The 49,841-nt window shown below is 60.3% G+C and carries 39 protein-coding genes and 1 pseudogene (1 of these 40 only partly in view); 22 read left to right on the forward strand and 18 right to left on the reverse strand.

The window, feature by feature from the left end:
• Together ASO19_RS08735 and accC are read left to right on the forward strand one after the other, a co-directional pair.
• A protein-coding gene (locus tag ASO19_RS08735) for an acetyl-CoA carboxylase biotin carboxyl carrier protein (RefSeq protein ID WP_043560999.1) crosses the window boundary here: on the forward strand, window positions 1-215 show its final stretch. The gene continues 241 nt to the left of window position 1, outside the view; only the last 215 of its 456 coding nucleotides appear in the window; its start codon lies off the left edge, out of view; the stop codon is at window positions 213-215.
• Window positions 215-1,570, forward strand: coding sequence for an acetyl-CoA carboxylase biotin carboxylase subunit (gene accC, locus ASO19_RS08740; protein WP_043560997.1), 1,356 nt, complete (start codon window positions 215-217; stop codon window positions 1,568-1,570). The genes ASO19_RS08735 and accC overlap by 1 nt, the downstream gene beginning before the upstream one ends.
• Before the next feature lie 66 nt (window positions 1,571-1,636).
• Here the strand turns inward: accC and ccmB are convergent, their stop codons facing one another.
• Together ccmB and ccmA are read right to left on the reverse strand one after the other, a co-directional pair.
• The gene (ccmB, locus tag ASO19_RS08745; protein WP_103765836.1) at window positions 1,637-2,341 is read right to left on the reverse strand and encodes a heme exporter protein CcmB; all 705 of its coding nucleotides are present in this window, start codon (window positions 2,339-2,341) and stop codon (window positions 1,637-1,639) included.
• Window positions 2,342-2,395: 54 nt separating this feature from the next.
• Window positions 2,396-2,977, reverse strand: a pseudogene (gene ccmA / locus ASO19_RS08750) (heme ABC exporter ATP-binding protein CcmA); the annotation flags it as partial.
• A 193-nt stretch (window positions 2,978-3,170) separates the two neighbouring features.
• On the opposite strand from ccmA, the gene ASO19_RS08755 reads away from it, so the two are divergent.
• Together ASO19_RS08755 and ASO19_RS08760 are read left to right on the forward strand one after the other, a co-directional pair.
• Entirely contained in the window at window positions 3,171-3,914 is a 744-nt protein-coding gene (locus ASO19_RS08755; protein WP_052349171.1) for an amino acid ABC transporter ATP-binding protein, read from the forward strand.
• Window positions 3,915-3,982: 68 nt separating this feature from the next.
• On the forward strand, window positions 3,983-5,503 hold the full coding sequence (locus ASO19_RS08760) for an ABC transporter substrate-binding protein/permease (RefSeq protein WP_052349215.1): 1,521 nt from the start codon (window positions 3,983-3,985) through the stop codon (window positions 5,501-5,503).
• Window positions 5,504-5,511: 8 nt separating this feature from the next.
• On the opposite strand, the gene ASO19_RS08765 is transcribed toward ASO19_RS08760, so the two are convergent.
• The 3 genes from ASO19_RS08765 to ASO19_RS08775 form a co-directional block, all read right to left on the reverse strand.
• The gene (locus ASO19_RS08765) at window positions 5,512-6,447 is read right to left on the reverse strand and encodes a hypothetical protein (protein WP_081562606.1); all 936 of its coding nucleotides are present in this window, start codon (window positions 6,445-6,447) and stop codon (window positions 5,512-5,514) included.
• Entirely contained in the window at window positions 6,444-7,727 is a 1,284-nt protein-coding gene (locus ASO19_RS08770) for an AAA family ATPase (protein WP_081563380.1), read from the reverse strand. Before ASO19_RS08770 ends, ASO19_RS08765 begins: the two co-directional genes overlap by 4 nt.
• An 83-nt stretch (window positions 7,728-7,810) precedes the next feature.
• Window positions 7,811-8,392 (reverse strand): hypothetical protein, encoded by a 582-nt coding sequence (locus ASO19_RS08775; protein ID WP_103765821.1) that lies wholly within the window; start codon window positions 8,390-8,392, stop codon window positions 7,811-7,813.
• Between the two features lie 261 nt (window positions 8,393-8,653).
• Here ASO19_RS08775 and rimP point away from each other — a divergent pair, with 261 nt between their 5' ends.
• The 9 genes from rimP (at window position 8,654) to ASO19_RS08820 (ending at window position 19,749) form a co-directional block, all read left to right on the forward strand.
• Window positions 8,654-9,241: a ribosome maturation factor RimP gene (gene rimP, locus ASO19_RS08780; RefSeq protein WP_081563379.1), complete on the forward strand. Its 588-nt coding sequence runs from the start codon at window positions 8,654-8,656 to the stop codon at window positions 9,239-9,241.
• Window positions 9,242-9,275: 34 nt separating this feature from the next.
• A complete protein-coding gene (gene nusA, locus ASO19_RS08785) occupies window positions 9,276-10,817 on the forward strand; it encodes a transcription termination factor NusA (protein ID WP_043560987.1) in 1,542 nt (513 codons plus the stop codon).
• On the forward strand, window positions 10,792-11,457 hold the full coding sequence (locus ASO19_RS08790) for a DUF448 domain-containing protein (RefSeq protein ID WP_227449778.1): 666 nt from the start codon (window positions 10,792-10,794) through the stop codon (window positions 11,455-11,457). Before nusA ends, ASO19_RS08790 begins: the two co-directional genes overlap by 26 nt.
• 16 nt (window positions 11,458-11,473) lie before the next feature.
• Window positions 11,474-14,212 carry a translation initiation factor IF-2 gene (gene infB, locus ASO19_RS08795; RefSeq protein WP_043560985.1) on the forward strand — a complete coding sequence of 913 codons (2,739 nt, stop codon included), beginning with the start codon at window positions 11,474-11,476 and terminating at the stop codon, window positions 14,210-14,212.
• Window positions 14,209-14,652 carry a 30S ribosome-binding factor RbfA gene (gene rbfA, locus ASO19_RS08800; RefSeq protein WP_081562603.1) on the forward strand — a complete coding sequence of 148 codons (444 nt, stop codon included), beginning with the start codon at window positions 14,209-14,211 and terminating at the stop codon, window positions 14,650-14,652. The genes infB and rbfA overlap by 4 nt, the downstream gene beginning before the upstream one ends.
• Window positions 14,653-14,670: 18 nt before the next feature.
• Entirely contained in the window at window positions 14,671-15,645 is a 975-nt protein-coding gene (gene truB, locus ASO19_RS08805; RefSeq protein ID WP_043560977.1) for a tRNA pseudouridine(55) synthase TruB, read from the forward strand.
• Entirely contained in the window at window positions 15,629-15,898 is a 270-nt protein-coding gene (gene rpsO / locus ASO19_RS08810) for a 30S ribosomal protein S15 (RefSeq protein WP_043560974.1), read from the forward strand. The genes truB and rpsO overlap by 17 nt, the downstream gene beginning before the upstream one ends.
• Window positions 15,899-16,095: 197 nt before the next feature.
• Window positions 16,096-18,246, forward strand: a complete 2,151-nt coding sequence (pnp, locus tag ASO19_RS08815) for a polyribonucleotide nucleotidyltransferase (RefSeq protein ID WP_081562601.1) — start codon at window positions 16,096-16,098, stop codon at window positions 18,244-18,246.
• Window positions 18,247-18,321: 75 nt separating this feature from the next.
• Window positions 18,322-19,749 (forward strand): NAD(P)H-dependent flavin oxidoreductase, encoded by a 1,428-nt coding sequence (locus ASO19_RS08820; protein WP_043560968.1) that lies wholly within the window; start codon window positions 18,322-18,324, stop codon window positions 19,747-19,749.
• A gap of 72 nt (window positions 19,750-19,821) precedes the next feature.
• Here ASO19_RS08820 and pdxH read toward each other — a convergent pair whose 3' ends face one another.
• Window positions 19,822-20,505: a pyridoxamine 5'-phosphate oxidase gene (gene pdxH / locus ASO19_RS08825; RefSeq protein WP_258036104.1), complete on the reverse strand. Its 684-nt coding sequence runs from the start codon at window positions 20,503-20,505 to the stop codon at window positions 19,822-19,824.
• Between the two features lie 111 nt (window positions 20,506-20,616).
• On the opposite strand from pdxH, the gene ASO19_RS08830 reads away from it, so the two are divergent.
• Complete coding sequence (locus ASO19_RS08830) at window positions 20,617-21,294, forward strand: 4-hydroxythreonine-4-phosphate dehydrogenase (RefSeq protein ID WP_232317267.1); 678 nt, start codon at window positions 20,617-20,619, stop codon at window positions 21,292-21,294.
• 3 nt (window positions 21,295-21,297) lie between these two features.
• Here ASO19_RS08830 and ASO19_RS08835 read toward each other — a convergent pair whose 3' ends face one another.
• From ASO19_RS08835 to ASO19_RS08850, 4 genes are all read right to left on the reverse strand, one after another.
• On the reverse strand, window positions 21,298-21,750 hold the full coding sequence (locus tag ASO19_RS08835) for a DUF1489 family protein (RefSeq protein ID WP_043561650.1): 453 nt from the start codon (window positions 21,748-21,750) through the stop codon (window positions 21,298-21,300).
• Between the two features lie 76 nt (window positions 21,751-21,826).
• Entirely contained in the window at window positions 21,827-22,996 is a 1,170-nt protein-coding gene (gene hemW / locus ASO19_RS08840; RefSeq protein ID WP_103765822.1) for a radical SAM family heme chaperone HemW, read from the reverse strand.
• Window positions 22,997-22,998: 2 nt separating this feature from the next.
• Window positions 22,999-24,969: a potassium transporter Kup gene (locus ASO19_RS08845; protein WP_043560963.1), complete on the reverse strand. Its 1,971-nt coding sequence runs from the start codon at window positions 24,967-24,969 to the stop codon at window positions 22,999-23,001.
• A 169-nt stretch (window positions 24,970-25,138) separates the two neighbouring features.
• Window positions 25,139-25,816 carry a YggS family pyridoxal phosphate-dependent enzyme gene (locus tag ASO19_RS08850; RefSeq protein WP_052349214.1) on the reverse strand — a complete coding sequence of 226 codons (678 nt, stop codon included), beginning with the start codon at window positions 25,814-25,816 and terminating at the stop codon, window positions 25,139-25,141.
• Between the two features lie 94 nt (window positions 25,817-25,910).
• Between ASO19_RS08850 and ASO19_RS08855 the strand changes: the two genes are divergently transcribed.
• Entirely contained in the window at window positions 25,911-27,239 is a 1,329-nt protein-coding gene (locus tag ASO19_RS08855) for an RsmB/NOP family class I SAM-dependent RNA methyltransferase (RefSeq protein WP_103765837.1), read from the forward strand.
• A gap of 20 nt (window positions 27,240-27,259) precedes the next feature.
• Here ASO19_RS08855 and ASO19_RS08860 read toward each other — a convergent pair whose 3' ends face one another.
• Window positions 27,260-28,282, reverse strand: coding sequence for a cysteine synthase A (locus ASO19_RS08860; protein ID WP_043560960.1), 1,023 nt, complete (start codon window positions 28,280-28,282; stop codon window positions 27,260-27,262).
• Window positions 28,283-28,559: 277 nt separating this feature from the next.
• On the opposite strand from ASO19_RS08860, the gene ASO19_RS08865 reads away from it, so the two are divergent.
• Window positions 28,560-28,931 carry a rhodanese-like domain-containing protein gene (locus ASO19_RS08865; RefSeq protein ID WP_043560957.1) on the forward strand — a complete coding sequence of 124 codons (372 nt, stop codon included), beginning with the start codon at window positions 28,560-28,562 and terminating at the stop codon, window positions 28,929-28,931.
• Window positions 28,932-28,938: 7 nt separating this feature from the next.
• Here ASO19_RS08865 and ASO19_RS08870 read toward each other — a convergent pair whose 3' ends face one another.
• Window positions 28,939-29,889: a DUF2272 domain-containing protein gene (locus ASO19_RS08870; protein ID WP_081847765.1), complete on the reverse strand. Its 951-nt coding sequence runs from the start codon at window positions 29,887-29,889 to the stop codon at window positions 28,939-28,941.
• A gap of 286 nt (window positions 29,890-30,175) precedes the next feature.
• On the opposite strand from ASO19_RS08870, the gene ASO19_RS08875 reads away from it, so the two are divergent.
• Both ASO19_RS08875 and ASO19_RS08880 read left to right on the forward strand, forming a co-directional pair.
• A complete protein-coding gene (locus tag ASO19_RS08875) occupies window positions 30,176-30,817 on the forward strand; it encodes a hypothetical protein (protein ID WP_081562598.1) in 642 nt (213 codons plus the stop codon).
• A 106-nt stretch (window positions 30,818-30,923) separates the two neighbouring features.
• Entirely contained in the window at window positions 30,924-31,646 is a 723-nt protein-coding gene (locus ASO19_RS08880; RefSeq protein WP_146046941.1) for a hypothetical protein, read from the forward strand.
• A 77-nt stretch (window positions 31,647-31,723) separates the two neighbouring features.
• On the opposite strand, the gene ASO19_RS08885 is transcribed toward ASO19_RS08880, so the two are convergent.
• The 3 genes from ASO19_RS08885 to ASO19_RS08895 all read right to left on the reverse strand — a co-directional run bounded on the left by ASO19_RS08885 (window position 31,724) and on the right by ASO19_RS08895 (window position 36,511).
• The gene (locus ASO19_RS08885; RefSeq protein WP_103765824.1) at window positions 31,724-33,376 is read right to left on the reverse strand and encodes a Hint domain-containing protein; all 1,653 of its coding nucleotides are present in this window, start codon (window positions 33,374-33,376) and stop codon (window positions 31,724-31,726) included.
• A gap of 253 nt (window positions 33,377-33,629) precedes the next feature.
• Window positions 33,630-35,270: a Hint domain-containing protein gene (locus ASO19_RS08890; protein ID WP_181005250.1), complete on the reverse strand. Its 1,641-nt coding sequence runs from the start codon at window positions 35,268-35,270 to the stop codon at window positions 33,630-33,632.
• Window positions 35,271-35,521: 251 nt separating this feature from the next.
• Entirely contained in the window at window positions 35,522-36,511 is a 990-nt protein-coding gene (locus tag ASO19_RS08895; RefSeq protein ID WP_081562594.1) for an aldo/keto reductase, read from the reverse strand.
• Window positions 36,512-36,742: 231 nt separating this feature from the next.
• Here ASO19_RS08895 and ASO19_RS08900 point away from each other — a divergent pair, with 231 nt between their 5' ends.
• On the forward strand, window positions 36,743-37,825 hold the full coding sequence (locus ASO19_RS08900) for a CobW family GTP-binding protein (protein ID WP_103765826.1): 1,083 nt from the start codon (window positions 36,743-36,745) through the stop codon (window positions 37,823-37,825).
• Window positions 37,822-38,904, forward strand: coding sequence for a WD40 repeat domain-containing protein (locus ASO19_RS08905; RefSeq protein WP_103765827.1), 1,083 nt, complete (start codon window positions 37,822-37,824; stop codon window positions 38,902-38,904). The genes ASO19_RS08900 and ASO19_RS08905 overlap by 4 nt, the downstream gene beginning before the upstream one ends.
• Before the next feature lie 48 nt (window positions 38,905-38,952).
• On the opposite strand, the gene ASO19_RS08910 is transcribed toward ASO19_RS08905, so the two are convergent.
• From ASO19_RS08910 to ASO19_RS08920, 3 genes are all read right to left on the reverse strand, one after another.
• Complete coding sequence (locus tag ASO19_RS08910) at window positions 38,953-40,308, reverse strand: chloride channel protein (RefSeq protein ID WP_103765828.1); 1,356 nt, start codon at window positions 40,306-40,308, stop codon at window positions 38,953-38,955.
• A 170-nt stretch (window positions 40,309-40,478) separates the two neighbouring features.
• Window positions 40,479-41,429 carry a cation diffusion facilitator family transporter gene (locus ASO19_RS08915; protein WP_086441335.1) on the reverse strand — a complete coding sequence of 317 codons (951 nt, stop codon included), beginning with the start codon at window positions 41,427-41,429 and terminating at the stop codon, window positions 40,479-40,481.
• The gene (locus tag ASO19_RS08920) at window positions 41,410-42,504 is read right to left on the reverse strand and encodes a cation diffusion facilitator family transporter (protein WP_103765829.1); all 1,095 of its coding nucleotides are present in this window, start codon (window positions 42,502-42,504) and stop codon (window positions 41,410-41,412) included. The genes ASO19_RS08915 and ASO19_RS08920 overlap by 20 nt, the downstream gene beginning before the upstream one ends.
• 194 nt (window positions 42,505-42,698) lie before the next feature.
• Between ASO19_RS08920 and ASO19_RS08925 the strand changes: the two genes are divergently transcribed.
• Both ASO19_RS08925 and ASO19_RS08930 read left to right on the forward strand, forming a co-directional pair.
• Window positions 42,699-44,315, forward strand: coding sequence for an NAD(P)/FAD-dependent oxidoreductase (locus tag ASO19_RS08925; protein WP_103765838.1), 1,617 nt, complete (start codon window positions 42,699-42,701; stop codon window positions 44,313-44,315).
• Between the two features lie 251 nt (window positions 44,316-44,566).
• The coding region (locus tag ASO19_RS08930) for a beta strand repeat-containing protein (protein ID WP_146046942.1) at window positions 44,567-49,841 on the forward strand (5,275 nt) is incomplete at its 3' end.

Genomic DNA, 49,841 nt, shown 5'->3' on the forward strand with positions numbered 1-49,841 from the left:
CGATGGTGGGCGTGGCCTATCTGACACCGGACCCCTCCTCCCCTCCGTTCGTGCAGGAAGGAGGCCAGGTCGCTGCCGGGCAGACCATCATGCTCATCGAGGCGATGAAGACCTTCAACCAGATCAAGGCACCGCGTGCAGGCAAGCTGGTCCGCTACTGCGTGGCATCTGGCGATCCGGTTGAATTCGGGGCAACATTGGCGATCATCGAGTGATGTTTTCCAAGATCCTGATAGCCAATCGTGGCGAGATTGCCCTGCGGGTGCTGCGCGCCTGCCGGGAGATGGGCATCAAGACGGTGGCGGTGCATTCCACGGCAGATGCTGACGCCATGCATGTGCGTCTGGCCGATGAGGCTGTCTGCATCGGGCCGCCAAGCTCCCGTGATTCTTACCTGAATGTGGCGGCTATTCTTTCTGCCGCCACCATCACCGGAGCAGAGGCCATCCATCCGGGCTATGGCTTCCTTTCCGAAAATGCGGAATTCGCCGAAACGGTGGAGGAGCACGGCATCGCCTTCATTGGCCCGACAGCCGAGCACATCCGCATGATGGGTGACAAGATCACCGCCAAAACGACCATGGAGGCCCTCGGCGTGCCGCTGGTGCCCGGGTCGGACGGGGCCCTGCGGAGCCTGGACGAGGCCCGGGAAGTTGCGGCCCGTGTCGGGTATCCGGTGCTCATCAAGGCCGCTGCCGGTGGTGGTGGTCGTGGCATGAAGGTAGCCCAGACAGCTGATGAGCTGGAGGAAGCCTGGAGCGTGGCCCGGACGGAAGCCCGTGCCGCTTTTGGCAATGACGAGGTCTATCTGGAGAAATATCTCGACAAGCCCCGTCATATCGAGCTTCAGATCATGGGTGACACGCACGGCAATGTCGTGCATTTCGGGGAGCGTGACTGCTCCCTCCAGCGTCGCCATCAGAAGCTGCTGGAGGAAGCCGGTTCCCCCGTCATCACGCCAGAGCAGCGCAACGAGATTGGCAAAACTGTTACGGATGCCCTGTCACGCATGGGGTATCGCAATGCCGGTACGCTCGAGTTCCTGTATCAGGACGGGCAGTTCTGCTTCATTGAGATGAATACCCGCCTTCAGGTGGAACATCCGGTGACGGAAATGGTCTGCGATGTGGACCTCGTGCGGGAGCAGATCCGTGTGGCCGCTGGTGAAAAGCTGAGCTACCGGCAGGAAGACATCGTGATGAACGGCCATGCCATCGAGTGCCGCATCAACGCCGAGGACCCGGAAACCTTTGCGCCCAACCCGGGGACGGTCAAGGTGTTCCATGCTCCCGGTGGTCTTGGTGTCCGTATGGACAGTGCGCTCTTTGCCGGTTACAGGGTGCCTCCCTATTACGACAGCATGATTGCCAAGCTGATCGTTCATGCTCCCACCCGTGCGCTGGCCATCAGCCGCATGCAGCGGGCCCTGACGGAGTGTGTTGTGGAGGGGGTGAAGACGGTCATCCCTTTGCATCAGAAAATTCTGGCAGACCCGGAGTTCCAGAAGGGTGAATATACCATTCACTGGCTGGAGAATTTCGTGGCAAAACTTCAGGCCGATAAAGCCTGAAGATTTCTGCTTCGGCCTGTCCGTTCAGAAAGCCGTTCCCGTAGCAGGGAGCGGCTTTTTTTATGGTCAGCCCCGTGCTTCTTTCAGGCTGGCTCCAGCGATGAGGGGGCAGCCCGGCAGGGCCAGAAGGAAAAGGGCCGCCAGAAGGCTCAGATTGGCCGTACAGGCTGTTCCTGTCGGGGTGGTGCAGGCCAGTGTGCCGAAGATGAGACCAGGAGTCATCAGCGGCAGTGTCAGCACGGGGAGCAGAAGGCTGTTGCGGCGTGCTCCTAGTGTTATGGCCGCTGTCATGCCCCCTGTGAGAGAGAGGGTCAGGCTGCCCAGAGTAAGGCTGAGCATGAGCACCGTCAGGTTATGGGCTGGCAGCTGGAAGAACAGGGCCAGCAGAGGGGTGGCCAACAGGATGGGCAGTCCACCTGTCACCCAGTGGGCGAACATTTTCCCCAGCGCAATGAAGGCAGGGTGCAGGGTGATCTGGAGCATGTCCAGTGATCCGTCTTCCGCATCTTCATCATAGAGGCGCTCCAGCGGCAGGAGTGAGGCCAGCAGGGTACAGACCCACAGAATGGCCGGGCCGGTCTGCTGGAGCAGGGCGGGGGTGGGGCCGAGGGCAAGAGGAAAAAGTGTGCTGCAGACTGTCAGGAACAGCAGCCCCCCTACGGTTTCGGCACCGTTCAGGCGGGCCAGATGCAGCTCCCGGCGCAGATGCAGGAGCAATGGATGAAGGGTTTTTTTCGAGGTTGGCTCCTCATGCACTGGCGGGGTTTGCATGGTCAGGTCTGGCGTGATGGATGGTGCCACCATGCCGGGTGTGAGGTGCTGGCTGCCCGGTAGGGATAGTGGCGCATGGGAGGCAATGGCCACGGCCCCCCCACGGGCACGATGCTCTGCCAGCAGGGTCTCCAGCAGGGCAAGGCTGGCAGCATCCAGACCATTGGCAGGCTCATCCAGCAGCCACAGCCGGGCATCGGGAAGGAGCAGCAGGCGGCTCAGGGCTACACGACGTTTCTGCCCCAGCGAGAGCAGGCGGACAGGGCAGTCCAGAAGATGGGCCAGCGCCAGACGCTTCAGGGCAGCATGGATGGTTTCTGTCCCATGAGGCATGAAGAGACAGAGATTCTGCTCGACCGTCAGGGTGGATTTCAGGGCGTCAGCAGGGCCAAGCCAGGCAATGTCGGCCCGGCGGGTCACTGTGCCTCCAGCAGGGGGACACAGCCCTGCCATCAGCCGCAGAAGTGATGACTTGCCCGTACCATTTGGCCCGGTAAGGAGTAGGGCATCACCGGTAGCGAGGTTCAGGGAGAGATCAGGGACCAGACAGCGTCCTGCCCGCTCCAGCCGGACATGATCCAGCCGGAGAAGGGATTGTGGTGGAGAGGCAGGCGGGCATGAGGTGCTGGAGGCCATGGTGATGTTTCATGTGGAGCTGGAAGGGGCCTGGGGAAGGTCCGGGAGAAAAATATGCCCTTCCGGGTGGAAAATACAGAAAAGGATGTTTTGCTTGAAGGGTGGTTATGGTTAAGAAAGCGCATGGTGAATGACTACAGGATGGTTGTCCATGTTGTAGCGTGCAGGAGGATGTTCGGAACTGACTGACTGGGTGCTGAAGGCGACCGGTATCGCCAAGTCTTTCGCCGGGAATGAAATTCTGCGGGGAATTTCTCTGGAAGTGGAACGTGGGGAGCTGATTTCCATCATCGGGCCGTCCGGCTGTGGGAAATCAACGTTCCTCCGCTGTCTCAATTTTCTGGAACATCCTGATGCCGGAGAGGTGCGGGTTGAGGATGTGACCGTGGCCAGTACGGGCTCATGGCGCCGTGCGGACGAGGTTCAGGCCCACCGTCTGCGCAGCCATGTGGGCATGGTCTTCCAGTCCTTCAACCTGTTTCCACATCGCACGGTGCTGGAGAACGTCATGCTGGCCCCCATGCAGGTCAAACGCATGAGTGAGACGCAGGCGAAGCATGTTGCCTGCGAACTGCTGGAGAAGGTTGGCCTTGCCGCCGTGAAGAACCGTTACCCGGACCGTCTGTCCGGCGGGCAGCAGCAGCGTGCGGCCATTGCCCGGGCTCTGGCGATGAAGCCTTCCGTCATGCTGTATGATGAGCCGACATCCGCTCTGGACCCGGAACTTTCCGAAGAGGTGCTGTCTGTCATGAGGGCGCTGGATGCAGAAGGCATGACCCAGCTCGTCGTGACGCACGACATGCGTTTCGCCCGGGCGGCCTCGGACCGTGTGCTGTTCATGGAAGCTGGACAGATTGTGGAAAGTGGCGACCCCGATGTGATGTTCGCCAACCCGCGTGAGGCAGGAACCCGGCGTTTCCTGCGGACACTCCTTTGATGAATGGGGGCACGGTGATGAAGCGTGTGATGTTTGCGCTGGCTCTGGCCCTGTTCGGGCTGTGGGGTATGGCAGGTCTGTCCGCTCCTGCCTGGGCTGAAGGCGGTACTCCAGCAGTAGCTTCCCTGCGGGTTCCCGGTGCTACGGATGACAGGGACCTTCCCTGGGCGTCGGACGGAGAGGCCAACGTGCCTTACGTCTTTCACGATCCAGCCCATGAAGGGCGGATGACAGGTTTTGAATATGACCTGATGCAGACCATCAGCGCCCGGATGGGACGGCATGGGCGTTTCGTACAGAATGGCTGGGACGGGCTGATCCCCGGCCTTTCACGGGACCTGTATGCCCTGGTCATTGATGGTATCGAGATGACGCCGGAGCATAAGGCTGCCGTGCTTTTTTCCCGGCCCTATTATGTGACGGTGGATCGGATTGTCCTGCGGAATGATGAAAAAGGGCTGGACACGCTTGATGCCCTGAAAGGCCATGTGGTCGGGACCATCAAGAGCACGGCTGCCGAGCGTCTTCTGCTGGATCACGATCCGGCCAATGTGCGCTCTTATGATGAAGAGACAAATCTGTTTTCTGACCTGAAGAACGGACGTCTTGATGCCATTCTGATTGATGAGCCTATTGCCCTTTATTACCGGTCGGATGATCTGAAGCTCGTTGGGCCGCCGATCGGTCGTGTGGCTTATGGAATTGCCTTCCCCAAGAACAATCCCGGCCTGCGTGATGCTGTGGATTCCGTTCTGGGTGATCTCATGAGTGATGGCACCCTGCATCAGATTCTGGCCCGCTGGAATCTCTGGACGCCGCAGATGGCCGATTACACGGGGGATCAGACTCTCTCAACAGTCCAGCCAACGGCCTGGGTGGATTACCGCCAGACGATGGAGCGGATGTCCGGCAGCAGCGTGCAGGCCATGGTCCACCGGTATGTCAGTTTTCTGCCTCTGATAGGCAGCGGGGCGTTGATGACGCTGGGCGTGTCGGCTCTGGCGATGGTGCTTGCCGTGGCGATGGGGCTGGTGCTGGCTCTGGCCCGGGCCTACGGGGTGGCACCGTTACGCTGGCTGGCCGGGCTGTATGTGGAGATCGTGCGGGGCACGCCGTTGCTGATACAGGTGCTGTTCATTTTCTATGGACTGCCTGCTTTTGGTCTGCGTCTGTCGCCTTTTGCGGCGGGCGTGCTGTCGCTGGGGCTGAATTATGCGGCCTATGAGGCGGAAAATTACCGGGCGGGGCTGCTTTCTGTTCCCCGTGGACAGATGGAAGCGGCCATCGCCCTGAACATGACCCACATGCAGGCCCTCCGGCTCGTGATCGTTCCGCAGGCCTTCCGCACGGTCGTACCCGTCATGACGAACGATTTCATTGCCCTGCTCAAGGACAGTTCCCTCGTTTCCGTCATCACGCTGACAGAGCTGAGCCAGACCTATATCCGTCTCTCGTCAACCTATTATGACTATATCGGCACGGGGCTCATGGTCGGTCTGGCCTATCTTCTGGTTGGCCTGCCTTTTGTGCGCCTCGCCCGCATGGCGGAGAAGCGCATGGGGCGCGTCGTCGCCAAGGGGCATCACTGAAGGCCCCATCAGGGGATCAGCGGGTCCGGTGGCGGGGTGTGACCCTGCAACTGGTTCCCGAACCCCAGCTGCAGGGCCTTCTGCCACTCCAGCGCCCAGCTGCGCATCCTGGTCAGGAATGTTCTGGCCTCGGGGTAGGGTGACAGCGCATCCCTAGACCAGACGGGAATGGGGGCAAGCAGCTGGTGGGTCTGCTGGTCCAGTGGTGGAATCAGCGTGTCCACAAGGCCAACCTGGGCCTGACCATCCGTCGTGGTAGCGACGTGTCGCCATTGGACAGCCAGAAACAGGGGGGGGATGGGCGTGACGCCGAGGGCCTGCAAGCGGGCGATGGACTGGTTGATGAGTGGATTGGTGCTGACATCATTGCCCTGTATCACCACAGTACCAGAGCCGATGCAGTCTTCTCCTGCTGGAGAGACCGGCAGGCTGTGATTGAGGAAGTTGCGGTCATCATGGCAGATGCCCGTCACGTTCCCAGCCCGGTCCAGAGCAATGGGCTGCTGGGTTGCCTGGGCGATGATGAGGCCGGTAATGGCCCCCTGATGTGTACGGACAAGAGCCAGAAAAGAGAGGGGGGACTCGTTGCTGATCTGGGCGGAGAGAATGGGGTGCCACTCTCCTTTGGGTAGAGGAATGGTATGGCCACCCAGGATAACACGATCCCGTACAATCTCAGACATGCTGGGATATTGCAGATGCACCGGCATCGGCCCGGAGGGTGCGTTGTCAGCATCGCCAGGGCCGCCGTCTGCATGAGCTGAATCGTGAGGAGCGTGCGTTGCTGCCGGCGCCATGCCGGGGAGCCAGGGAGCCTGTTTTTTCAGCCAGGGGGTTGGGAAAAAGGCTGCCATCATCAGCCCGCCAAGCCCGATCATGAAGGAGAGGCGCCACAGGGGGGCCTGCTTCCAAAGGGAGATGCAGGTACGGAGGAGATGCTTCACAGGCTGGCCTTGTTCATTCTTTCCTGAGGCTCTTCGCTTGTTTCAGCCCGGATGCGTCCTTCTCCTTCCATGACGAGGTGGACATGGGTGCGTCCCTGCTGGCGGGCCGTGATGAGGCTGTCGCTGATCATGTCTTCAATGGACCGGAGAATATCCCGGGCACTGGCCATGCTGCCCAGTTTCTGCTGGCGTTGAAGGATTTCGAAGAGAAGGGCAGGGTCTATGCCACCGGCTTCAACATTCAGCCCGTAGCCACGGATCATCTGCTCGATTTCCAGAGCAGCCACACGGGCGAGGTCCAGCCCCCGCAGCGCACGGAACACGAAGATGCGGTCCAGCCTGTTCAGGACCTCCGGCGCAAACCCGGCCCGACGCAGGGCTTCGGTCGATTCGGCCCGCATTTTCTCGGGCTCGTCAGCCAGCCTGTCCGCAATGGCGCTGAGAGCATCCGTGGCAATGTTGGATGTCAGAACAAAGATGGCCCGTGTGGTTGGTACCAGCTCGTTGGTGGAGGCTTCCGTTACATGGCCGTCATTCCAGGCCGTAAGGAATTTCTTGAAGACGTCCGGGTGGGCCTTTTCGATCTCATCCAGCAGGACGACGGCATCGGGATTTTCCTTCAGGCCACCTGTCAGCCGCCCGAACGTGTCAGACCCAACATAGCCTTTGGGAGAGCCGAAAAGCTGTGTGGCAGCATGCGGGCTGGACATCTGGGTCATGTCGAAATGCAGCAGCGGGCGTTCCGTCTGGTTGGCAATCTGCTTGGCCAGATAGGTCTTGCCGGTACCGGGCGGCCCAGCAAGGAGGAAGACCCCGACGGGACGGTCACGGTTCTGGAGAGCCAGCCGGCGGCGCAGCTGCTGGGCAATATCCTCGCAGACCTGGTCCTGCCCGATGACACGGGCACGCAGGGCAGCGGCCAGCTCCTCAGCATTGATGGCACTCTCACGCTGCTGGCGTGCCAGCATTTCCTCCAGAGCGGTGCGGTTGGTCAGACGGCTGAGAACATCCATGAGAAGACTCTTTCTGTGGCGCAGGCCACGGCGGGCCAGACGGTCGGACGAGAGACAGTAGAACACCCCGGCAAGAGAGAGGGCAAGCCCGGCGATCCCGGCGGGAAGATAGCCGGGGCGGGCCCAGTTGGCAGCAACGAGCAGCGCATGTAGCAGCGCCGTGGGGGAGAGGTGGACCATGAGAGCCAGCTGGACAGCCGCCAGTATCAGGAAGGCCGCCATCATCAGGGGCATCATGCGGGAGAGCCAGGGGATCAGGGATTTCATCATGGGCTTCTGCATCCTGCCGGGAGGGGAACCCCCTGTTTTCACTGGCAGGCCGGGATGGGGTCAAGTCCTTTTCCTGACAGCTACTGGACAACCACCGGGATGGCGAAGGAAGGGCTGGCAGGGGTAAGGGGAGGCAGGACCACGACATTATGGAACATGTCCAGCGTTGCAATGGATACGGGGCCCATGCCTGCTGGACTGGTGCGTGTCAGTGTGACGATGCCTTCCCGGGCGATGGGGAGCAGCACGGCCTGTGCTCTGGGGCCGAGGATGATCTGCTGGCTGATGCCACTGCTGCTTACGGTCAGCATCTGTCCCGCATGGCCTGCCGCATCGGCCAGGGGGAGGGCTGCCAGCCGGATGCGGTTGTCCTTGAGTGCGGCCAGAAGGGCAGGTTGCTGCTGGGCAGGGATTGTGCTGCGGGCAATGGCCCGGGCTGCATCATCTGGGGGAAGCATGGAGAGCGGGAGTGAGCCTGCCGCCATGGGAATGGCCTGTTCCGCCGCCTGGGGTTGTGGTGTTTGCTGGGCGGCATCGTGCGGAGATGGCTGGCCATGCCATGCCAGAAGGGCGCCCCCCAGTCCCACAACGGCCGCAACCACGGCCACGGGGCGCCAGAGAGGCTGTTTCTGTGGTTCGGGAGAGGGGGAAGGCTGGTTCATGGCTGTCATTTCGCATCACCATATACCATAAGGGCAGGAAGGCAGAATGGCGTTTCTTTCATCTTTTCCCTGTCGAGCAGTTGCGGGCGGGAAGTGCTTGCATTGGGTGTGGCTCTGTCGTATCAGGGAGATGTTTTCACTTTCCGCTCTTTTGGGGGGTGGCCCTGACGGGCCGCCTTTTTTGTTTTGGATCATTTTTCCACATCGTCGGACCAGTCCGGTCCATCCGCTCCGTTTCATGAGGGTGAAAGCTCCCATGGTATCCGCCGTCTGAGCGGGCTGGAAGCACGCATTGCGGACAGGATTGCCCCGACTCTGGCCGACATGGGGTACGAGCTGGTACGCCTCTCGGTTCTCGGGCATGAGACACCGACCGTCCAGGTCATGGCCGACCGTGCCGATGGCTCGCTCATCAGTGTTGATGACTGCGAGCAGATCAGCCACGCAGTGGGCGCTGTGCTGGATGTGGATGACCCGATACCAGGGGCATGGATGCTGGAGGTTTCCTCTGCCGGGATCGACCGTCCGTTGACCCGGGCGAAGGACTGGGAGCGTTTTGCCGGGCATCTGGCCAAGGTGGAGCTGGAGGTTCCGCTGGATGGTCGCAAGCGTTTTGCCGGTATTGTCCTTGGCGAGCGTGACGGGCTTGGCCTGCTTCGTCTGGATGACGGGCAGGAAGTGGCCCTGCCGCTGGATGACATGCGCAAGGCACGGCTGGTCCTGACGGATGAGCTGATTGAGGCAAGTGCTGCGCTGGCAGGCGTGGCGCAGGAAGACGAAGCCGAGGCCGATGGCAGGACCCGCCGGGCGCCAAAGCTGAAACCCAAAAAGCCGGGGAAGAAAAACTGATGACCCGTCTTATGCTGGTTGGAGGTCCGATCTGATGGACACATCTGTTACCCGTCCTGAGCTGCTTCTGGTCGCTGATGCGGTCTCAAGGGAAAAGAATATTGATCGTGAGCAGGTGCTCGAAGCCATGGAGCAGGCCATCCAGAAGGCTGGTCGTGCGAAATATGGGCATGAGAAGGACATCCGTGCCACGATCGACCGCAAGACGGGAGAGGTCCGGCTGAGCCGCTGGACGGAAGCCGTCGAGGTTGTGGAAAATGAGGATGCCCAGATTCCCCTGAAGATCGCCCGGAAATTCCGGCCTGAGATCCAGGAAGGTGAGTTTATCGTCGATCCTCTGCCGCCGATCGATTTCGGCCGTATTGCGGCGCAGACAGCCAAACAGGTGATCGTCCAGCGTGTGCGTGAGTATGAGCGCAAACGCCAGTATGACGAGTTCAAGGACCGTGTGGGTGAGATCATCAACGGGACGCTCAAGCAGACCGAATACGGCAACCTTATGGTGGAGCTGGGCGGTCAGGCCGAAGGGCTGCTGCGTCGTGATGAAATGATCCCCCGTGAGGAGTTCCGCAACTCCGACCGCATTCGCGCCTACATTTACGATGTGCGTGACGAGCCCCGCGGGCCGCAGATTTTCCTCTCCCGTACCCATCCGGGCTTCCTGGCCAAACTGTTTGCGCAGGAAGTGCCGGAAATCTATGACGGGATCATCGAGATCAAGGCCGTGGCCCGTGATCCGGGTTCCCGTGCCAAGATGGCTGTCGAGTCCCGTGATGCCTCCATCGATCCGGTCGGTGCCTGCGTGGGTATGCGTGGGTCCCGTGTGCAGGCTGTTGTGGCGGAACTTCAGGGGGAGAAGATCGACATCATCCCCTGGAGTCCCCATGCGGCTACCTTCGTGGTGAATGCCCTGGCGCCTGCTGAGGTGACCAAGGTGGTGATGGATGAGGATGCCGGCCGGGTCGAGGTCGTGGTGCCGGATGAGCAGCTCTCACTGGCCATTGGTCGGCGTGGGCAGAATGTTCGCCTTGCCAGCCAGCTGACCCGCTGGGACATCGACATCCTGACTGAAGCTGAGGAATCGGAACGCCGTCAGGAAGAGTTCCGCAAGCGGACCAGCCAGTTCGTCAATGAGCTGGATGTGGACGACGTCATTGCCGGACTGCTGGTAACCGAGGGCTATCACACCATCGAGGACCTGGCCTATGCCGACCCGGCAGAGCTGCACGATATTGAAGGTTTCGATGAGGCAGTGGCCGAAGAGCTGATGAACCGTGCCAACAATTATCTGGCCAGTCGTGAGCAGGCTCTGGATGAGCGGCGTCGTGAGCTGGGTGTCAGTGATGATCTGGTCAATCTTGGTGTCTTCTCCCTCCAGGTTCTGGTTGAACTCGGGGAGAAGGGGATCAGGACGCTGGATGACCTGGCCGACCTCGCTGCCGATGAGCTGATCGAGCTTCTGGGTGGTGATGAGCCACTTGAGGAAGCCGAGGCCAATGAGATCATCATGGCCGCTCGTGCCCACTGGTTTGAGGGTGACGAGGGAGCTGGTGAAGGAGACTCGGGTCACGACTGAGGATCATATCCCCGATGTGGATGATGGCCCGTCCGGGCGGGGGCGTCGTGCCTCATCCCGGCGGCGCTGTCTGATCAGCCGCACACATGGTGAGCCGTGTCACATGATACGGTTTGTCGTCGGGCCCGATGGCCAGATCGTGGCGGACCTTGCCGCCCGGCTGCCCGGGCGTGGCATGTGGGTGCAGGCGGACAGGGCTGTTCTGGAAGATGGACAGCTGGCTCGGGCCTTCTCCCGGGCGGCGCGGCAGAAGGTGGACGTGCCTGTGGGGCTTGTGGAGTCTCTCAGGGATGGTTTGGCAAAGCGCCTTCTGGATGGTATCAGTCTGGGCCGACGCGCTGGTGAGGCGGTCTGTGGGTTCCAGAAGTGTCGGGAACGGATCGTTGCTGGCAGAGTCGGGGTTGTCATTTGTGCAGCAGGTGCGAGCCAGGATGAGGTGGCCCGTCTGCTGTCAGGCCAGCGGGAGCTGCCGGTGGTCTGGGTGCCGGGGGATATCCTGGCAGCGTCCTTCGGGAGGGAGCGTGCGGTTTATGCCGTGATGGCTCCTGGCGCTCTGGCAGAGCGGCTGAAGGCAGAATATAAGAGATTTGCGGGGGTGGCCGAAGGCACGCTCCCGGGCCCTGATACGGTAGGGCAGTAAGGAACAGGCAGAAATTATGAGCGACGGCAACGAGCGCAACCAGAACGGAACTCCAAAGGGGACCACCCCAAAAGAAGGGCAGGGCAAGAGCTCCGGCCGCCTGTCCCTGCGTCCGGCAGGACGCAAGGACGTGGGGCGGACCGTAGAGGCTGGCTCTGTAAGACAGAGCTTCAGCCATGGGCGCTCCAAGGAGGTCCGGGTTGAAGTGCGCAAGCCCAAGAGAAGCGGGGGCGCAGGGGGGCGTGGCGGTCGTGCCACGGCTGGTGTCCGTGGCCTGACGGCTTCCGAGCAGGAAAAGCGCCAGCGCGTTCTGGCTGAGGCCGCCGCAGAGGCTGCCCGGCGTGAGGCAGAAGAGGAAGCCCGCCGGGAAGCCGAGAAGATCCGTATCCGTTCCGCTGCTGAGGAAGAGGCCCGGCAGAAGGCTGAGGCCGAAAGCCGTCGTGCCCAGGAAGAGGAAGAGGCCCGGAGCCGTGCGGCCGAGGAAGAAGTTCGCAAGAAGGCCGAAGTTGCAGCCCGTCGCCAGGAAGCTGAACGGAAGGTGCCGCCGCCGCTGACGGGTTCCACGACCGGGGGTGTGCAGCTGGCCGAGCCGACCAAGCGTCTGCGTCCGCTGGCCGAGCGGGCCATCATGCCGAGCCGCCCGCTGAATACGGCGGCGTCTTCACGGGCTTCTTCAGCCCGTTCCAGCAATGACGCCAGCGAGACGCTGCACCTGCGGGGACGCACTGGGGCCGTGGGAGGTGCCGATGACGAGGGAGCAGGGCCTTCCCGTCGTGGCGGTGCCGGTGGCGCCCGGCGTTCTTCTCCGTCGTCCCGCCGTTCTTCGCCCCGCCGCAGCGGGGGTGGTGGTCAGGACCGTCGGTCAGGCCGTATTGACGTCCGTGCCGCCATTGAAGGTGATGACGGCAAGACCCGTTCGCTGGCATCCGTCCGGCGTCAGCGTGACCGCGAGCGCCGTCAGGCCGAGCTGGAGCGCCTGCGTTCCGATCAGGTTCGTGTCGTGCGTGACGTGACCGTGCCGGAAACCATCACCGTGGGTGAACTGGCCAACCGTATGGCTGCCCGTCAGGGCGAGGTCATCAAGATGCTGATGAAGATGGGCGTCATGGCAACGGCTGCCCAGAGCATCGATGGTGATACGGCCGAGCTTGTCGTGAGTGAATTCGGCCATCGCATCAAGCGTGTGGCAGACAGTGACGTTGAGCTGGGCATCGAGGGCATTGAGGACAAGCCGGAAGACATGAAGCCCCGTCCGCCGGTCGTGACGGTGATGGGCCATGTAGATCATGGCAAGACCTCCCTGCTGGATGCCCTGCGCACGACAGACGTGGCTCATGGCGAGGCTGGTGGGATCACCCAGCATATCGGTGCCTATCAGGTAACCGTGGCCTCCGGTCAGAAGGTAACCTTCATCGATACACCGGGCCATGAAGCCTTCACCTCCATGCGTGCCCGTGGCGCTTCCGTGACGGACATTGTCGTTCTGGTGGTGGCTGCTGATGATGGCGTGATGCCGCAGACGATTGAGGCCATCAAACATGCCAAGGCTGCCAATGCGCCGATCATCGTGGCCATCAACAAGATGGACAAGCCTGGCGCCAATCCGGACCGTGTCCGCAATGAGCTGCTGAACCATGAGATCGTGGTGGAGAGCATGGGTGGCGATACGCAGGAGGTGGAGGTCTCCGCCCTCAAGCGTGATGGTCTTGACCGTCTGCTGGAAGCCATCCTGCTTCAGGCCGAGATTCTTGACCTGAAGGCGAATCCGAACCGGATTGCCGAGGGTGCCGTCATCGAGAGCCGCCTGGATCGTGGCCGTGGTTCCGTAGCAACGGTGCTGGTCCAGAAAGGGACGCTCAACCGGACGGACATCGTGGTGGCCGGAGCCCATTGGGGTCGTGTCCGTGCGCTGCTTGATGATCATGGCAAGCAGATCAAGAAGGCTGGACCGTCCGTGCCGGTCGAGATTCTGGGCATGAGCGGGGTGCCGGATGCCGGTGCGCCGTTTGTGGTTGTCGATAGCGAGAACCGTGCCCGTGAGATCAGCGAGTTCCGCCAGCGCAAGGCCCGGGAGAAGGCCACCGCCATGCAGGTTGCTGCCCGTGGTACGCTGGACCAGATGCTGGCCCGCATCCAGGCTGGTGAGCAGAAGGAAGTGGCCCTGATCGTCAAGGCGGATGTGCAGGGTTCTGCCGAAGCCATTCAGGCAACGGTGGAGAAGCTCTCCCATGAGGAAGTGGCCGTACGGGTGCTGAATGCCAGCGTTGGTCAGATCACCGAAAGTGACGTGCAGCTGGCCAAGGCGTCCAATGCTGTCATCATTGCTTTCAATGTGCGGGCTACCGTTCAGGCCCGTGAACTGGCCCAGCGTGATGGTGTGGACATCCGCTACTATTCCATCATCTATCAGGTCTCTGATGATGTGGAGAAGCTGGTCAAAGGACGTATCGCACCGAAGCATCGGGAGAAGTTCCTTGGTTATGCAGAGATCCGTCAGGTCTTCAACATTACCAAGGTCGGCAAGGTTGCCGGGTGCTACGTCACCGAGGGTGTCGTCAAACGTGGCTGTGGCGTACGCCTGCTGCGTGACAACGTCGTCATTCATGAGGGTGAGCTGAGCCAGCTGAAACGCTTCAAGGATGATGTCCGTGAAGTGGCTCATAATTATGAGTGCGGCCTTTCCTTCGCCGGTTACAACGACCTGCGGGAAGGTGATGTGGTTGAATGCTATGAGATGGAAGAGATCCCGGCTTGAAGACGCGGCCTTCCTTTGACCTCCTCGGGCCGGCGGGTGAAAGCGCCGTCGGCCCAAGCACCCGCCAGCTGCGTGTAGCTGAAGAGGTCCGCCATGTTCTCGCAGAACTGTTTGCCAGAACGGAGTTCCGCGACCCGGAACTCTATGGTGTGACCATCACGGTAACGGAGGTCCGTATTTCACCGGACCTGCGCCATGCAACGGTGTTCGTCACACGTCTGGGGCGAGATGATGTTGAGGCTGTCCTGCCAGCTCTGAAGCGTGTGGCCTCTTTCCTGCGGAAACGTCTTTCCACGGCCCTGCGTCTGAGGACAGTGCCGGAGCTGCATTTTCAGCCTGATACGTCTCTGGAGCATGCGATGGAAGTGGAGAGCATCCTGCGCTTGCCAGAGGTCCAGCGGGACCTGCACCGTGACCAGGCTTTGGATGATGAAGACTGAGGCCGGGCCAGAATACTGATGGCACGCAAGAGAGGCAGGGACATCCATGGCTGGCTGATTCTGGACAAGCCATTGGGGCCGAGTTCCACAACGATGGTCAACCGGCTGCTGCGTTTTTTTGATGGACGCAAGGCCGGCCACGGCGGGACTCTGGATCCTCTGGCGTCAGGTGTTCTGCCGATCGCCTTTGGCAAGGCAACCAGCACCATTCCGTACATCATGGATGCAACCAAACGGTATCGGTTTACCCTCTCTTTTGGTGAAAGCCGGACGACGGATGACCGGGAGGGTGATGTTCTTGCAACGTCCGATGTCCGGCCATCGGATGAAGATATCAGGGCTGTATTGCCTTCGCTTTGCGGGGATGTGATGCAGGTGCCTCCAGTTTTTTCGGCTCTTCGTGTCGGTGGGCAGCGGGCTTACGATCTGGCCCGGGCGGGGCGTCCGCCGGAACTTCCCCCCCGTCCTGCTCGAATCGATTCGATTACTCTCGTGGACCGCCCCGATGCCGATACGGCCGTTTTTGACGTCCAGTCAGGCAAGGGGGTTTATATGCGGTCGCTTGCGCGGGATATTGCTCTGGCCTGTGGTACTGTGGGGCATATCTCTGTTCTGCGGCGCACAAAATGCGGGCCGTTTGATCTTTCCCATGCTTGTTCAGCAGAACAGTTAGGGCTGGACAAAACGGACGAAACTAGAGACAAGGCATGTGTTCTTCCGGTTCCTCTGCTGGAGGCGGCGACCGCGCTGGTCGACATCCCGGCGCTGGCCGTCACGAAAGCGGAAGGAAAATCCCTGATCTGTGGGCAGGCTGTCACGCTGGCCCATCTTGAGGGGGGCGTGCCTGATGGGGTGGAGACTGTTCCACTCTGGCGGGTCATGATCGGGGAGCATGTCATCGGGCTGTGCCGGGTTGCCGAAGGGCGGTTGCGGGCAGTCAGAATGTTGGAAAATCATTTGTTTTTTGGAGAACAGGATGTCGATTACAGCTGAACGTCGCAGCCAGCTTATCGCTGAATACCGTCGTGCCGAAGGTGATACGGGCTCCCCGGAAGTGCAGGTCGCCCTGCTGACCGAGCGCATTGTGAACCTGACCGAGCACATGAAGAGCCACAACAAGGACTTCCACTCCCGTCGTGGTCTGCTGATGCTGGTCGGTCGCCGTCGTGCGCTGCTGGATTATCTGAAGCGCAAGAGCGAAGAGCGCTACAAGACTCTGATCGAACGTCTCGGCCTGCGCCGCTGATTTTCGACCTTTCTCCGGGGGAGAAGGTCTCCCCCGGATTTGGGCCCGGGTTGAGCTGCCAGAAAACGCTTTTCCGGCGTTTCAGGCCACATGGTGTCATGACGCGTCTGGTGCGTCATCCTCGCCATGCCGTCCGAAACGCTGTTTGTAGTCTGGTACCGGTCGGGCCGTGATTATTGCTTCCGGAGGAAGACAGAATGTTTGACAATTATTTCCGCAAAGAAATTGAATGGGCCGGCCGTCCGCTGGTGCTTGAGACGGGCAAGATTGCCCGTCAGGCTGATGGGGCCGTTGTGGTCACCTATGGTGATACGGTCGTGCTCTGTACTGCCGTTGGTGCCAAGACTGTGAAGCCGGGGCAGGATTTCTTTCCGCTGACCGTGAACTATCAGGAGAAGGCCTACGCTGCAGGCAAGATTCCCGGCGGGTTCTTCAAGCGGGAAGGCCGCCCGTCCGAGCATGAGGTGCTGTCCTCCCGTCTGATCGACCGGCCGATCCGTCCGCTTTTCCCGGACAATTTCCGGAACGAGGTTCAGGTCGTTGCCACGGTCCTCAGCCATGACATGGAAAATGATCCGGCCCTGGTGGCTCTGATTGGCTGTTCCGCAGCGCTGACACTGTCCGGTATTCCCTTCTTCGGTCCGGTTGGGGCTGCCCGTATCGGTCACATTGATGGCAAGTTTGTTGTCAATCCAACCCTCAGCCAGGTGAAGGACAGTGCGCTGGACCTCGTGGTGGCTGGTACGTCCGAGGGTGTGCTGATGGTTGAGTCCGAGGCGCAGGAGCTCTCCGAGGATGAGATGCTCGAGGCTGTCATGCTGGGTCATACGGCTTTCCAGCCGGTGATTGATGCGATCATCGACCTCGCAGAATCGGCTGCCCGTGCCCCGTGGGACCTGCCGGAGGTCTCCAAGGAAGAGGTCGCCCTGCGCAAGCGTGTGGACAAGGTGGGCAACAAGCTGATTGCCGAGGCCTACAAGGAACGCCACAAGCAGGCCCGTGTGGAGAAGGTCGCCGCGGCTCGCGAGAAGATCGTGGCCACCCTTGAGGAGGAAGGCTTTGATGCCGAGCTGGCCAAGCCGATGATCAAGGATCTGGAGGCACAGGTTGTCCGTGGCACCATCCTGAAAACGGGCATCCGCATCGATGGCCGTGACACGAAGACGGTGCGTCCCATCATGGCTGAGGTTGGTGTGCTGCCCCGCTCTCATGGGTCTGCCCTTTTCACCCGTGGCGAGACGCAGGCGCTGGTTGTCGCCACCTTGGGGACAGGTCAGGATGAGCAGGTGATTGATGCGCTGGAGGGGGAATACCGGTCCCGCTTCATGCTGCATTACAACTTCCCGCCGTTCTCCGTTGGTGAGTGTGGCCGCATGGGGTCTCCGGGCCGTCGTGAGATCGGACATGGCAAGCTGGCATGGCGTGCCATCAATCCGCTCCTGCCGTCCAAGGAAGATTTTCCGTATACGCTGCGTGTCGTTTCCGAAATTACGGAAAGCAACGGCTCTTCCTCCATGGCTACGGTTTGTGGAACGTCCCTGTCCCTGATGGATGCCGGCGTACCCATGCCGCGCCCGGTGGCTGGCATTGCCATGGGCCTTATCAAGGAAGAGCGTGGCCATGCTGTCCTGACAGATATTCTTGGGGATGAGGATCACCTTGGGGATATGGACTTCAAGGTTGCTGGTACGTCCGAGGGTGTGACCGCTCTCCAGATGGACATCAAGATCACTTCCATCACGCCGGAAATCATGAAGGTGGCGCTGGAGCAGGCCCGTGAAGGCCGTCTGCACATTCTTGGTGAAATGAGCAAGGCCCTCTCCGAGGGACGCTCCGACGTGGCTGGCAATGCACCGAAGATCACGACCATGACCGTTCCTGTTGCGAAGATCCGTGATGTGATCGGATCGGGCGGCAAGGTCATTCGTGAGATTTGTGAGTATTCTGGCGCCAAGGTTGATATCGGGGATGACGGCGTCATCAAGATTGCTGCCGCCAGTGATGAGCAGGCCCAGAAGGCCATCAGCCGCATTGAGGGCATCGTGGCGGAACCGGAGATGGGACGCATCTACGACGGGAAGGTTGTCAAGACGGCCGACTTCGGTGCGTTCGTGAACTTCCTTGGCCCCAAGGATGGTCTGGTTCATATTTCCGAACTGACGGATGGGCGGGTCGCCAAGACAACGGATGTTGTCAAGCAGGGTGATGCCGTCAAGGTCAAGGTCATTGGTTTTGATGATCGTGGCAAGGTGAAGCTTTCCATGCGTGTCGTGGACCAGGAGACTGGTGCGGACATTACGGAGAGCGTTGGCGCAAAGCCGGGTCGTCCTCGTCGTGATGCGGAGTAAGGATGTGTGAGGGGAGCCCAGGTTCCCTTTGCATGAGTGAGTTTTGTGATTGAGTAGTGGGGACATCTGGCCTCTATGAAGTCGATCAATGCCGTCCGTTTTGGTGGTCAGGAGGTTCTGCCCCTGGTCGAAGGGGGCAAAGGTGTTTCTGTCTCCAATGGTGTGTCTGCGGGTCATTGGGCTGCGGCAGGTGGGGTCGGAACGCTCTCTGCTGTCAATGCGGACAGTTATGACGAGCAGGGCAATCCTGTTCCGCAGGTCTATCATGGCCGGACACGCCGGGAGCGGCAGGCCGAGCTGGTGCGCTATGCCATAGAAGGGGGTATCGCACAGGCACGGATAGCCCGGGACATTTCCGGTGGCCGTGGCCGTGTTCATGCCAATTTCATGTGGGAAATGGGCGCTGCCGAGGAAGTCATCACCGGGATACTGGAAGGTGCTCCCGGGTTGATCCAGGGGCTGACCTGTGGCGCAGGGATGCCCTACCGGCTGGCTGAAATTGCGGCGCAGTTCGGGATACATTACTACCCGATCGTCTCATCTGGCCGTGCGTTCAGTGCGCTCTGGAAGCGCTCCTATGTGCGTTTTTCCGAGCTGCTGGGCGGTGTTGTCTATGAGGACCCCTGGCGGGCCGGCGGTCATAATGGCCTCTCGAATACGGAAAACCCTCTGAAACCGGAGGAGCCCTACCACCGTGTGGCAGCCCTGCGGAAGGTCATGAATGGTTTTGGCCTTCAGCATGTGCCCATCATCATGGCTGGTGGTGTCTGGCATCTGGAAGAGTGGAGTGACTGGCTGGACAACCCCGAGATCGGGCTGATTGCCTTCCAGTTCGGTACCCGCCCCTTGTTGACGCAGGAAAGCCCTGTCCCGGATGCGTGGAAGCAGCTGCTGCTGACGCTGAAGGAGGGTGATGTCTATCTGAACCGTTTCTCTCCGACGGGTTTTTATTCATCGGCCGTGAAAAATGGTTTCCTGCGGGAGCTGTATGAGCGGTCCGAGCGACAGATTGCTTTCCGTGCGGCAGCAGAGGCCGAGTTTGATACGCCCATCTGTCTGGGCGGGCGAGGACGGGAGGTTTTTGTCCGGGCTGATGATGCCGAGAAGGTGAATCGCTGGAAGGCCGCCGGGTATACCCAGCCCATGCGGACGCCGGATGATACTGTGGTATTCGAGACGCTGGAGACGGCCCGGCAGGTTCTGGCTGATCAGGCGGCCTGCATGGGGTGCCTTTCCCAGTGCCGTTTCTCCAACTGGAGCCAGAAGGGCCCGACCTTCAGCACAGGCCAGCGGGCGGATCCCCGTTCTTTCTGTATTCAGAAGACCCTTCAGACGATCTCCCATTTGCAGGATGTCTCGCCAGAGGAGCAGAAAAAGATCGTGGACCACAATCTGGTCTTCGGTGGAACGAATGCGTGGCGCTTTGCCACAGACCCGTTCTACGCCAACGGGCATATTCCGACCGTCAAGGAGCTGGTCGATCGCATCATGACAGGGCGGTAAAACAGCCTCTGCCAGTCATGGACCATGGGAAGGTGCGGGTTTTTGGGCCCGCACCTTTTTTTGTGCCTGCTCTCACGGAAAAAGACGCTGTGTTGTCCAGTGCTGGCCATCCTGTGTACGGGTGAAGAGTACCCGGTCATGGAGGCGGAATGGTTTGTCCATCCAGAACTCCATGGAGGCCGGGGTGACGTGATAGCCATTCCAGTATGGTGGCCGGGGGATGGGTCCGATGGCGAAACGGGCCGTTTCTTTTGTCACGGCCTTCCAGAGGGCTTTGCGGCTGGCGATGGGGCGGGACTGCTGGCTGGCCCAGGCGCCGATGCGGCTCGCCCGGGGGCGGGAGTCGAAATAGGCGTCCGCATCTACGGCAGGAAGACGTGAGACCCGGCCCCGGATGCGGACCTGTCGGCGCAGGCTCTTCCAGTGGAAGAGCAGGGCCGCCTGCATGTTGCCTTCCAGTTCCCGTCCTTTGGCAGATTCGCTGTTCGTGTAGAAGATGAAACCTGTCTCATCAACGCCTTTCAGCAGCACCATGCGTGCATCGGGCAGGCCATGTTCATCAACCGTCGCCAGAGCCATTGCATTGGGGTCATTGGGTTCCTTCGTGCCGGCCAGCGTCAGCCATTCATGAAAAAGCAGGAAAGGGTCTTCTCCGGTGATGGTCTGCTCATCATCCTGAAAGGCTGCCTCAATGGAGTCATCGGGGGTCTTGTGGGGCGTATCGTTCATGGTGGCGTGTCCTGTCACTGTAGCCATGTTGGCCCACCATCATGGGAGGGGCTGGGGGGGAATGTCCATAGGGGCTTGGCTGGGTATGATGTGCATCCCATATGAGGGAGAGAGGATCAGGACAGTCAGGGACGAGGGATGATGGAAGCGCTCCGGTTCATTTTTATGCTGACCCGTGATGACCGCACGGTGGACAATGCTCTGGAGGCTGTGGACATCGCCCTGCGGCTGGGCATCCGGCATGTTGGCTTCAAGGATATTGGTCTGCCCGTGGAGCAGTTGCGGATACTGGCGGACAGGATACGTTCTGCTGGAGCGACTTCATACCTGGAAATCGTGTCACCGGACCGGGAGCGGGAGCTGGATTCCGTCAAGGCCGGGCTGTCCCTGGGGGTGGACTGCCTGATGGGAGGCACGCATGTGCCGGATGTGTTGCCTCTTCTGGCAGGGCATGACGTAGCCTACTACCCGTTTGCAGGGCATGTTGTGGGGCATCCAAGCGTGCTGAAAGGCTCACCGGAGGAAATAGCCCGCAATGCGGTGGAATGGGCCGCCCATCCCGCCGTGACGGGGCTGGACCTGCTGGCGTACCGGAATGACGGGAATGTCCCGGAGGTCATCCGGGCCAGCTGTGCAGCTGTAAAGAAACCCGTGATTGTGGCAGGGTCCATCAGCACACCGGAACAGATCAGGACGGTCCGGCAGGCCGGGGCGGCGGGGTTCACCGTGGGGACATCGGCTCTGGAAGGGACATTTCCCGCCGAAAGCAGTGGTCTGGAAGATCAGCTCCGGGCCGTGATGGCCTGCTGTTCCTGACCGTTACAGAAGGCCCAGCTCGGACAGCTGGTTGCGGAGGGAGGCCGGCAGGGAACTGATCCCGTCATCGGGGAGATCAGCGGCCCCCTGACCAAGATCGGGTGGAGCATCTTCCGGTTTGAAGTACCGCCAGCCCTGAAAAGGCCGCATGGGCCGTGGCTGGGTCGGGATGACCTCGTCCGAGACGAGGATCAGCGTGCCGGGATGGCCGTCATCCCGGGTGTAGCTGTCAAACCCGATGATGGGCTGCCGGCACATGATGAGACCGTTGATGACCCGGTAGATGGACCCGCCACCCTGCACGATTTCCTCAGCCCGTTTGGGCATGGTGCGGGTGCGCACGTAGGCTGTCCCCTTGTGGCGTTCCACCGCTACCCAGTCCCGCAGCATCTCGGGGGAGGTGCAGCCTACGATCAGCTTTATCATGTGGAGGGTGGGGGCTTTCTGTGCAGACATGGCGGGCATCACGCTGTGGATGATGGAAGGCTGCCCCTGTAGATGGGGTGCAGTCTGTTCTTTTCAAAGGTGGCGTTCAGAGAACAAGCTGGCCAAGCAGGGCTTCCAGCCGGAGACGGCCTTCATCCGTGGCCCGGAGGGTCTGGGCATCCTGTTCCAGATAGCCTTCCTCAAGACAGGCCTCCAGCATGACGGGGTCGAGGCAGTCTCGCAGCGGCAGGCCGGTCCGTCTGCTGAAATGGGCCGCATTGATGCCTTCCCGCAGGCGCAGCCCCATGAGCAGGGCTTCATGAGCCTTCATGTCCGGTGAGAGTGTTTCATCGTCCCTTGTGCCATGCCCATGTGTTTCCACACGCTCTGCCCAGGGTTCCGGGGCACGATGGCGGCGTGTGGCGTGGAGCTGGCCCCTGAAGGTCAGGCGGCTGTGGGCACCGGGGCCAATGCCCAGATAGTCGTCATAATGCCAGTAGGTGAGGTTGTGGCGGCTTTCGGCACCGGGGATGGCATAGTTGGAGATTTCATAGTCACGCAGGCCGAAACGGGCGGCTTCGTCACGGGTCATCATGTAGAGGGACGCCGCCAGATCATCCTCAGGCAGGACAAGGTTGCCCCGCCTGTGCTGGGCCTCGAATTTCGTGCCGGGTTCGATCGTCAGCTGGTAGAGTGAGAGGTGGTCTGCGGCCAGAGCCAAGGCCTGACGAAGTTCCGCACGCCATTTTTCTTCCGTCTGGCCGGGGCGGGCATAGATCAGGTCAAAGGAGAGGCGGGGGAAAATGCTGCGCCCCAGCTCCAGGGCCGCAATGGCCTGTCGTGCCGAATGTTGCCGCCCCAGAGCGGCCAGGTCGGTCTCATCAAGGCTCTGCACGCCGAGGGAAAGACGGTTGACGCCTGCCTCTGCAAAGGCACGGAACCTGTCGGCCTCCACACTGGTGGGGTTGGCCTCCAGCGTGATCTCGAGGTCATTCACGCTGGGGAAGAGGCGGCGGGCATCCTCGATCAGATGATGGACCGTCTCCGGCTGCATGAGGGAGGGCGTTCCCCCTCCGAAAAAGATCGAGACAAGCTGCCGAGGGGCGTCCTGAATCAGCCGTGTGGCTTCATGCTCCAGCTCGGCCCTCAGGGCGTTGGCGAAACGCTCCTGAGGGATGGTTTCCCGCACATGGGAGTTGAAATCACAGTACGGGCATTTGGCAAGGCAGAAAGGCCAGTGGATGTAGAGCGAAAGCGGAAGGGGCTGGTGGGCCACGATCAGATCGCGACCCGTACCCCGAACTCCATGACACGCTCCGGCGGAATCCGGAAGAACTCGGAAATCGACGTGGCATTGTTGAGGAGATAGAGGAACACCCACATCCGCCAGAGTGACATCTTCGGCACCTTGGAGCGGAAGACGAGGTCATGCGAGGTGAAATAGGACGCCTGAATGGGGTCGAAATCCATTTCTGTCATGCCAGCCAGTGTCAGGGGCAGGTTGGGCATCTCCATGAAGCCGTAACGGATGATGACCCGGCGGATGCCTGGTGCCAGTTCCTTGACAGTCATGCGCTGGTCGGGGTCCGCTTCCGGCTGGTCGAGCGTCTGCACGGTGACGAACAGGACTGTCTGGTGCAGGACCTTGTTGTGCCGCAGGTTGTAGAGCAGGGCATCCGGCACCATTTCCGGGTCCGAGGTCAGGAAGACGGCCAGACCGGGCACACGGATGGTGCGGGACTGGGTCAACCGGGTGATGAAGGAGCCCATCGGCACGGCATCACGTTTTTTCGTGTTGCGGATGAGCTGGCGGCCACGTTGCCATGTGGTCATGATGAGTGTGCTGCCAACGGCGATGCTGAGCGGGACCCACCCTCCATCCGGAATCTTCATCACGTTGGAGGAGAAGAAGACGGCATCCATGATGAAGAAGAAGCCGAACACGGTCCCCACGGCATAGCTCTTCCACTGGAAGACACGGCGGAAGACCACCATGGCCAGCACACAGGTGCAGAGGAAGGTCCCTGTCACGGCGATGCCGTAGGCAGAAGCCAGGGCCGCAGAAGAGCGGAAGGCGATGACCAGCACGACGGACCCGAAGGCCAGCAGCCAGTTGAGGGACGGCAGGTAGATCTGCGCTTCCTCATGCGGGTTGGTGTGGATGATGCGTGTGCGGGGCAGGTAACCAAGCTGGATGAGCTGGCGGCAGAGGGAGAAACTGCCAGAGATGCCCGCCTGGCTGGCAATGATGGTGGCCATGGTCGCCAGCAGCAGCATGGGTATCTGCATCCAGTGCGGGGCCAGATAGTAGAAAGGATTGGCCAACGTGGTCGGGTTGTGGATGATGGAGGCAGCCTGCCCGAAATAGTTCAGCGTCAGGGCAGGCAGCACAAGGAAAAGCCATGCAAAGCGGATGGGTGTGCGCCCGAAATGGCCCATGTCGGCATAGAGGGCCTCCGCCCCGGTGACGGACAGCACGACCGATCCCAGCGCAATGAAGGACAGCTTGCCATGCGTGACGATGAAGCGGATGGCCTCCAGCGGGGACAGGGCCAGCAGCACACCCGGATGCAGCATGATCCCTCTTGCCCCCAGTATGGCGATGGTGAAGAACCATACCAGCATGATGGGCCCGAAAGCCCGGCCTATCTTGCCAGTGCCCAGAGCCTGGGCGGCAAACAGCCCCAGCAGGATGATGATGGCCGCCGGGATGATGAAGGCTGAAGCCTCCGGCACCGAGACCTCCACCCCTTCCACGGCGGAGAGGACGGAGATGGCTGGTGTGATGATACCATCCCCGAAGAACAGACAGGCCCCGGCAATGCCGATCAGCCCGAAGACCCAGCGGAAATAGTTGGATTTGCAGACACGCTGCGCCAGAGCCATGAGGGCGATGATGCCCCCCTCCTTGTTATGGTCGGCCCGCATGATGAGAATGACGTATTTGATGGTCACAACCAGCATCAGGGCCCAGAAGGTGAGGCTGGTCAGCCCGATGACTTCCCACGCATGGGCGGGGTGGGTTTCCGACCCGACATTGCGGATGGAGGATTGCAGGGCGTAGAGCGGGCTGGTCCCGATGTCGCCATATACGACACCCAGAGCGGCCAGCATGGCGCCAATGCCCTTGGGGTGGCTGTGCCCGCCGGGCTCCGGCGGCGGTGGTGCTGCCGTTGGCGTACCAACAGAGCTGGGATACCGGGCGTCAGAAGAAGATTCCTTGAGGGACACGCTATCCTGTTCAGACATGGTGAAACCATCCTGTATGACTGATAGACACCCATCCCCCGCAGGAAGACAGGCAGAAGTGCCCCCACGGAAGGAAGCACAGGCTGTAATGATTCTGGCTTCATGACAGTTTTTTTATGGGGAATGCAAGAGACAGCCCGAAAAAACTGTCATCTCTGTCATGCCGATATTACGGGGCGGGGCGGTCTCCAAAGATGGCCGTGCCGACACGGACAAGTGTTGCCCCCTCGGCGATGGCGGTCTCAAAGTCGGCCGACATGCCCATGGAGAGAGCGGGAAGGCCATGGCGGCGGTTCATCTCCGCCAGCCTGTGGAAGAAGGGGCGCGGGTCTTCGTCGGCGGGCGGGATGGCCATGAGACCTTTCACATGCTGGCCAAAACGGCGCAGGGCATCCTCGATGAACCGGTCCGCCTCCGAGGTGGCGATGCCGGATTTCTGCGGTTCATCACCAATGTTCACCTGCACGAACAGCTCAGGCAGGCGGCCCGTTTTCTGGGACGCCTTTTCCAGCGCCGTGCTGAGGGAGGGGCGGTCCAGACTTTCGATCACGTCGGCAAGGGCGCAGGCCTCGGTTGCCTTGTTGCTCTGGAGCGTGCCTATGAGATGCAGGCGGAGGTCCGGCCATTTTTCCCGCAGGGCAGGAAATTTGGCGGCGGCCTCCTGCACGCGGTTCTCCCCGAAAATGCGCTGCCCAGCTTCAAGGGCCTGCTGTACCGCACTTTGCGGATGGAACTTGCTGACGGCCACGAGGCTGACCGCCTCCGCCGGGCGGGCAGCCCTCTGGCAGGCGGCGCTGATGCGGGTCTGGATGCCTTCCAGGGCATGGGCGATGGTATGGTCTGTCATGATTGATGGATTGCAGCCCCTTTGGCGGGGAGGGTCAAGGGGGCGTGTAAAAACCATCTTGACTTTCCTGCCGCTGACTCCTGAAAACGGGCGCATGACAAATGCTTCTTCTCCCCGTCCAGCCCGTTCACACCCCAAGGGTGGCCGGGGGCGGCGGCCTGCTGCCCGCCCTGCCTCCATTTCCCGCCATGAAGACCCGGTGAGGGATCTGGCCTTCGACATCATCTGCGGTGTGGTGGAACATCGCCGGATGCTGGAAACCACGCTGGAGCGCAGCAGCTGCGAGGGGCGGGACCGTGCGGCGGCCCACCGTCTGGCGGCGGCCACGCTCCGCCATCTGGGCAGCATGACGGAGCTGCTCCAGCCGCTCCTCCGCCGCCAGCCGCCGGAGCCGGTCCGCTGTGCCCTGCTGCTGGGTGTGGCGCAGATCATCCATCTTCAGACACCCCCTCATGCGGCCGTGGGCACGATCGTGGACCTCCTGCACCGGCGTGGCCTGTCGCCTTTTGCCGGTCTGGCCAATGCCGTCCTGCGCCGTGTGGTGCGGGAGGCTGAAACGCTGAAGGAGGGGCTGGATGATGCCCGGCTGGATGTGCCGCACTGGCTCTGGAGTTCCTGGGGGCGGCGGGCACGGTCCATCACGCAGGGTTTCTATCAGGAAGCGCCGCTGGACCTCACCGTGAAGCTTGGTTATGAGGCCCCGGAAGGGGGCGAGACCCTGCCGACGGGGACGGTCCGCTACCCGGCGGGCACGAAAATGGCAGACCTGCCGGGCTTTGCGGAAGGGCAGTTCTGGGCGCAGGACATGGCGGCGGCCATGCCGGTCCGGCTGATGGGCGACATGCGGGGGAAGCGGGTGGCTGACCTGTGCGCCGCACCGGGGGGCAAGACGGCCCAGCTGCTCTGTGCGGGTGCCGAGGTGATGGCCGTGGAGCGTGAGAAGCCCCGTGCCCAGAGGCTGAAGGAGAATCTGGCCCGCCTCCAGCTGAAGGCCGAGGTCATTGTGGGGGATGCCCTTCGCTGGCGTCCTTCCGAGCCGCTGGATGCCGTGCTGCTGGATGCGCCCTGCTCGGCCACGGGGACGCTGCGGCGTCACCCGGATGTCTTGTGGATCAAACGCCCCCGGGACATCACCACGCTGGCAGCGGGGCAGGACCGTTTCATTGATGCCGCCTATGACATGCTGAAGCCGGGCGGGATGCTGCTCTATGCCGTCTGTTCCCTTCAGGATGAGGAAGGTCCGCAGCGTATCGCTCACGCTCTGGAAGATGGCCGGTGGAAGCTGTCTCCTTTTACGGAGGATGAGCTGGCGGCTCTTCCCCGTGCCCGCACGGAGGAAGGGTACTTCCGTACCCATCCGGGCATGAACGTGGCACAGGGGGGCATGGATGGCTTCTTTGCCGCCCGGTTGATCCGCCGTTAGGAGCGGACCAGCCCGGGATGTCACATCCAGGGCGGGGTGGGCAGGTTTTTGCTGCGGAGGAAGTCCGGGTTGAAGAGCTTGGACTGGTATCGTGCCCCGCCATCGCTGAGGATGGTGACGATGGTATGTCCCGGCCCGAGACGGCGGGCCGTGCGGATGGCCGCAGCAATGTTGATGCCTGATGACCCGCCCACGGAGAGACCTTCTTTCATGGTGAGCTGGTAGATCTGTTCCAGAGCTTCGGCATCGGGGATGCGTTCGGCGTGATCGGGCGCACAGCCTTCCAGATTGGCCGTCACACGGGACTGGCCGATCCCTTCGGTGATGGAACTGCCGGTGATGCTGAGGTCATTGGCGGTCACCCAGCCATACAGGCCGGAGCCCTCCGGGTCGGCCAGGACGATTTCGGGAGATTTCCGGCCATCCCGCTGGGCCAGCTCCCGCAGGCCGAAGGCGATTCCTGCCAGTGTACCGCCGGACCCGCAGGAGCAGGTGAAGGCGTCGACCTTTCCGTCCAGCTGGGACCAGATTTCCGGGGCCGTGGTCGTGCGGTGGGCGTCCCGGTTGGCCGTGTTGTCGAACTGGTTGGCCCAGAAGGCCCCGGTTTCTTCGGCCAGACGGCGGGAGACATGCACGTAATTGCCGGGGTCCCGGTACGGTCTGGCGGGCACGAGGCGCAGGTCCGCTCCGATCATGCGGAGGAAGTCCAGCTTTTCCCGGCTCTGGGTTTCCGGCACGACGATGACGGCCTTGCAGCCCAGTGCATGGGCCACGAGCGTGATGCCGATGCCCGTGTTGCCTGCCGTGCCTTCCACGATCGTGCCGCCCTTGCTGAGGGCACCACGGGCAAAACCGTCCTGAATGATGGAAAGGGCCGCCCTGTCCTTGACGGACCCGCCGGGATTCATGAATTCCGCCTTGCCATAGATGGTGCAGCCCGTGATCTCGGAAGCATGATGCAGGCGGATGAGCGGGGTATTGCCAATGGCTTCCACCAGAGAGGGGCAGGGCAAGGCGTGAGGATGGGATGACAGATGTGACATATGTGCTTTGTTCCAGTGGATGGTGTGGGGCGAGGTCATGATGGCAGAGAGGGTATCATCATTATGTTCTACGTAAAATGGTGTGGAAGAATCATTATAACTATTTAAGATGGTTATAATACTCTCCTCGCCATTGAACTCTGGGGAGAGCGGAACAACATCAGGTTGTATGATGAGTGCAGGTCTGGCTGTACGGTTCCGGGTCGTGAATGTTCGCCCGTCTGTTGGGGGAGCGAAACATGGCCGGGACGGGGCGCCTGCGTAGAAGGAGGCTGACATGGAACATTGTACTGCGAAGGAAAGCTGGGACCGTCTTCAGGCTGATGCACGGGCCGTGTTGGTGGATGTCCGTACACCGGAGGAATGGGCGCAGGTGGGTCTGCCAGAGCTGGGAGCTCTGGGCCGGAAGGTTGTGGCGTTGACATGGGGGGCAGGCAGTGAGGCCGAGTTCCTCCACGGACTGGAAGAGGCCGTGCCGGACAAGGCCACGCCGATCTTTTTCATCTGCCGTTCAGGCATGCGGTCGCAGAAGGCTGCCGCACTGGCTGCCCAGGCCGGGTACAGGACGCTGACGAACGTTGCTGATGGCTTCGAAGACAGGCATGGCCCCGGCACGGGGTGGAAGGCCAGCGGCCTGCCTGTGAAGTAGGATCGTTTTACTGCCCGCTGTTCGGGTCCATGTCGGCATCGTAGCGGGGGGTCAGGATGGCACACCACGGGTAACGGCTGTCGTAGCTTCGCCCGTCTGGTGTGCTGACATGGCCGGTGCTGTCCGTTGGAACGTGGGTCAGCGAGACGGCATCATCCACATTGCCTCCCACGATGCTGATTTCCTTGCCGAAAGGCGGGGCATTCTGGCCCGTGGCCACCACGATGCCGCAATGGGCCGGGAAGCCGTAGGAGGTCGGCAGCATGGCATATGTGATGCTGCGGCTCCGTCCACGGCCCACGCAGAGTATGTCCCCCAACCGTGGGGCATAATTGGCGGGATTCTGTGCTGAAATACCCGGATTATTGCCGGAGGCTGCGGCATTGATGTAGGTGGCGTGGTTCGGGGAGTAGGGGAAGCGGATATTGGCGCCGCCAATGCGCATGACGTAGGAGATGAAGGCGGCGGACCAAGCGTAATTGCCGTCCCGCTGGAAGGAGAACAGGGTGCCATTGCCATCGGTACGGCCTGTCCAGCGGGCCTCATTTTCTTCCGGGGCCTGGCCGATCCACCAATATTCACCAATGCGTTGCCACAGGCCGGGCAGACGCTCCGGCTTGAGGGCGGGGCTTGTGGGCTCTGGCCTGTCATGCGGGTCCGCATCGGCAACCGGACTTCCGAACATCCGCCATTCCCGCAGGGCGATGGCGGCGACATCCTGACGGTTGAAGGGGGCAAAATTTTCGCTGGCAAAAGCCGGGACATGTGTGTCGTATCCCAGCGGGCCAGTCTGCCCATTGGCATATTGCGTCATGGGGGTGAGAGCAGGAGAATGCTGGCTGCTGCTACATGCGGCAAGCAGGGCCAGACCGCAGAGCGCCCCCCAGCCAGCCAGGGCCCTGCGGGCGACATCCCAATGGGTCGCCTGATTGCTTTCAGAGTGACGAACTGCCTTCATGATGACCTTACGCTTGCCTGCTGCGTCTGTGAGCATTTTTCATGCCCGGAAGAGGCCCAGATTAGAATGTTTTCATGGGATTGGGAACGTATTTTGCTAAAGCGGCAGGAGAAAGGATGGTGGTCTGTCGACTTACCGGGACGGGGTAATATGGTTTCAGGGGCAGGGCGTTATTTTATGTCACAACTATGGCATTTGTAATGCATTTTGAGTAACTGGTCGTATTCGTTCAGAATAAGATTGGGGGATGCAGGGTATGAGACGATACTCCATTCCAGGTACATTCATGTGTTGCGTGTCCCTGATGGTGCTTGGTGGCTGTGATACGGTCAAGATACCGTATAAGGATGAGGATCATGCTTGGGCGGCCCGGACTGGACATGCAACCGTGATCGTACGGGCGTCCGCCATTTTTGGGCAAAAGCAGTATTATTGTGCCAATCTGGTGGAAAACTCGTTCCTCTTCCCGGATACACCGTACTATCGGGACTGGATACGGGTACTGCAGTCCCCCTATCATTTTAAGGGTGACATTACCCGGAAGGCGAAGGCCCTGTTGCGCAAGGCTCCCCGGCAGGCCATGTGTACATTTGTGTTCAGGAATGTTCCTGCTGGAAAATGGGTGTTTTTTGGCAACATCCAGCATTATCTGGCGCAACCGCAGACGCACTGGGTAAGCGGGATGGAGCTGCGCAGCAATATTTCCGGCTTCAACCTGTTGTGGGGAGGTATTGTCGTGCAGGATGACATGGGGGTCATTGCACGACAGGTTGTTCAGGATGGCAACAGGCGAAATGATATCGGCCTGTTCAAGGCCCGACATTTTGGAGCGGCTGCGGATGTCAGTACGTGGCATCCGACAGAGGAAGAAATGAAGGGGCTGGGACTCTCCGACCAGGAGATGCGACAGGTGGTCGAGGCAAAATGATGGCATTCCGTATCTTTTGCCGCCTATCATGCAGACGGTATGGCTGCGCCATAGAGATTTGACGTCACTGGAAGAAGGATCATTCCGGATAATGGTTTTTGGAAAAATGAGACTGTATACTCTGGCAGGACTTGCCGGGATCATGGGACTGTTGAGTGGATGCTCCGGCTATGACGGAAATTTCAAGGCCAAGCAGCTGGCCTGGGCTGGACAGCCAGGTAACAGGACTTTGGCCGTGCAGATTTCTGGCCACGATAACCTCCATCCACAGCTTTCCTGCAGGGTTGCTGATGTGGATGTCGTGCTGATGCCGGACGCCCCGTATTTCCGTGATTATCTCCGCATCGACATGGCACAGGCGGGGTTCAGGGAGAAAATTGGCAACAGCAAGGCCCTTGCCCTGGTACGGCATGCTGCCCGCAATGATGCCTGTCAGCTGGTGTTTGCCAACCTTCCGGCTGGCAGCTGGCTTCTCGCCACACGGCCTCATTTTTATGTCAATGACGAGGCAGCTGCCCAGCAGGGGAAGCCCTCACAGCATGATGTGGCACCAGCCATGTTCATGTGGAACAGGATTACGGTTGATGCGGATAATGACGTGACGGCCGTGCATGTTGAAAAAGACCTGAGCCGGATTGTCCGCAAGAAGCATCAGTATGTGCGTAAGCACACGCACAAGAAATCAAAGAAGAGGATCCGGGAGTTCCATGGTGAAGGCTCCCCGGATACACAGCAGGACAGCTGGATCATGACCCCGGCAGAGAAACAGGCCCTTGGTATTCCGGGCATGACCCTGACACCAACTGCCGTTGCTCCATCCGGCCAGTAAAGGTTGGCATATATGGCAGGAAACGGAGAGCATTGATCCAATGCGGTGTTGGAACAAGCTCTCCGTTATCCATTGATTTATCCCGCTTTTTTGACGGGTTTGTATTTCAGTTCGTTTTGATAGGTCGTCAGCGGATGTTCTGCATCAGCCGGATAAGGCCCAGCGGAAATGATTTCGATGGCCAGCAGTCCAGCTTCCGTTACAGAGTGTTGACTGGTATGGGGTAGATCAAGGGTAGCCGCTCTTTTAGTCCACCTCATTTTAGAATTTTCCAAATCGAACCAGCCTTCCATATCTTTATGTGTCAGGTGTCTATCGATATTTATGCAATCTATTCCATGGAAATAAAGTATTTCTCCTACCAAAACGCCAAGCTCGCGCCTGTCATCCACGACAGGACCATGGACGTCATAAGGTCTTCCTGTTTTTGAGAGGATGGTTACTCTTTTTACCCCGGCAGGTATGTGAAACACTTTATAGTTGTTTGAAGATCGTTTTTCTTGAAGAACATGCCCCTGTTCCGTGAGTAGTTGCAAGGCAGGATTGTGGGACACGGTTTCAGTTTTGTAGGCGTGCTGAACTGGAAACAGAAGCTGTTTTGCACGTTCAAGCAGCTTTTGATGGATAGGAGCTACAAAATCTTCTGCTGTGCATAATGGCGCTGCAGCATCTTTCTCCCATGATAGATTTTTTGAAGTAAAATCATATTCTATGACGTTTGTGTCTCCATTATCTCGCTGAAACTGGAAACGGTTTCCTGTATTGAGATAACTTTCCGTAAGAACATTATTTGCAGAAATGATGCTGTGTGTTGATGTTTCTATATGAAATATGTCATAATAAGAGAATGGTCCGCTCTTTTCGGCTGTATCGTGCATGCTTGTATCATAATATATTGATCGTCCGTTCACCATGATACGGACTGGAATAAAATGTTTCTCCAGAAGCAGGCAGTGCTCCGCTGTAACCAGAAGATCCTCGGAAGGTACATTGTCTGCCAGTGCATTTTTTTTGATACGGACCGGATAGCCGGCCATGTCCAAGGGGAGAGATGAGTCTATACGGACCCTGCTCTGTTGGCAGAAGACAACATGCTGGGGAAGAGGCTCATTTCGTCCCGATTTAGGATTGAAAGTAATTACAACGTCATTTCTGGTCAAATTTTCTATCTTTTTCGGCCCTGAGAGGGTTTCAATCATGGTTCCAGAAAGAAAGCATGTATCAAATGTAAATTTCTGGCCAAGTGAGCCATCTGTTGCTGTACCGTTATCGTCCTGCTTGAAGGTGTAAGGAATTCCATTTAACCAAAGAGTAAAATTGTTCCCGATAGACCAAGGAAGTCGAAAATTAAAACTGTATGAATACTGCGCTTGTGTTGGGTCGATCAGGGAGCGTCCATCAATACTGGAAGATGAGCTGCCCGGAACATCAGACGTGATAACGTAATACCCACCACTGCCATTACCAATGATAAAACCATTTACAGCCTTATTTCCCCAAGAGAAATCATAACCACCAGATGTAATGACACTTCCCGTATTCGGATCCTTTATTACAAAGTCCTGTACCTTCTGGTCGGATGTTTGGGTAGGGGTGTGAGTTGTAAAAGTGGCATCAACACCAAACAACTGGGATGTTATGTAGCCATTTCCATTTGCGTCAACAGATAGGGATGCAATATTTACTCTATATGTTCCAAGTGCAACGACAGGCTGCGGATTGCCGGGCATGCATGATTCTCCAAAAGAGCCAATCTTTCCTTTACCGTATAATAATAATATTTTAAGTGCAAATTCAATTATCTTTTGAGTAAAATTAACCAAATATCAATAAATGTACATTCTTTTTTCTGGTAAATCGTATTTTCTGATCGGGCAGGTAGCGCATTTCAGGTGCACAAGAGCGGAAGGAAGGTTCCTTTGCTACTCATGTTCTCTTGGTGTTTCGTGGGAACCAGTATCAGACGCCCCCAGTTTTCCTTCGTTATACAGCCCTGACGAGACCGGGCTGTGTCGTCATGTCAGCTCCATCTTCCAGAGAGTTGTTGGCAGACAGGGGATAGGGGCCTGCCGCCATGATCTGTATGGCCAGCAGCCCCGTCTCCACACCATCATTGTATTCCGGCTGACTGGGGAGAGGGAGTCTTGCAGCCCCCTGCGTCCAGCGCATGGAGGGGTTTTCCAGCCCGCACCAGCCATCCAGCTGATCGGTCGTCAGGTGTGTGTCGATGCTGGTGGAATGGGCAGCCTGGAAGTGGAGAATTTCTCCGACCAGTACCCCTAGTGTGCGCCGGTCATCAACAAAGGGGCCGTGAGTGTCACAGGGGCGGCCTGTTCTGGAGACCAGCGTGACATGGGTTGTTCCGAGGGGAATGGAAAAGAGCCGGTACCCTGCGGATGTCCGCTTCTCATGCAGGACCTCTCCCCGGTCCGTGACCAGGTGGAAGGCTGGATCCTCGCAAAGGGCCTCAGCCTTGTAGGGGTGCTGGATGGGGAAACTCAGCTCTTCTGCACGCTGGAGGAATCCCTGATGAAGGGGCGCCACGAATTCCTGGGCCGTGCACAGGGGAGCAGCGGCATCACGGTGCCATGACCGTTTCCGTGTAGAGAAGTCATGGGTGATGACATTGCCTGTATGACTGTCATGGCTGGACCCCACGAACTGGTAACGGTTGCCCGTATCCAGATAGCTTTCCGTCATTACATCATTGGCGAAGATGACGCTGTGCATTTCCGTCTCAATGTGGAAAATGTCGCAGGCCATCTGCCGGATGCCGTCTGTCATCTCGAAATGGATGGACCGGCCATTGACCAGCATGCGGGCAGGGACAAAGCGGTCATCAAGAAACAGGCAGTGCTCCGCCGTAACCAGAAGGTCTTCGGAGGGTACGCCATCCGCCAGGGCGTCTTTTCTGATCCGTACAGGGTAGCCGGCCATATCCATATGGGGGGAGGATGTTATCCGCAGCCGACTTCTGCCTGCCCATGTGAGACGCTGCGGCAGGGTCTGCCCGCTGATGGGGTTGTGGGTGAGAATGACATCACCAGTCTTGAGCTCTTCCACCTTGCGGGGGCCGTCTGGCGTTTCGATCAGGCTGCCAGCCAGAAAGCATGTATTGAAGGTAAACTGTTCGTTCAGAGCACCATCAGTGGCTGTACCATCATTGTCCTGATGGAAGTAATAATGCTGACCATTCAGGTCGAGGTCGAAGAAGTTGCCATTGGCCCAGTTTCTGGAGGAATCGTTGATGTAAGTGTAACGTGCCTCCGAGGGGTCAAGCAGGGTGGCACCATCAATGGTGGATGAGGAGCTGCCAGGCACGGCGGAGGTGATGATGTAATAGCCCCCCGACCCATTGCCGATGATGAAGCCGTTTACCGACTTGTTGCCCCATGAGTAATCATAACTGCCGGTAAGCTGTTTTTTCGTTTGCGGATCCTGGAAGGTGAAATCCTGGACCTTCTTGTCATTGCGACCGGTCGGGGTATGGGTCGTGAAAGTGGCTTCCACGTTGTATTTGGGATTGGAGATGGTGGCCCGTTTCGTTCTCGGGTCAACTGTCAGGGAGGCGATATCCACCAGGTAGGTCCCGGTAGCGACAACAGGTTTCGGGTTACCAGCCAACGTCTGTATCCTTCGGAGGTAAGGCTTGCTCTCCGGAAAGGATATAGGTCGTTCATCTTATAATTTTCTTAACAAAAAATGGCATTAAAGTTGTATAAAAACTAATATAAAGTTAACTTCAAAAAGAAGGACTTCATATTTTTCCGTATGTTGGCCCATGTCATGTTCTGGTCCAAAAGCAGCAGAAGAAGTGGCCAGAAAGCCATGCCACTTCTTCGCCACACTGCTTCAATTTAACGTGAAGTTTTTTCTCATGACTTCCGGGCCGGTGGGGCCATGAAGGCAGGAGAGATGGGCGTGGGGACATGACGTTCCAGAATGGCGTCAATATCCTTCCTGTCCTGATCGGTCAGCTGCCAGCCGAAGACATCCGCAACACCATCAATCTGTTCCGGCTTGCGGGCACCCCACAGGGCAATGGTCGGTCCCTGGTCCAGCACCCAGCGGATGGCCAGCACCATGAGGGACTTGCCATGGCGGTCCGCAATCGTCTTCAGTTCGTCCACAGCAGCCAGATAGTCCTTGAAGTGCTCTTTCTGGAACTTGGGGTCGCCAGACCGCAGATCACTTTCCGGGAAGGTCTTGTCCGCTGTCATCTTGCCGGTCAGCAGGCCACGGCAGAGCGGGCCATAGGCCAGCGTGACGAGCTTGTGCGTCTTCGCATAGGGCAGCACGTCCTTTTCAATCTCACGTTCAAAGAGATTGTAGGGGGACTGGACACTGGCCAACGGGGCCACCTCACGGAAGATGTCCATCTGTTCCGGGGAGTAGTTGCTTACGCCAAGGGCACGGATTTTCCCCTCCTTGTGGAGCTTCTGGAGCTCACGGGCCGTCTCGTCGATCGGCGTGTTGGGGTCCGGCCAGTGAACCTGCTCGAGGTCGATGGTCTCGACACGCAGGCGGCGCAGGGAGTCTTCCACTTCCTTGCGGATGCGGGCAGGGCTGGAATTGCGGAACGGCTGGTGATCGTCGTTCCAGTCCAGTGCGAGCTTGGTGGCGATGCGGGCCCTGTGGGGTTTTTCTGCCAGAGCACGGCCCACGACTTCCTCGGAATGACCAAAGCCATAGACCGGAGCTGTGTCGATCAGGTCCACGCCTTCATCAAGGGCACGGTGGATGGTACGGACGGCATTGTCGTCATCAGGGCCGCCCCACATCCAGCCGCCAATGGCCCATGTGCCAAGGGCAACGCGTGATACGGGTCTGTCAAAACCGGGAATGAGAATGGTGTTTTCATTCATGGGTTTGTCTCCATCAGAAAATGAGGGCGGAGGATGCGGAATGAATCATGCCTCGGCCCGGACCTGGAGGGCGGCCCCTCATCATGCGGGGGCGGGCAAGGCCCTTCCGGCCTCTCCGCCCATATTGGGATAGGGGCGGCGGGTTATGCAACCACCTGTTCTTCTTTTTGGTTTTGAGACGGGAGAAGAGTATGCTCAGCTCAACTCTCAAGGAGAACAAGGACAGACATCATGGCTGATTCACAGACCAGAAAAATCCCCGTCACGGTTCTTACCGGCTTTCTGGGAGCGGGCAAGACCACGCTGCTCAACCACATCCTGACAGCCGATCACGGGCGGAATTACGCCGTGGTGGTCAATGAGTTCGGGGAGCTGGGCATCGACAATGATCTGGTGGTCGATGCTGACGAAGAAATCTTCGAGATGAACAATGGCTGCATCTGCTGCACGGTGCGGGGCGATCTCATCCGGATTCTCAGCCGTCTGCTGCGCCGCCGTGGCAAATTTGATGGCATCATCGTCGAGACTACCGGCCTGGCCGATCCGGCCCCCGTGGCGCAGACCTTCTTCGTGGATGAGGGCATCCGTGAAAAAGCCGAGCTGGATGCCGTCGTGACGGTCGTGGACGCCTACAACGTGCTCCAGACCCTCAAGGAAAGCCCGGAAGCCGTCAATCAGGTGGCTTTTGCCGATGTCATCATCCTGAACAAATGTGACCTTCTGGATGAGGCCGCACTGGCCGGGGTGGAGCAGAAGCTGCGGGCCATCAATTCCGTCGTGCGGATTCATCGGGCCGAGCGGGGCAAGGTGGCTCTGGATGACATCCTAAACCGTGGCGGGTTCGACCTCAGGCGTGCCCTGTCCACCATGCCGGACTTCCTTGAGGAGGACGGGCATGACCACCATCATCACGATCACGATCACGATCACGATCACGACCATTGCCATTGTCATGACCACGACCACCATCATGAGGCAGCCCACGGGCCGGGCGGGCATCATCACGCCCATAGCGAGGATGTGACGAGCCATTCCTTCACCGTGACGGAACCGCTGGATGAGGAACGTTTCCACGCCTGGATCGGCCTTGTCCTGCAGGAGCAGGGACCGGACATCCTGCGGGCAAAGGGCATCCTGCATTTCAGGGGCAAGGACGAGCGTTTTGCCTTCCAGGCCGTGCACATGATGGCGGATGGCGACTATATCGGGCCGTTCAGGGCGGGAGAGACGAAACAGTCCCGCATCGTGTTCATTGGCCGCAAGCTGGACTGCGCCCAGCTTCAGCGTGGCTTTGAAGGGTGCGTGGCCGTATGAGTGCGCCGCAGAGCAGGACCCTGTTGCAGACCCGTGGGGCCGAGCGTCAGTTTGAGGCTCCGATCACCGGCGTGCAGGCCAGCCGTGATGGCCGGACCTTTGCCGCCCTGACGATGGATGGAGAGCTCATCCTCATCCCCCGGGACGGCCTGCGGGCTTCCGAAGACTGGCAGTGCCTGTCTGTGCATGACGGGGCGGTGTCCCTTGCGCAGGGTTGCGGGAAGGACAGCTTCCTCAGTGGCGGGGAAGATGGCCGTGTCGTGGAAACACGGGCCGATGGCACCATGACAGACCGTCATGAGGGCCGTGGCTGGGTGGACTGTCTGGCCAGTACGTCTACCCACTGGGCCTGCGCCAGCAGGAAGGAGGTTCATCTCTACGCCTACGGCGCGGATGAACCCCTGAAGGTGCTGGAGCATCCTTCGGCCCTGAGCGGTCTTGCCTTCGATGCCAAAGGCAAGAGGCTGGCTGCCTCGCATTATAATGGCGTGTCCATGTGGTTCGTGCAGGCGAAGGACGCCAATGTCCGTTCTCTGGAATGGAAGGGCAGCCATACCGGGCTGTGCATCCATCCGGGCGGCGAGGCACTGGTGACGAGCATGCAGGAGAATGAGCTGCATGGCTGGCGTCTGTCTGACGGGCACAACATGCGCATGAGTGGCTATCCCCGCAAGATCGGGTCCATGAGCTTCACCCGCAAGGGTCGCTGGCTGGCCACATCAGGGGCGGATGCTGCCGTGCTGTGGCCGTTCTTCGGGGGGGGGCCGATGGGCAAGCCCCCCATGGAGCTGGCCCGCCTGCCGGGGCTGTTCGTGACCTGCGTCTGTGCCCATCCCACGGATGACATTCTGGCCATCGGGTTTGAGGATGGCACGGTCCTTCTGGCGGAAGTGCCCAATCATGCTGACGAGGCTGCCGCAGGAGAGGGCCGCATCCTGCCACTCTGCAATGGCCAGCGCAGCGGTGGTGCCGCCCGTGGTGCTGTGAATGCCATCGCCTTCACCCCGCAGGGGGGAGCCGTCATCTTCGGGACCGAAGAAGGCTATGTCGGGGTTGTGGACTTGTCCGCTCAGGGCTGATGTCCTCAGGGATGGTCTGCCTCCAGTCCGGCAGACCATCTTTTTTTCTCAGTCCTTGGACTGTTTGTTCTCTTCGTGTTTCTTCTGGAGATACCCCTCCTGCCGGGCCATGAACTGGTCGGCCAGACGCCCGTAGAGGGAGTGGGGGCAGACCATGCGTGAGACACCAAAGGCCAGAAAAGCCGTGGCCAGCAAGGCCAGGGTGATCTGCTGGTTGTCGCACATTTCCATCACGATGACGGTGGCCGTCAGCGGGGACTGCACCACACCGGAGAAATAGCCGACCATGCCCAGCAGCACGACGGCTCCGGGGGCTGTGTGAGGCAGGAAGCGGGCAACCCAGCCCCCCACCGAGGCTCCTATGGAGAGGGACGGCGCAAACAGCCCGCCCGGTATGCCGGAGCAGTAGGAGATGATGGTGGCGGCATATTTCATCAGGAAATAGGACATGTGGGCATGGCGGGAGCCAGCCACCAGATGATGGGCCTGCACATAGCCCGTGCCGAACGTGTCACCGTGGCTGGCAAAGCCCAGCATGGCGAGGATGATCCCGCACAGGGCCGTGAACAGGATGGGCCGGTTCTTCTGGATGGACCCGATGAAGCCGGGCAGACCCTTGCCGACCCGGATGAGAATGGTGGAGAAGAGTCCCCCGCCCAGACCGCCGAGAATGCCGCAGGCCAGCACGGCAATCCAGGCCGTTCCGACGGGAACATCCACCGAGGCATGGCCGAAATAGGTATAGTTTCCGCCCGTCAGGACAATGGCTGTCACACCGGCGAGGACGACGCCCGTCAGCATCACGCCGGATGTCCGCTGCTGGAAGGAACTGGCCAGTTCTTCGATGGCGAAGACAATGCCAGCCAGGGGTGTGTTGAAGGCGGCAGCCACACCGGCAGCTCCGCCTGCCAGGATGACACCCCGACGGGTCGAGACGTTGGCATGGCCCAAGAAGCGGGAATAGGCGTTCATGATGGCCGCCCCGACCTGCACCGTGGGGCCTTCCCGCCCGATGGAGGCCCCGCAGAGCAGGCCGAGTGTGGTCATGCACACCTTTCCGACGGCAATGCGCAGGGCAAGGATGCGGTTGACGAGGGAGAAGTCCTCAATATGCAGCGTGGCGATGGTCTGCGGGATGCCGGACCCCTGCGCCCCGGGGAAGAAGCGTTTTGTCAGCCACATGGAGAGGGCGAGCCCGCTGGGAATGACAGCGAACATGACATAGGGATTCCAGTGCTGGAGGCCCATGCAGAGGGAGCTGGCATAGTCAGCCGCCCGGGCGAACAGCCACGCCGCAATGCCGACCGTGATGGCCCCGGCCCAGAAGATGAAGGTCCGTCGCCACTGCGAGGTGCGCATCCGGGCCGAACGGCGGAAATGCGTGATGCGGTTGCGCCGCCTCATGGCGTGGGGTGAACCGGGGGCAGGAGCGGGGGCGCTTTGGGAAGAATCGGACACGTCTGGGGTGGATCCGCCACAGGGCTGGGGGTGAAGAGGTCATGCCCTGTTTCGGACGGAGCCTTCCCTGCGGTCAAGGGGGGCCATGGTTTTGCATGGCAGATGTGACATGACGGTTACATGACGAGCACACCGCTGGCCCCGGGCTTGTGGCGTTTGGCGAGGTCCTCCGGCTCCACATGGATATGGATGGAGGAGCGGCCCAGCACGGCCCGGATGGCATTTTCGATCCGGTCGCAGATGTCGTGGGCGTCCGTGATGCGCATCTCATCCGGCACGATGAGGTGGAACTCCACGAAATAGAGGGACCCCACCCGCCTCATGCGGAGGTCGTGGGCCTCCAGTGCTCCCTGGCCTGCCTGCGTGATGGTCTGGCCGACCTCATGGACCAGTTCCGGCGGTGGAGCCTCGTCCAGCAGGCCGGTCATGGAATGGCGCATCATGCCGAAGCCGGTCCAGAGGACATTCAGGGCCACGAGGGCGGAGAGCAGCGGGTCCAGCCAGAGCCAGTGCAGCAGGGGGATGAGGCAGACACCGACCAGCAGGGCCAGGCTGGCCCAGACATCGGAGAGAACATGATCCCCGGCCGAACTAAGGGCCTGTGAGTGATGTGTCCGGCCCATCCGTCGCAGGATGAGGGCCCAGATGAGGTTGATGACCCCGGCAGAGGCATTGAGGAGCGCCCCCGGCAGGGGGGCTTCCGGGGCCTGTATGTGCAGGGCATCGTGCCCGGCAATGGCCAGGATGACCAGGGCCGTCAGCACCACGAGAACCCCCTCGATGACGGCCCAGACATATTCCGCCTTGCCGTGCCCGTAAGGGTGGTTGTCATCTGCCGGACGGGCGGCAAAGGCCACGGCCCAGAGCGTGCCGACGGAGGCCAGAACGTTGAGGATGGTTTCGATGGCATCGGACAGCAGGGCACCGGAGCCGGAGACGGCCCATGCCGCATATTTGATGCCCAGCACCACGAGGCTGACGAGGATGGAAAGACGGGCCACCCGCAGGCGGAGTGGCGTGGTCGTGTTCTCCCTTGGCACGGCGGTTTCAGGCGTGGTGGTGGTCATGGGGGCAGTCCGTCTCTTTCGGGGCGGTGTGGGGGGTGTTGCAGCCGGGTGTGGCGCAGCCGGCTCCTTCGGGCGGTTCCACCTGGAAGGTGGGATGGCCTATGGCGAATTCCTCCCGCAGCAGGATGGTCGCCCGGGCCAGAAGGTCGGCCGTCCGGCTCTGGGCTTCCAGAATGGTGCAGTCTTCCGGCACGGGGTGGAGGACCAGATGGACCGTCAGGGCCGTCTCGGTCGTGCTGATGGGCCAGATGTGAAGGTGATGCAGGTCGGCAATGCCGGGCAGGCTCCGCAGGGCGTCTTCCACGGCACGGGGAGTGATGGTCTGCGGCACGCCATCAAGGGCCAGGCCGAGCGCATGGGTCAGTAGGGACCATGTCCCCCAGATGATGAGTCCCGACACGATGAGGCTGGCCAGAGGGTCGATGCAGGAGAAGCCGGTCAGCGTGATGAGGACACCGGCAATGACCACGCCCAGGGCCATGAGGGCATCGGAGGCCATGTGCAGGAAGGCTCCCCGCATGTTCAGGTCATGATGGGCGCCCCGCATGAGCAGCAGGGCCGTCCCGCCATTGATGAGGATGCCGATGCCCGCCACGATGCTGATGGTCTGTCCCTGCACGGTTTCGGGATGGATGAGGTGCCAGATGGCCTGCCAGATGATGCCCCCGGTGACGAGCAGGAGGATGGTGGCGTTGAGCAGGGCCGTCAGGATGGTGGCGCGTTTCAGCCCGTAGGTGAAGCGTTCGCTGGGGGTGCGGCGGGCGAGTATCTGGGCCCCCCATGCGGCCAGCAGGCTCAGCACGTCCGAGAGATTGTGCCCCGCATCGGCCAGCAGGGAGAGGGAGTGGGCGGCGAAGCCCCATCCGGCTTCCCCGACGAGATAGAGCGTGTTGAGGATGATGGCGATGAGGAACGTGCCACCAAAGGAGGCCGGAGCGTGGACATGCCCGTGCCCGCCATGATGATGGTGTCCATGCCCATGCCCATGCCCATGCCCGTCGTGGTGATCATGGTCGTGGTGGGAGCAGGCTGTGCCTTCTGCCGGCTCGTGTGGAGGATGGGGCGTGGTCGTCATGGAGGAACCCTGATAGGCACGAAGATGTATGAGGGGATGCAGTATAAGTTAGACCTATCCAGCTTTCACCATTTTTCTTGTCCTGTTTCACATGGAGCAGGGCAGGGACCGGGACCGGTGGCCTGTCTGTCCTCCCTGCTTGCCAGTGCCCCGGTGCTGGCTTTAAAGGAACGGGCATGACAGCCTTTTCCCCCATGCTCCGCCTCAGCAATCTTGCCCTTCCTCTCGACCACACGCCGGAAGACCTCCGGGCCGCCATCGTGGCCCGTCTGGCCGTAAGGCCGGAGGAGCTGCTGGCCCATCATGTCTTCCGCCGGGGGCATGATGCCCGACGGCGGGGGAACATCCAGCTCGTCTATACGCTGGACTGTGAGCTGCGGGAGCTGGATGCCGTGCTGGCCCGTTTCAGCGGGGACCAGCATGTCCGTCCGACGCCGGACATGCGCTGGATTCCGCCCGTCCTGCCCTCTCACGCCGCCGGGCGCACGCAGCGGCCCGTCGTGATCGGGGCGGGGCCCTGTGGCCTGATGGCAGCTCTCGTGCTGGCCCAGGCGGGGCTGAAGCCGATCATCATAGAGCGTGGCCGGGCCGTGAGGGACCGTACGGTCGATACGTTCGCTCTCTGGCGGAAATCCCGCTTCACGGCAGAAAGCAACGTGCAGTTCGGTGAAGGGGGAGCCGGAACATTCTCCGATGGCAAGCTCTATTCCGGCGTGTCGGATCCCCGCCATCTGGGGCGCAAGGTGCTGGAGGAGTTCGTGAAGGCCGGTGCGCCGGAGGAAATCCTGACCCTCTCCAAGCCGCATATCGGGACGTTCCGGCTCGTGACGGTCGTGCAGTCCCTGCGGGCGCAGATCGAGGAGCTGGGAGGGGAATACCGTTTCGAGACCCGGCTGGAGGGCATCGAGACGGCACCCTGTGAGGGTGGTGGCCGACAGGTGACGGGGCTGCGTCTCTCCACCGGGGAAGTGCTGCCTGCTGACCGGGTGATTCTGGCGGTCGGTCATTCTGCCCGGGACACGTTCGCCATGCTGCATGAGGAAGGTGTGCCGATGCAGGCCAAGCCTTTCTCCATCGGAGTGCGGATCGAGCATCCGCAGGCGGTGATCGACGTGGCCCGGTTTGGCCCGCAGGCGGGGCATCCGCTGCTTGGTGCGGCCGATTACAAGCTGGTGCATCATGCCAGCACGGGGCGGGGTGTCTATTCCTTCTGCATGTGTCCCGGTGGGCAGGTCGTGGCGGCAACCTCGGAGAAGGATCAGGTCGTCACGAACGGGATGAGCCAGTATTCCCGGGCCGAGCGGAACGCCAATAGCGGCATCGTGGTGGAGGTCCGCCCCGGTGTCGATTTCCCGGATGAGCCGCTGGCGGGGATCGCCTTCCAGCGTCAGTGGGAGAAGGCGGCCTTCGTGGCAGGTGGCGGGGATTATCGTGCTCCGGCGCAGCGTGTGGGGGACTTCCTTGCAGGGCGGGCCTCCACCTCTCTGGGCACGGTCGTGCCCTCTTACCAGCCCGGTGTGACGCCGACTGACCTTTCCCGTTGTCTGCCGGATTTCGTGGTGGCCTCCATCCGGGAAGCCCTGCCCCGGTTCGAGCGCAGGATCAAGGGTTACAGCATGGATGATGCCGTGATGACCGGTGTCGAGACACGGACATCCTCGCCCTTGCGGATTGACCGTGACGCCACGGGCCAGAGTCCAGTTCTGCGGGGGCTTTTCCCTGCTGGTGAGGGAGCTGGCTATGCTGGGGGAATCCTCTCCGCCGGGATTGACGGCATCCGTGTGGCGGAGTGGCTGGTGGCCTCCCTGTGATGGGAGGCCAGATGGGAGCTCTGCGGGCTCCCTCATGAATATTGGAAATTATTTATTAATGAAACATATCATAATTACCTAACATAACAGAGTATATTAACACCCAATTAAAAGAAGTAATTGGTTAGTCAATTTTCTGCCAAAGTTATGCGATAATTAGACCCTAATCACCAGGTACCGGTTTCCATAGTGGGCGGAGGTATACGCAGCACCTCCAGTTGCAACAGTGTGGATATTACAAGGATAAGCCGGTGTTGATTACTGGGCAGAGCGGGCAGGCCCCGCTGCGGTATCTGGCGAGCCACAAGGCAGGGTATCGCCGTTTTGGTTACATGTTGGCTCTGCTCAGCGGAGTATCCCTGGTCGCTGGGGTGGGCAGTGTGGCCCGTGCCGATGATGGTGCGTCTGTTTCTTCCGGAGACATGACGAACACTCAGACGCGCAACCTTCCCCAGGGAACGGAGGTCAAGGGGGACCTGTACCAGAAGGATGGTCAGCTCGGTCTGGATGGTACAAGCGTGGCTGGTACCCTGCATCTGGATGGGGGCACGGCCATTTTCGGGCATAACGGGGCGAGCCATCGTGGTACGCTGGTGCAGTCCCTGGCAGGCAGTGCAGATGCCGTGCTCGACAAGGCGGACGACAACCACGACCATATCATGACACCGTCTCCCGATCCGTCCGCCCCTTATCTGGGGGAACTGACGATCACGCAGGGTAAAGGGGAGACGTATGGCGGGTCTCTCAAGGGGACGGGTGTCCTGAGCCTGCTGTCTGGCACACAGGTGCTGACAGGCCAGAATCAGATCAACGGCACTGTGGACATCCGCAATGGTACGCTGATCCTGCGGGACAAAGGAACTTTCTTCACGGAAAAAGGCAGCCCGCGGGGCCCGCTGGATGTCGGTCTGGCACGGGGGAATGAGGGGCATCTGGTGCTGGAAGGTCCGGACGCCAGGATACAGCGGATGTCCGTCTTCATCGGTAACGGCGACCCGACTTATGGTGGTGGGTCTGGCCCGATCGGGAAGAGCGATGCCACACTGACGGATGGGGCACAGATCAACAACCGTACCAACGAGGGCATGTATGTTGTCGTTGGCAATGACCAGAATGGTGAGCTGAACGTCGAGAACGGTTCCCGTGTTGAGGCTGATGAATTTTATGCCGCAGCCTCTCAGTCCCTGACTGGCACGGTGAATGTGACGGGCAGTGGCTCTGCCGTGGAAGCTACCAATGCCCACATCGGTAACAAGGGGACCGGTGTTGTGAATGTCAGCGACGGTGCCAGCTTCCGCGCTGATGAGGCAAGGTTTGGCGAGGATGGTGGCAACGGGAGCCTCGTTGTCGGTGTCGATGGTACGATGCAGAATGGCAACACGATCATCGGTGCTGGTGGCAAGGGGACCGTGACGGTTGATGGCGGGCGCTTCCAGAATGACGGGACGATCCGCTTCGGTGTGCCGGGGACCGGCGCAGCCTCCGATGGCACGCTGAATGTGTTGGATCATGGTGTGCTGGTAGCTGGTGATGATGGCTCTTCTCCTGCCATCGCCGCAGAGGACGGAGCCAAGGCTGCCATCAATCTTGATGCCGCCACGATACGGAACATCCAGGGGCGTGACTTCACCAGCACGGTTGCTGCCAACCTGACCGGCATGAACGAGTTCAATGTCCAGGACAGCAACACCATGTCATGGAAAGGCGGCCTGACGGGGGATGGTGGGGTCGACAAGACCGGCACGGGGACCCTGGGGCTTTCGGGTAATCTTGCCTACAAGGGCATGACGAACGTGGAAGCCGGTACCCTGTCCGTGACGGATGCGACGCTGTCGGGTCAGGTCATCAACCAGACCAACGGCACGTATGTGCAGAAGGGTGGTGAGCTGGACGGGACACTGGCCAATATCGGTACGGCGTCTGTTGATCATACCAACGTCAAGGGCGTGGTCACGAACAACAGCAGCTTTACGGCCACGGACAGCACGCTGGCCAATCTTGTCAATCTTGGTGGCAATGCGACCCTGAGGAACACGCTTGTTCATGAAGTGACCAGCACCGAAAAAAGCGTGCTGGACTTCAAGGATACGGTTGTTGATGGGCGGTTTGCGAATACCGGCAAGGTTCTGGCTGTCCATTCCAAGGTTCCGGGCCTCCCGTCCGCTGCGGACTCGGAGAGCAATTCGGACGTTTTGGCAGGCCGCAGTGGGGATTCCGGAGCAACGATCACCAACCGGATGGGGGATGAGGATGACCTCACCAACCGGGCGGGTTCCGTGCCCAGGAAGGGCAACTTCACCAATGGTGGTGATGCAGAGTTCTATGACAGTGAGCTGGCGACGTTCACCAACACGGGGACATTCCTTCTGGCGCAGAAGAGTGTCGTCAATGGTGATATCCTTCAGAATGACGGCAAGCTGACCCTTGATGATTCTCAGGTCAACGGCGTGCTTTTTGCTAGGGGCGGCACGTTTGACATTACCAGCGGTGGCGCCAGTGTAGAATCGCTTGCCGGTCGTGCGAATGGTCAGCTGGAAGGCACGCTGAACCTGACCAAGGCAGCTGACACCTATGCAGGCAACATCTCCGGCAATGGCGGGCTGACCATCTCCGGGGGACGTGAGACCCTGGCAGGCAACAACACCTACACGGGTGAGACCGATGTCACGCAGAATGGTGGCCTGACCCTGAAAGGGAGCCTTGCCAGTGCGCTGAACAATGCCGGAACGACAGACATCACTGGCGGACGTGTTGCTGGTACGACCACGAACAGTGGAACACTGACCGCCAGCAAGGCGACACTGGCTGATGTCACCAACGAATCCGGCGGGACCTTCAGTGCAGCGGGCGGGCAGCTGGACTCTGTCGTGAACAATGGCAACATGACGCTGGATCAGGGTGTCATTGTCCATGGGAGCATTGCCCAGCACGCAGGCGACCTGATGCTGGATGGTTCCAAAACAAAGGGCGTGCTGGCAGCTCATGGTGGCCAGCTCACCATCGGTAATAACGGCTTCACCGCCGGATCTCTTGAAGGGAGCGGCAATGCCCAGTTGGAAGGCACGCTGAACCTGACCAATGCCAGCAGTACCTATGCCGGTAGCATGGGTGGCAATGGCGGGCTGACGGTTTCTGGTGGGCACGAAGTCCTGACAGGCAATAACAGCTATTCTGGCAACACTCTCGTGCAGACGGGCGGGCAGCTCGATGTGAACGGTGACAACAGCGCCGCCAAGGGTCTGACATCCGTTACCGATGGCGCCACGCTGCGCGGTACGGGGACGATCGGTGGCGATGTGAATATCGGCTCTGGCGGGACACTGGCCGCCGGGACGGCTGAGGCGCCGTCCACACTGACCGTCAACGGGAGCCTGAATCTGGCCGATGGGTCCCGTCAGGTTTTCCGTCTGGGGCAGGCTGATACGGAAGGTGGCGCCTACAACGACTTCATCAACGTCAAGGGGAACCTGGCGCTTGGTGGCACGCTGTCCATCCAGCCGGTTGATGCTGGTCCGGATGTGAACAATTCTTCGCTGATGGCCGGTCTGTACCGCCTGTACAGCTACGGTGGTGTGCTTTCTGGAACCCAGCAGTCGGTTGACGTGGCCTCCAAGCCTCTTCCAGAGGGGATGGTTGTCCAGACATCCATCGACCATCAGGTCAACCTGGCGGTCAATACAGGTGGATTCAACTACTGGGATGGTGGCAGCAGCGCCCATCGCTCCGATGATGGAAGGGGTAATGGCCGCATTGACGGTGGGGATGGTGTCTGGACGGCGGCAAGACCGCAGGGCACACCCAGCTGGGCTACAGCCGACGGCTCTGCCAACGGCCAGTGGCAGAATGGCAACATGGCCATTTTTGCAGCCTCTGCCGGTACGGTCCATGTCAATGACAAGGCCGAGGATGGCACGCAGGCTCCGGTCATCTTCTCCGGTGCCCAGTTTGCCAACCTTGATGGCAAGAATTACCTCGTGACAGGCGACAACCTGTATGCCTCCACCGGCAAGACGGTCATCCGTGTGGGTGACGGGACGTCTTCTGGCAAGGACATCACGGCAGAGATCGCTTCTGTCATTGATGGCAGCAAGGTTGATGGCGGCACAGGGCTGGAAAAGACGGACCTTGGTACGCTCATCCTCAGCTCCGACAATGACTTTGCAAAGCCGACCCATGTTGAGGCTGGCACGCTCCAGCTCGGCAATGGTGGGACGACAGGGTCTGTCGGCCAGCAGGACATTGTCAATGACGGGACTCTGGCTGTGGATCACAGCAATGATGTCACGTTGGGTCAGACGATCTCCGGTACCGGCTCCTTCGTCCAGAAAGGGCAGGGCACGACAACGCTCAGCGGGGCGAACAGCTACACGGGGGATACGGATGTCCAGAACGGCCGTCTGAACCTGACAGGGTCCCTTGCTGGCAATCTGAACAACGCTGCTGCGACTGACGTCAATGGTGGCAAGGTTGCAGGGACCACGACCAACACTGGTACCTTGACGGCACAGAACGCCACGCTGGCTGATGTCGCCAACCAGGCTGGTACGGCCTCTCTGGCGGACAGCACGGCTGGTCACGTGACCAACGCTGACGGGGCGACCTTCAAGGCGACGGGTGGTACTCTGGCCTCTGCGGACAACAGCGGCAACATGACGCTGGGTGCAGGCAACCATGTCACGGGTGATGTCACCAACAGCAAGGGTGACCTGACCCTTGACGGGAACCAGATTGCCGGGACGACGGCCAACCATGGTCAGCTGACGGCACAGAACGCCACGCTGGCTGATGTCGCCAACCAGGCTGGTACGGCCTCTCTGGCGGACAGCACGGCTGGTCATGTGACCAATGCTGACGGGGCGACCTTCAAGGCGACGGGTGGCACTCTGGCCTCTGCCGACAACAGCGGCAGCATGACGCTGGGTGCAGGCAACCATGTCACGGGTGATGTCACCAACAGCAAGGGTGACCTGACCCTTGACGGGAACCAGATTGCCGGGACGACGGCCAACCATGGTCAGTTGGCGGCACAGAACGCCACGCTGGCTGATGTTGCCAACCAGGCTGGTACGGCCTCTCTGGCGGACAGCACGGCTGGTCACGTGACCAATGCTGACGGGGCGACCTTCAAGGCGACGGGTGGCACTCTGGCTTCTGCGGACAACAGCGGCAGCATGACGCTGGGTGCAGGCAACCATGTCACGGGTGATGTCACCAACAGCAGGGGTGACCTGACCCTTGACGGGAACCAGATTGCCGGGACGACGGCCAACCATGGTCAGCTGACGGCACAGAACGCCACGCTGGCCGATGTTGCCAACCAGGCTGGTACGGCCTCTCTGGCGGACAGCACGGCTGGTCACGTGACCAACGCTGACGGGGCGACCTTCAAGGCGACGGGTGGCACTCTGGCCTCTGCGGACAACAGCGGCAGCATGACGCTGGGTGCAGGCAACCATGTCACGGGTGATGTCACCAACAGCAAGGGTGACCTGACCCTTGACGGGAACCAGATTGCCGGGGCGCTGG

The organism is Parasaccharibacter apium (assembly GCF_002917995.1).
GTDB classification, from domain to species: Bacteria; Pseudomonadota; Alphaproteobacteria; order Acetobacterales; family Acetobacteraceae; genus Bombella; species Bombella apis.

Excerpts from the sequence above, each read along its gene's own strand:
- ASO19_RS08860 (WP_043560960.1), bottom strand. The coding sequence starts at position 28,282 with ATGTCACATCTGTCATCCCATCCTCACGCCTTGCCCTGCCCCTCTCTG.
- ASO19_RS08885 (WP_103765824.1), bottom strand. The coding sequence starts at position 33,376 with ATGCCCGGCAATCCGCAGCCTGTCGTTGCACTTGGAACATATAGAGTA.
- ASO19_RS08915 (WP_086441335.1), bottom strand. The coding sequence starts at position 41,429 with ATGACCACCACCACGCCTGAAACCGCCGTGCCAAGGGAGAACACGACC.
- ASO19_RS08770 (WP_081563380.1), bottom strand. The coding sequence starts at position 7,727 with ATGAAATCCCTGATCCCCTGGCTCTCCCGCATGATGCCCCTGATGATG.
- ASO19_RS08850 (WP_052349214.1), bottom strand. The coding sequence starts at position 25,816 with ATGACAGACCATACCATCGCCCATGCCCTGGAAGGCATCCAGACCCGC.
- ASO19_RS08870 (WP_081847765.1), bottom strand. The coding sequence starts at position 29,889 with ATGAAGGCAGTTCGTCACTCTGAAAGCAATCAGGCGACCCATTGGGAT.
- ASO19_RS08880 (WP_146046941.1), top strand. The coding sequence starts at position 30,924 with ATGAGACTGTATACTCTGGCAGGACTTGCCGGGATCATGGGACTGTTG.
- ASO19_RS08875 (WP_081562598.1), top strand. The coding sequence starts at position 30,176 with ATGTGTTGCGTGTCCCTGATGGTGCTTGGTGGCTGTGATACGGTCAAG.
- ASO19_RS08910 (WP_103765828.1), bottom strand. The coding sequence starts at position 40,308 with ATGAGGCGGCGCAACCGCATCACGCATTTCCGCCGTTCGGCCCGGATG.
- nusA (WP_043560987.1), top strand. The coding sequence starts at position 9,276 with ATGGACACATCTGTTACCCGTCCTGAGCTGCTTCTGGTCGCTGATGCG.
- pnp (WP_081562601.1), top strand. The coding sequence starts at position 16,096 with ATGTTTGACAATTATTTCCGCAAAGAAATTGAATGGGCCGGCCGTCCG.
- ASO19_RS08775 (WP_103765821.1), bottom strand. The coding sequence starts at position 8,392 with ATGAACCAGCCTTCCCCCTCTCCCGAACCACAGAAACAGCCTCTCTGG.
- ASO19_RS08830 (WP_232317267.1), top strand. The coding sequence starts at position 20,617 with ATGATGGAAGCGCTCCGGTTCATTTTTATGCTGACCCGTGATGACCGC.
- rpsO (WP_043560974.1), top strand. The coding sequence starts at position 15,629 with ATGTCGATTACAGCTGAACGTCGCAGCCAGCTTATCGCTGAATACCGT.
- ASO19_RS08865 (WP_043560957.1), top strand. The coding sequence starts at position 28,560 with ATGGAACATTGTACTGCGAAGGAAAGCTGGGACCGTCTTCAGGCTGAT.
- ASO19_RS08820 (WP_043560968.1), top strand. The coding sequence starts at position 18,322 with ATGAAGTCGATCAATGCCGTCCGTTTTGGTGGTCAGGAGGTTCTGCCC.
- ccmB (WP_103765836.1), bottom strand. The coding sequence starts at position 2,341 with ATGCAAACCCCGCCAGTGCATGAGGAGCCAACCTCGAAAAAAACCCTT.
- ASO19_RS08835 (WP_043561650.1), bottom strand. The coding sequence starts at position 21,750 with ATGTCTGCACAGAAAGCCCCCACCCTCCACATGATAAAGCTGATCGTA.
- infB (WP_043560985.1), top strand. The coding sequence starts at position 11,474 with ATGAGCGACGGCAACGAGCGCAACCAGAACGGAACTCCAAAGGGGACC.
- accC (WP_043560997.1), top strand. The coding sequence starts at position 215 with ATGTTTTCCAAGATCCTGATAGCCAATCGTGGCGAGATTGCCCTGCGG.
- truB (WP_043560977.1), top strand. The coding sequence starts at position 14,671 with ATGGCACGCAAGAGAGGCAGGGACATCCATGGCTGGCTGATTCTGGAC.
- ASO19_RS08855 (WP_103765837.1), top strand. The coding sequence starts at position 25,911 with ATGACAAATGCTTCTTCTCCCCGTCCAGCCCGTTCACACCCCAAGGGT.
- ASO19_RS08900 (WP_103765826.1), top strand. The coding sequence starts at position 36,743 with ATGGCTGATTCACAGACCAGAAAAATCCCCGTCACGGTTCTTACCGGC.
- ASO19_RS08895 (WP_081562594.1), bottom strand. The coding sequence starts at position 36,511 with ATGAATGAAAACACCATTCTCATTCCCGGTTTTGACAGACCCGTATCA.
- ASO19_RS08760 (WP_052349215.1), top strand. The coding sequence starts at position 3,983 with ATGGCAGGTCTGTCCGCTCCTGCCTGGGCTGAAGGCGGTACTCCAGCA.
- ASO19_RS08845 (WP_043560963.1), bottom strand. The coding sequence starts at position 24,969 with ATGTCTGAACAGGATAGCGTGTCCCTCAAGGAATCTTCTTCTGACGCC.
- ASO19_RS08905 (WP_103765827.1), top strand. The coding sequence starts at position 37,822 with ATGAGTGCGCCGCAGAGCAGGACCCTGTTGCAGACCCGTGGGGCCGAG.
- ASO19_RS08920 (WP_103765829.1), bottom strand. The coding sequence starts at position 42,504 with ATGACGACCACGCCCCATCCTCCACACGAGCCGGCAGAAGGCACAGCC.
- ASO19_RS08925 (WP_103765838.1), top strand. The coding sequence starts at position 42,699 with ATGCTCCGCCTCAGCAATCTTGCCCTTCCTCTCGACCACACGCCGGAA.
- pdxH (WP_258036104.1), bottom strand. The coding sequence starts at position 20,505 with ATGGCTACAGTGACAGGACACGCCACCATGAACGATACGCCCCACAAG.